Source organism: Sphingobium sp. TomTYG74 (assembly GCF_055393875.1).
The window spans coordinates 165,303-218,836 of the sequence record NZ_AP027341.1 but is presented as its reverse complement, the minus strand read 5'-3'; the positions used below and the strand labels follow the sequence as shown (position 1 = coordinate 218,836).

Sequence of the window (53,534 nt, the reverse complement as noted above, 5' to 3'; positions counted from 1 at the left end):
GGGTGATGCAGTTCACCATGAAATTCCCGGACGCGCTCGAGCTGCTGACACGCGGTCTGCGCTCGGGCCTGCCCATCACCGAGACTCTGGGCGTCGTGGCAAGCGAAGTGCCCGGCCCGGTGGGCGAGGAATTCAAGCTGATCACCGAACGCATCAAGATCGGCAAGACGATGGATCAGGCGTTGCAGGAAACGGCCGATCGCCTCGGCACGCCGGAATTCCAGTTTTTCGTCATCAGCCTCGCGATCCAGCGGGAAACGGGCGGCAACCTTGCCGAAACCCTCTCCAACCTTGCGACCGTGCTGCGTCAGCGCGCCCAGATGAAGCTGAAGATTCGCGCCATGTCGTCAGAATCCAAGGCGTCGGCCTACATTATCGGCGCGTTGCCGTTCCTTGTGTTCGGCATGATCTGCTACATCAACTTCGGTTACATGCACCCCTTCTTCACGCCTGATCCGGCGGGCCTTTTCGGCCTGTCGACAATGCAGGTCGTCGGCCTGGGCGGCATGTGCTGGATGGGCATAGGCGTCTTCATCATGGCGCAGATGATCAACTTCGAAATCTGACGGGGGAAAGAAAGATATGGAAACCGCTTCCCCCGCCGGCACTCTTTTCGGCATGTCCGCCACGGACTTCGGCACCTTGCTGGCCGCCATGGCGACGCTGGCCATGCTGTTCGTGCTGTATACCGTGATGACCGTGCGCGACCCGATGGCAAAGCGAGTCAAGGCGCTCAACGAACGGCGCGAACAGTTGAAGGCGGGGATTACCGCCTCCACTGCGCGCCGCCGCGCCAAGCTGGTCAAGAAGAGCCAGACGACCGACCAGATGCGGTCATTCCTGTCCAGCCTGAAGGTGCTGCAGGACGACCAGCTGAAGGAGGCACAGCTGAAGCTCGCGCAGGCGGGCATCCGGTCGAAGGATTTGGCGGTCGCCGTCATCTTCGGCCGCATGGTGCTGCCGATCGCCATCGGCGGTCTGGCCGCGCTGCTGCTCTATGGCGTCGGCATCTACCCCGATTGGGGCGGCGGCAAGCGTTTCATGGCCTTCGCCGTAGCGCTGCTGCTGGCCTACAAGGCGCCCGACATCTTCATCGACAACAAGATCCAGAAGCGCTCCGCTGCGATCCGCAAGGGGTTGCCCGACGCGCTCGACCTGCTCGTCATCTGCGCCGAGGCTGGCCTGACAGTCGATGCCGCCTTCAGCCGCGTCTCCAAGGAATTGGGCAAGGCCTATCCCGAGCTGGGTGACGAGTTCCAACTGACGGCGATCGAACTCAGCTTCCTGACCGAACGGCGCATGGCCTTCGAAAATCTCGCGAACCGCGTAAAGCTGGACGCGATCAAGGGCGTGGTTACGACCATGATCCAGACCGAGAAATACGGCACGCCGCTCGCTTCTGCTCTGCGCGTGCTATCCGCCGAATTCCGCCACGAACGCATGATGCGCGCCGAGGAAAAGGCCGCGCGCCTGCCCGCCATCATGACGGTGCCGCTTATCCTTTTCATTCTGCCGACGCTGTTCGTCGTGATCCTTGGCCCTGCGGCCTGCTCGATCAGCACGGCATTCTGAGACAGGCTAAAAAGGGGAGGAAGGGGGACGTCCGAAGGGGCGCCCCCTTTTTCATGTCTGCTCGGCCAAGCCGTTCCCTTTGACAGGCTGGAACGTCGTACCCCGTTACCGTTCGCCCTGAGCCTGTCGAGCCGAAGGCCGGCGAAGCCAACGGCTCTACTTCCTCTCGAAAGAAGAGGGCTTCGACAAGCTCAGCCCCGATGCTCTGAAGGGATCAGTCCCCCAGGATAACATCCACTCCGGCCCGCGCGTGGATCGCCGTGCCGTCATAGATGGGCAGCACGTTTGCCTTCACATCCACGATCATTTCCAGCTCGGTGCAGGCAAGGATCGCCGCCTGCACATTTTCCTTGGCGATGTCGGTCAGTTCCGATCGCATATAGCGTTCGGATTCGCGGCTGACCTTGCCGATCGTCAGTTCTTCATAAACGATGCGGTCGATCCGCTCGGCGAGTTCCAGGTCCGCAGGCAGCAGCGAAATGCCATGGCCGACCAGCCGCTGCCGGTAGAATTTTTCCGTCATGACATTGCGCGTGCCGATCAACGCGGCCCTTTGCACCCCGTCCGCCTTCATCTTGCGGCCAACCGCATCGGCAATGTTGATGATCGGCGTATCCACCCCGCCCTGCACTTCTTCATAGACGCGGTGCATGCTGTTGGCGCAGATCAGCAGCGCCTTTGCCCCGGCCTGCTCCAGTCGGCGGGCCGATGCCGTCAGCACTTCCGCAGCATGCGCCCACTCCTCCTCCGTGGTGGAGCGGCCGATGTCGGCGAAGTCGAGACTTTCGATCAGCAGGGGGGCGCTGTGCTGCCCGCCCTTCGCGCGGTACACCGCCTGATTGATGATCTGATAATAACGTGCCGTCGATGTCCAGCTGAGACCGCCGATCAGGCCGAGCTTCTGCATGGTGCGTCTTTACCCCAATTGCCGTCCGGGGGTGCCCCGGCGTCTGTCTCCTTCAGCGTTACGGACGGGCCTGCGCGTCGGCAAGCCCCTTCCCGCGCGCGCCACCGCATAAGCGCAGCGCAATTCCCGTTCCCGCCGCTCCGCCAAGCCCTCCGGCAACGGCCAGGCCCATATTTTCCAGCAGAAAAGCGAAGGCTGCGGCGGCCCAGCCGACCATGCCGATGCCGATCGCAAGCAATGCCATATTTCCACCCCCACGCCTCAGCAGCGCGGCGACAGCAGCGGTACAGGCACCACTTCCCGCCAGCGCCACGGCGCCAAGAGCCAGCAAATGGCGCGTCGCGACATCGGCGCTCCCCTCATCAACCAGTCCGAAGGCGAAGGGATTGAGCCAGGCGGCGGCGGCGGCGGAAATCATCGCCGCTCCCGCAAACCCGGCGAAAATCGTCAGCAGCACCGTCAACCGGCTTTCCGGCCATTCCCGTCCGAGCAACAGGCCAACCGCCCCGCCGATCAGCAGCGCGCCGATGATCTCCGGCGCGTTCAGCACATCCATGTCGTAGACGGCGGCTGCGGACAGGATCACCGTCCCCGCCAAAGCCGCCTGGCGCCGCCGCCTGCCCGCGACGGTCCCCAGCGGCCATAGCGCGAAAACGAACAGCATCGCCGCCACGGTCTGAGCAAGGATGATCGCGTCAAAGCTCAGGCTCACGGGCGTTTCGCTGCCTGTTGCGATTTTTCAGCCCGGCGCGTCGCGACATAGCCGCCGCAAAAGGTAGCGCTGGCAAGAATGAGGGCGATCAGGCTCAGATAGCGCGCCCAACTGCTGCTCACTTCTGCCGCGACCACCAGCGTTCCGGCAATGCCAGCGGTGATAAGCAGGAATAGCGGTACAATTCGGCTGTTCAGCTCGTCCATCGACAAGCGCCATGCGGCAATCGCACCAACCGCGCAGGCAAGCAGGATATAGAAGAGGAGAAGCCCGCTCATTCCTGCCTTCTGAAGGTCATGTTGAGGCCGTTCGAAACGGAGATCCGCACGGTGGGGCCGCCGCTACTGCTAGACCCCCAAAACGAAGACCTCCTCCCCCGCGCAAGGCACGGGAGAGGAGCAGCCCCTTACTGCAATCGGTCGCTGACGACCTTGCCGCCCTGCGTCAGGCGGATGGCGTTGCCGATTTCCTCGTCCAGCACCGGCGCATTCTGGTCCTTGTTCCAGAAGGCCGAGAGGAAATTATAGAGGTTGCGCGCGAACAGGGCCGAAGCATCGGCGGCAAGCCGCGATGGCACATTCTTGTGGCCGACGATCTTCACACCATGACGCTCGACCACCTGGCCCAGCACGGCGCCTTCGACATTGCCGCCCTGTTCGACAGCAAGGTCGACGATCACGCTACCCGGCTTCATCGTCGCGATCTGCGCGTCGGTGATGAGGCGCGGGGCGGGCTTGCCCGGAATCAGCGCTGTGGTGATGACGATGTCCTGCTTGGCGATGTGGCTGGACACCAGTTCGGCCTGCGCCTTTTGATATTCCTCGGACATTTCGGTGGCATAGCCGCCCTTGCCTTCGCCCTCGATACCCGCGACGCTTTCGACGAAAACCGCCTTCGCGCCAAGGCTTTCGATCTGTTCCTTGGTAGCGGAACGGACGTCGGTGGCGGATACCTGCGCGCCCAGACGCTTGGCCGTCGCGATCGCCTGAAGCCCGGCAACGCCAACACCCATGACGAACGCCTTGGCCGGGGAAATCGTCCCTGCCGCCGTCATCATCATCGGGAAAGCGCGGCCATATTCGGCCGCAGCGTCCAGCACGGCCTTGTAGCCAGCAAGGTTCGACTGCGAAGAGAGAATGTCCATCGACTGCGCGCGCGTGATGCGCGGCATGAACTCCATCGCCAGCGCCTCATAACCCGCCGCTGCATAGGCATCGACGCGCGCGCGCTCCACGAAGGGGTTGAGGCCCGCGACGATCCACGCGGCGGGCTTCGCGCCTGTAATGGTCGCGACGTCCGGCCCCTGAACGCCCAGGATGATGTCCGCGCCCGCCACCGTCGCAGCGCGATCGGCAATCGTTGCGCCCATCGCGGCATAGTCGGCATCAGCGATGGCGGCGGTCAGGCCTGCGCCTGCTTCCACCGCGACATCAGCGCCCAGCGCCTTGAACTTCTTGACGGTTTCCGGCGTACCGGCGACCCGGCGCTCACCCTCGGCAAGCTCCTTGATAATCGCGATCTTCATCGACATCCCCCTCGCGGCACCAATCTCAGCTGGAGATCAGCAGGACGACGATCGCAGCCAGCACCACGCATGCGATGGTGCCCCACTTCACGAGGGACACGAACCCCGAATAGGTCTGGGTTGCGCTCTCCATATTTCCTTCTGACGCCATTTCCATTCCCTTAGTCGCCTGTGTTTTTAAGCGCGCCCCTCTTATCGACAAGGTTCTCCCCCCTCAACCTCGAAACAGAGGAAGAAAAACTTTCCGGTTAAGGGCGCCTTTACCCCCTTGGTCTAGGCTGGCGCCACCGAACAAGAAGAGGGGTAAGATGGCGCGCGACGGCGTTCCCATGCTGATGCTGATCGATGAAGAGCCTGCCCAGCGCAGGCTTGTGTCGGCGCTCGCCGCACGCGCCGGGTGGCGCACAATCTTCGCGAGTGACGGCGACATGGCGATCGCCATGCTCGGCACGCAGGACGGCATGCGGCTCGACGCGGTGCTGCTCGATCAATGGATTCCGGGTCCGGAAGCCACCGGCCTCGTCCGCGAATTGCGCAGCCGTCGCCCTGCGCTGCCCATATTGATTCTGACCGCGCATAACAGTGTCGCGGTTGCCGTCGATGCAATGCGCGCTGGTGCGACGGATTATCTAGCCAAGCCGGTCGCGCCCGAAAGGCTGCTCGCCGCGCTCAACGCCACCCTGTCGCAGGAGCATGGCAAGGGCGAGCTGCGCCCGCTCACCGAAAAAATCTCGGCCGCCCTGTCGTTCGAGGATGTGGTCGGCGCAGCGCCGCAATTCCGCGCCGCCCTCGCCATCGCGGCAAAGGCGGCGCGCGCCCGCGTACCCGTCCTGATTGAAGGCGAAAGCGGCGTGGGCAAGGATGTCATCGCCCGCGCCATCCACGCCGCCTCGCCCCGCCACAAGCAAGCGATGATAACAGTCAATTGCGGCGCCATCCCCGCAAACCTCGTCGAATCGGACCTGTTCGGCCATGAACGCGGCGCCTTCACCGGGGCGTTCGAGCGTCAGGTCGGCAAGTTCGTCGCCGCCGACATGGGCACGATCTTCCTCGATGAAGTCAGCGAAATGCCGCTCGACGCGCAGGTGAAGCTGTTGCGTGTCCTGCAGGATGGCGAAGTACAACCCCTCGGCGCGCGCAGGCCGGTCCATGTCGATGTGCGGATCATCGCCGCAACCAACAAGCGGCTGGTCGAAGAAATCGAAGCGGGCCGCTTCCGCGAGGACCTCTATTATCGCCTGAACGTCGTGCAGCTGACCATCCCGCCGCTGCGGGAGCGGATCGGCGACGTGCCCGCGCTGTGCCGCCATCTGCTGGCCCGCATCGCCACCCAGCCCGGCCTCCGTGGCCTGGGCCTGACCGACGACGCGCTTGCCCTGCTGATGCAGCATGAATGGCCGGGCAATGTCCGCCAGCTGCAAAACGCTCTCTTCCGCGCCGCCGTCCTGTGCGAAGGCGACGCCCTGACGCCGCAGGATTTTCCGCAGATCGCCGCGCATATCCGGACGCGCGCCAGTGGCGAGCCGCTCCATCCCCGCCTGCGCACCGTGCCGCAGACGCATCGGGAAGCGGCGGGGATCACCCTGTTCGAAGGTGACGGCCATGTCCGGCAACTCGCGGAGATCGAAGCGGACGTCATCCGCCTCGCCATCGGCCATTATCGTGGCCGCATGACGGAAGTCGCGCGGCGCCTGGGCATCGGGCGATCGACCCTTTACCGCAAGCTCGCCGAACTCGGGATCGACAGCGCCGCCTGAACGCGCACGTCGCGGTACGGCGCTCATCCGCCGCTCGACATCGTTGCGACGTTGAAATGTCGGGCCGCCTATGCTTTGGACAGGGCATGAAAAAGCTCAGCCAAGCCGCCCTCCTCTCCCTCCTCCTGCTGGCCGCCTGCGGGCGCGCCGAGCCGGTGGAGGATATGCCGAGCCAGGAAGAACTGGCCGCCGCCGCCAATGCCGCTGCGGCCAAGGCGCTGGCGGAGGGCAAGGCGGAGGCCGCCGAGAATCGCAATTATGTGAATGACGATCGCGGCTTTTCGGTAAGCTTCCCGGAAGGCTGGGAACAGGATGCCGCCGCGACCACCCCCGATGGCACGGTCTTTCAAGACCCCGGCGCAGGCGCCGACGTCCGCGTCTTCTGGCAGCGCAATGGAGAACAGCAGACGCTCCAGCAGGTCGTCCAGTCGATGAGCAGCGGTTCGGAAGGCGTCGACGGCGACTTCATCGGCGACAATGAATATCGCGGCACGGCCAATGATGGCGAGGGCAATAATGTCGCCGTGCGTCTGCTCCGCCAGCCGGACGGGGGGATCGTCACCGCCACCTTCGTCTACCCGGAGATGCTGAGCGAACAATATCAGCCTATCGCGAAGAAGGTGCTGGATAGCTTGCGTGTTTTTGCGGCGAAGGGGGCGGCGCCGGAGGCCGGGAATGCTGCAAACGCGGTGGAGCGATAGAGAAACCTCATCTCCCCTCCCGCCTGCGGGAGGGGCCGGGGGTGGGCCTGCGCAACGTCAATTAGTTATTCAAAGGCCCGCCCAGAAGCTCGCTTCGCTCGCGCCCACCCCTAGCCCCTCCCGCAGGCGGGAGGGGGATGTTTCAGACTCGCCCCAAAATCCGTCATGCCAGCGCAAGCTGGCATCTCCCTCGATAGCGCTCAACCCAGCCTAACGCGATCCCAGCATCCGCTGGGATGACAGCGTTAACAGGCAATCACACCCCACACCCATCAACCCATCACCGCCTCAGCCCTCGCAACAAGCGCCCGGGCCTCCTCAACATGCATCCCCTCGATCATGCGCCCTTCGAACCGCTCAGCCCCGCCCGTCGCCGCCTCGATCAGCCGCCGTGCATCAGCCACCGCCTGCGCATCCGGCCCGAACACCTGATTGGCGACCGGAACCTGGCTCGGGTGGATCAGCGTCTTGCCGTCGAAACCAAGGGCGTGCCCGGCGGCACATTCCGCTTCGAACCCCGCTTCGTCATCCAGCCGGTTGAACACCCCATCAAATACCGCGATCCGCGCCGCCCGCGCGCTCAGTATCACTGACTGCAAGGCGAAGCTCAGCCCTTTCCGACCCGCCGAAGGAGGAATGCCCAGGTCCTGCCGCAGGTCATTGGTGCCCATGAACAGCCCGGCCGTTCCCTCCTCCGCCGCGATCGACGTGGCGGCCAGAACCCCTGCCGCGCTTTCGATCATGGCGATGACCGGTTTCTGGCAGACGCTGAACACATCGCGCACCTGCTTGGCGTTTTCGACCTTGGGCAGGATGACATAGTCTGCGGCGGAGCGCTTGACCGCGACCATTTCCGGGCCATACCAGGGCGTCCCTTCAACATTGATCCGCACGGCGCACAGCCGTTTTCCAAATCCTTCCGCCGCCGCTTCCACGGCATTGGCGCGCGCCTCCTCCTTGCGATCGTCGGGCACGGCATCTTCCAGGTCCAGCATGACCATATCGCACGACAGCGTACGCACCTTGGCAATGGCGCGCTTGTTCGACGCCGGCAGAAACAGCAGCGATCGGGCGTGGCGCAGCAACATGGCAGGTCTCCTGTATGGCCCAACCGCCTTTGTGACGGTTTGACTTTCCCCGTTAACGAATCCGCGTCATAGTCAAGCGCTTCTTAGGGGGAGAAAAAGATGCTGACGACCTTCGCGCTAACGGTGACCTTCCTGGTGCTCTTCTATCTGGCCGTGAGCGTCAAGGTAGTGCGGCAGGGCTATCAATATACCATCGAACGCTTCGGCCGCTTCACCGAAGTCGCGCGTCCCGGCCTCAATTTCTACCCCGCCTTCTTCTACGCCGTCGGCCGCAAGATCAACATGATGGAGCAGGTCGTCGATATTCCGGGGCAGGAGATCATCACCAAGGATAACGCCATGGTGTCGGTCGATGGCGTCGTGTTCTTCCAGGTGCTGGACGCCGCGAAGGCCGCCTATGAAGTCTCCGAGCTTTACGTCGCGATCATGCAGCTTGCGACCACCAACCTGCGCACGGTGATGGGCTCGATGGACCTCGACGAAACCCTCTCGAAGCGTGACGAGATCAACGCCCGCCTGCTGTCCGTGGTCGATCATGCCACCAACGCCTGGGGCATCAAGATCACGCGCGTGGAGCTGAAGGACATCCGCCCGCCCGCTGACATCGTCAACGCCATGGGCCGCCAGATGAAGGCGGAGCGCGAAAAGCGCGCCCTGATCCTTGAGTCCGAAGGTCTGCGCGCTTCTGAGATCCTGAAGGCCGAAGGGCAGAAGCAGAGCCAGATCCTGGAAGCCGAAGGCCGCCGCGAAGCCGCCTTCCGCGATGCCGAAGCGCGCGAACGCGAGGCCGAAGCGGAAGCCAAGGCGACCCAGATGGTGTCGGAAGCGATCGCGAACGGCAACGCACAGGCGATCAACTATTTCGTCGCCCAGAAATATGTCGATGCGGTGAGCCAGTTCGCCACCTCGCCCAATGCCAAGACCATCCTCTTCCCGGTCGAGGCCACGCAGCTGATCGGCACGCTGGGCGGCATCGGCGCGCTCGCCAAGGAAGCGCTGGGCGGTGACGGCGCCCCGACCTCGCCCGCTGCTCCGCCCCGCCGCAGCCCCTTCGCGCAGGGTCAGAGCTGATGGACTGGCTCGGCATGCTGGACGATCATTGGGGCTGGCTGGTGTTAGCCGCGCTGCTCGGCGTCGCTGAAGTGATGATCCCCGGCGTGTTCCTGATCTGGGTCGCGCTGGCGGCGGCGGTGACGGGGCTGATCGCGCTGCTGTTGCCGGTATCCGTACCGGTGCAATTGCTGATCTTCGCCCTGCTCTGCCTCGTGTCGGTCTGGGGCGGTCGCCGCTGGTATGCCGCCAATCCGGTGGGCTCACAGGACCCCCTCCTCAATGATCGGACGGCGAGGCTGATCGGCGAGGTCGTGCTGGTGGTCGAACCGATCGAAGCAGGCCGGGGACGCGTGAAGGTGGGCGACAGCGTCTGGTCCTGCCGAGGCCCCGACGCGCCAGCGGGGAGCCGGGTACGCGTGGTCGGTGCGGAGGCGTCGGTGCTACAGGTAGAATTGGCCTGAGGTGTCATTCCCCCTTCCGCTAGCGTTCAAACGAGGCACGTGACTCGTTTGAAGGGGTTAGGGGGTGGGCTGGCGCAACATCTGGCTTGTTATGTGGGATAACCCAGAAGCTCGCTCCGCTCGCGCCGACCCCTAGCCCCTGCCGCTCGCGGGAGAGGAATGTCTTTGATGGGTGGGGAAGCGGACATTTATCCTCCCCATCGGCAGATGGGGAGGGGGACCGTTCGCGAAGCGAATGGTGGAGGGGAAATCTCGCAGGTCGTGCCACTTTCCCCTCCACCAGCCTGCGGCTGGTCCCCCTCCCCACGCTTCGCGCAGGGAGGATTTGGAATGGCTACAAATGGCCGTTCGCCGATGCCCCCAAGGACAAAAAAAGGGCCAGCGTCGCCGCCAGCCCCTCTCGTACCACTGATCTCCGCCCACTTACCCGACGAAGGCGCGCTCGATCACGAAAGCCCCCGGCGCCGCATTAGAGCCCTCAACAAAACCTTCGCCCTCGAAGAACGCAGCGAACTGCTTGATCATCTCCATGCTGCCGCACATCATCACACGGTCAGTTTCCGGGTTGAACTTCTTGTCACCCGAGATGCCTTCGAACAGCGCCCCGCTTTCGACCAGCTTGTCGATCCGCACATTGTTGCGGAACGGCTCGCGCGTGACGGTCGGCACATAATGGAACTGGTTGGCGGCCTGCTCCGACACCAGCGGGTCTTCCGCCAGCTTGCCGGTCATCTCGTCATGGAAGGCAAGGTCGCTGACCCGGCGGACGGAGTGGACGACGACAACCTCTTCATAAAAGTCGTACACGTCCGGATCGCGCGCCAGGCTGAGGAAGGGCGCCAGGCCGGTGCCGGTCGACAGCATGAACAGCCGCTTGCCCGGCAGCAGCGCGTCAGTCACCAGCGTACCGGTCGGCTTGCGGCCCAGATAGATCTGGTCGCCCGGCTGGATCAGCTGGAGCTTGGACGTCAGAGGCCCGTCCTGCACCTTGATCGACAGGAACTCCAATTCCTCGTCCCACGCAGGGCTGGCCACGGAATAGGCGCGCAACAGCGGCTTGCCATTGTCGCCCTGCAACCCGATCATCACGAACTCGCCCGAACGGAAGCGGAAGCTTGCCGGGCGGCTGATGCGGAAGCTGAACAGATGCTCGTTCCAATGCCGCACCGACAGCACGGTTTCGACAGTCAGGGCGCCGGTCGGCTCCAGTACCGGCTTTTCGATCGTCACGTCGCTCAAAACCTTGTCTCCTGCCAAATCCACTGCGCCAACGTCCGGTCAGGACGCCAGTTGCGTGGCTTTCGCAATAAGTGATTGCGGCGCGAATGCCTTTTCGGCCCCGCCAAGGCAAGGTGAAAAAACTTTCATGGCCGATAGCTGACGATCATGCCCCGCCAGCTTCAGCCCTATTTTCAGCCGAACAGCCCCTTGGCGAGGCGGCTGAGTTCGCCGATCGGGCTGCCGTCGCCATCACTGTCGAACAGGCCGCCAAGCTTGCCTAAAATTGCCTCGGGGCCGCCGAACTGCGCAAACAATTCCTGCAACTTGTCCGCCGACACGCCATGCTCCGCCGCCGTGGTCGCCAGCGCCGCGACATCGGTTTCGCCAGCAGCGATCTTGCCGCCAATCTCGGTCATCAACGCCTGCATCTGCTCGGCCGAAAGCCCCAGCTTCGCCGCCACTGCTTCCAATCCGCCCACGCTGTTTATCAGTTGGTCAAACATCGCCATAATCCCGTTGAATTGGGCACCAGAATAGCACCGCAAGCCGCCGCCCGAAAGCAAAAGAGCCGGAAGCATTGCCCCCGGCTCTTTTTCAACCTTTGAAAGCGGGCAGCCCGCTTGTCAGGCCGCCGTCAGCGCAGCCTGCCGCACCGATGCATCGACATGATCTTCGAACTGGGCGAAATTGTCGACGAACTGCTTCACCAGCTTGCCCGCCGTCTCGTCATAGGCGGCCTTGTCGGACCAAGTCGCACGCGGATCGAGAATGGTCGCATCAACGCCCGGCACCGCGACCGGCACCTCAAACCCGAAATTGGGATCGATCCGGAACTCGACATCGTTCAGGCTGCCGTCCAGCGCCGCGTTCAGCAGAGCGCGCGTCACCTTGATCGGCATGCGCTTGCCAACCCCATATTTGCCGCCGGTCCAGCCGGTGTTGACCAGCCAGCAGGTCACGCCACCCTTGTTGATCCGGTCCTTCAGAAGGTTGCCGTAAACCGAGGGGTGACGCGGCATGAACGGCGCACCGAAGCAGGTGGAGAAGGTCGCCGACGGCTCCGTCACGCCGATTTCCGTACCCGCGACGCGAGCGGTGTAGCCCGACAGGAAGTGATACATCGCCTGATCCGGGGTCAGCCGCGCGATCGGCGGCAGCACGCCATAGGCATCGGCGGTCAGGAAGATGATGTTCTTCGGGACCGGCCCCAGATTCTTTTCCGACGCATTCGGGATGAAATCGATCGGGTAGGAACCACGGCTGTTTTCAGCCAGGCTGTTGTCGTCGAGGTCGATTTCGCGCGTATCCTCGTCGATCACCACATTTTCCAGCACCGTGCCGAAACGCTTGGTAGTCGCGAAGATCTCCGGCTCGGCCTCGGCCGACAGGTTGATCATCTTGGCATAGCAGCCGCCTTCGAAATTGAAGACCGCCGTGTCCGACCAGCCATGCTCGTCATCGCCGATCAGCGTGCGGCTGGCGTCGGCCGACAGCGTCGTCTTGCCCGTGCCCGACAGGCCGAAGAAGACTGCCGTGTCGCCATTCGGGCCGATGTTGGCCGAACAGTGCATGGGCATCACACCCTTGGGCGGCAGCAGATAGTTGAGGATACCGAAGACCGACTTCTTCATTTCGCCGGCATATTTGGTGCCGCCGATCAGGATCAGCTTTTCGGTGAAATTGACCGCGATCACCGTTTCGCTGCGCGACCCATGACGCGCCGGGTCAGCCCGGAAGGTCGGCAAATCGATGATGGTATATTCAGGGGCAAAGCCGCTCAACTCTTCCTGGCCGGGACGCACGAGCAGCGTGCGGATGAACAGATTGTGCCAGGCGAGTTCGTTGATGACGCGAACCTTGACGCGATGCTCGGGCTGCGAACCGCCGAACAGGTCGGCGACGTAGAGCTTGTTCTTCTCGCCCAGCGCCTTGAAAAAATCTTCTTTCAGCGCGGCGAAATGCTCCGGCGTCATGGGAACGTTGGTCTTGCCCCACCACACCGTCGATTCGGTTTCGGCATCCTTGACGATGAACTTGTCATTGGCCGAACGGCCAGTGTGCTTGCCGGTCTTCACGACCAGCGGGCCATCCTTCGACAGGATGCCCTCACCATTTGCGATGGCAGCTTCAACGAGCGGCGCGGTGCCGAGATTCCAATATTGTTCAGCGGTCGTGGAAATGCCCTGCTGATCCAGGGTAATTGGGGATTTGGCCTGCACGCCTTAGCTCCTGATGTGATTACTCCGGCTCGCCAACAACGAACGCTTGCGACCGATCCGCTGCCAGCGCCGCTCTCCCTTGTGAGCTGCGACATTCCTGCAGATGGGAGGCCCAATAAGCCTTTGCACCCCCAGCGTCAAATCCCGCCAGCACCCCGTTTATCCCAGATTAAGTGGCGCAAACCGCATAATTGCCGTCCTACCCCTTTCTTGCGAGCGCGACAGGCATCGTCTAACGCTGGACAGGAAGGCCTGAGCAGGGCGGCCAAGATCATTGGGAAGAAGCATGACTCCAACCATCGCCCTTGTGGATGATGACAAGAATATCCTGACTTCCGTGTCCATCGCGCTGCAGGCCGAAGGGTTCATGACGCGCCTCTATTCGGACCCGGAGGCGGCGTTGAAGGCACTGCTCGACAATCCGGCCGATCTTGCCGTGTTCGACATCAAGATGCCGGGCATGGACGGCCTGGAACTGCTCCGGCGCCTGCGCGAAAAAAGCCAGATGCCGGTGATCTTCCTTACTTCCAAGACTGATGAACTGGACGAAGCGCTGGGCCTCGCCATGGGCGCCGACGATTATATCGCAAAGCCCTTTTCCCAGCGCCTGCTGATCGCCCGCATCCGCGCCATCCTGCGCCGGGCGGAGGTGGGCCGGTTGGCCGACGCCAGTGACGAGCCCGCGGCCGACCCGATCATACGCGGACGGCTTGAAATGGACCCCGCCCGCCATCGCGTCAAATGGATGGGCCAGGATGTCACGTTGACCGTTACCGAATTCCTGATCCTTGAAACGCTCGCGGCGCGGCCCGGTGTCGTCAAGAATCGCAACCAGCTGATGGATGCTGCGTATCAGGATGACGTCTATGTCGATGACCGCACCATCGACAGCCACATCAAGCGGCTACGCCGCAAATTCCGCGAGGCCGATCCTGAATTCAACGCAATCGATACGCTCTATGGCGCCGGATACCGATTCTCCGAAGAGTGACCCGCGGGACAGTGGGTTGCGCTGGTCGGGCCGGATCAGCCTGACGCCGCGCATCCTGGCGGTCAACGTATTCGCGCTGGCCTTGCTGGCGGGCGGCTTCTTCTATCTGGACAGCTATCGCACCCGGATCGTGGACGCGCGCCTCGATCAATCGGCGCGCGAATTGAAGCTGCTCGCCATCGGCCTGGAAACAGCACCCGCTGAACGACATGATGCGCTGATCGCTGCCTTCGCCCGGCAGACCCGCGACCGTATTCGCCGTTATGGGCCGGACGGACGGCTGATCGCCGACAGCTTTGCGATGGACGCTCCTCGTTATCGGCTGACCCTGCCGTCGGAAGAAGGGTGGCGGCGCCATGTCGCGCGTTTTCTGGACAAGGCGGTGGACCGCGTCGTCTTCGCCGACCGCCCGCCCAATTTCGAAGAGCCCGCCGTGGATCGCGCCGATGCCTGGCCGGAACTGCTGCTCGCCCGCAAGACAGGCCAGCCGCAAGCGATGAACCGCTATGCGCCCGACCGCACCTTCATGGTCTCGGCCGCGACGAGCATGAAGGATGGCGGCAGCCTGCTCGCGACCGAAAATGCCCGCGACATCACCCGGACGGTGCGCGCCGAACGGCTGAGACTGGGCATCGTGATCGCCACCGCCGTGCTGGCTTCGGTGCTGCTGTCGCTGTTCCTCGCCCGGACCATCGTCCAGCCGCTCCAACGCCTTGCCCGCGCTGCCGTGCGCGTTCGTCTTGGCCGCGCGCGGGAGGTCACGGTGCCCCGCCTGCCCGAGCGGCGCGACGAGATCGGCATGCTCGCCCGCGCGCTGTCCGACATGAGCCACGCGCTGCGGCAGCGGATCGACGCCACCGACGCCTTCGCGGCAGACGTCAGCCATGAGCTTAAAAACCCCATAGCCTCGCTCCGCTCCGCCCTCGACGCGCTGGAGCGGATCGACAAGCCGGAGCTGCGCGACCAACTGATGGCGATTGCCCAGGATGACGTGCGGCGGCTGGACCGGCTCGTCACCGACATTGCCGAAGCCTCCCGCATCGACGCGCAGCTGTCCCGGACGCGGTTCGAGCCGATTGACCTTGGCCTGCTGATCGAGCGCATGGTGGTGGCGCGCGAGGCACGGGGCGTTCCGCGCGGCGTCCGCCTCGCCTTTGCCCGCCCGCGCAAGGATGTCGCCGTCGTCCTTGGCGAGGAACAGCGCCTGCTCCGCGTGCTCGACAATCTGATCGATAACGCCATCTCCTTTTCGCCCGATGGCGGATTGGTACAGATCGTCGCGACCGTCGCCGATCATGAGGTGCTGGTGAGCGTGGAGGATGAAGGCCCCGGCGTGCCCGAGTCCGAACGCGAGCATGTCTTCCGCCGCTTCCACAGCGTCCGCCCGGAAACGGAGAGCTTCGGCAAGCATTCGGGCCTTGGCCTCGCCATAGCCCGGTCTATCGTCGAAGGCCATCAGGGGAAAATCAGCATCGCCGATCGCGAAGATAATCAGCGCGGCGCCTGCTTCATGCTGCGCCTGCCGATGGGTGTCGAACGCGACCCCGGCATTGTCTCGGAATAGGACGGCTGCCCGAAGTTTTTGACCTTTGCGTGAATTCTTTGCGTCAATTCGATTCACACGCGCCCTATCAAGGTCTAGGATGCGTTCAGGGACATGGCGGCGCAAGACTCAACCGAAACAATGCATGCGACAAGCGTCGCGATAGACGGGCGGGCCGTGCTGATCTGTGGCGCGAGCGGCGCGGGTAAATCGGATCTGGCACTGCGCCTGATCGACCGTGGCGCCATGCTCATCAGCGACGACTACACCATCGTGCGATCCAGCGGGGGGCAGCTGGAGGCGTCCGCGCCAGCCACGATCGCCGGAATGATGGAGGTGCGCGGCGTCGGAGTCGTGGACTTGCCGTCGATCAAAGGGGCGCGGTTGGCGCTGATCATCGACCTGTCGCAGGACATTGACCGCATGCCGGGCGACCCGGAAGAATGGCTCGTCGCAGGTGTCCCCCTGCCGGTGGTCAAGGTTTCACCCTTTGAAGCATCGGCGCCGATCAAGGTCGAACTCGCGCTCAAAACGATGGGGCTGGCGTGAACGCACGGACGCCCAAGACCATCCTGCTGGTGTCCGGCCTTTCCGGCGCGGGCAAGACGACGGCGCTCAAGACGCTGGAGGACATGGGTTGGGAAGTCGTGGACAACCTTCCCCTCCTCCTGCTTGAGCGACTGCTGGACACGCCCGTGCCCGCCGGTCACGAGGAACTGGACGACCGTCCCCTGGCGCTCGGCATCGACGCGCGCACCCGTGGGTTTGACGCACATACGATCGTTCAGCGCATAAAGGCCCTGCGAACGCGCCGGGGCCATGACGTCGAGACGCTCTTCCTCGATTGTTCCGACATGGAACTGGAGCGCCGCTTTGCCGAGACACGGCGCCGTCACCCCTTGGCGTCCGATCGCCCCGCGACCCACGGCCTTGCACGCGAACGGGAACTGACCGATCCGCTGCGCCGCTGGGCGACGCATGTCATCGACACGACCAGCCTGACCAGCAACGGGCTGCAACAGGAAATCCGCAACCGCTTTTCGCGCGAGGGGCTGTCTGCCCCGGTGCTAACGATCATGTCCTTCGGCTTTTCACGCGGCGTCCCGTTGAACGCAGACCTTGTCTTCGACATGCGCTTCCTGCGCAATCCGCATTGGGAAGCGGAACTGCGACCCAAGACTGGGCTGGACCCCGATGTCGCCGCCTATATCATCGAAGATCCCGCCTATGAGGAAGCGGTGCGCCGGATAGAGGAACTGCTGGCCCTGCTCATTCCCCGCTATCAGGACAGCGGCAAATCCTACGTGACCGTAGCGTTCGGCTGCACCGGGGGACGGCACCGGTCTGTCCATGTCGCCGAACGGGTCGCCAAATACTTGCAAGAGGCGGGCTTTTCGCCCACGGTCTCGCACCGCAATATGGAATCAGCGCCCCAGGATAGTCTGGAGAAGCGCGAACCGGGAGGCCCGAAAGCTTAAATCATGAAACAATGTGGGCCGGTAAGTAGATGATAGGACTTGTTCTCGTCACTCATGGGTCGCTGGCGACGGAGTTCGTCGTCGCGATGGAGCATGTGGTCGGTCCGCAGCAGCAGATCGCGACCATCTGCATCGGCCCGGAAGACGATATGGAGGTGCGCCGCGCCGACATCGCGTCGGCAGTGGAGCGGGTGAATGACGGTTCGGGCGTCATCCTCCTCACCGACCTGTTCGGCGGCACCCCGTCCAACCTTGCCATATCGCTACTGAAAGCGGGCGAGATCGAGGTTATCGCGGGCATCAACCTGCCCATGCTCATCCGTCTGGAAAGCGCGCGCAAGGTCATGGACGTGCGCCAGGCCGTCGCCGCCGCGCGCGAGGCGGGCCAGAAATATATCAGCGTCGCATCGGAATTGTTGGGCAGCACTACATGAGCGAAATCAGTCAGGAAGTCCTGATCAGCAACAAGCGCGGCCTCCACGCGCGCGCCAGCGCCAAGTTCGTCACGTTGGCGAGCGGCCTTCCCGCCCAGATCACCGTGCGCAAGGATGGCAGCGAAGTGACCGGCACATCGATCATGGGCCTCATGATGCTGGGCGCGGCGCTGGGCGATTCGATCATTATCAGCGCCGCCGGTCCCAATGCGGAAGAATCGCTCGGCAAGCTGGTGACGCTGGTCGAAGACAAGTTCGGCGAAGAATAGCTCTTCCGCGCTCCGCCCCGGCCCGATAGAGAGGCCGCCTCGTTCCAAGGAGGAAAGCAGGCGCAGTGGCACGCGAGATCACCGGATTTTCCAACCCGCTGGTGAAGCGTGTCCGCTCCTTGCGCGAAAAGAAGTTCCGCAAGGCCGAAGGACTGTTCCTAGCCGAGGGCCTGCGCATCCTCACCGAAGCGCGCGAGGAAGGCGTGTTGCCGGAAATGCTCTTCCACGCCGGGTCCACCCATCCCCTCGCCGCTGACCTCATCGCGGCGATGGAGGCATCGGGCGGCGATGTCATCGAAACCACGCCGGACATTCTCTCCAAGATTTCCGGCAAGGACAATGCGCAAGCCGTCGTCGGCGTCTATCGCGACCGGCTGACCCCGCTGGAAAAGCTCGACCGAAGCAAGGCCGACATCTGGATCGTCGCGCAATCGCTCCGCGATCCCGGCAACCTCGGCACCATATTGCGCACCGGCGACGCGGTGGGCGCTGGCGGCCTCATCCTGATCGACGATTGCGTCGACCCCTTCTCGGTAGAGTCCGTCCGTGCCAGCATGGGCGCGCTCTTCACCCAGTCGATCACGCAGGCGCGCTGGGGCGAATTCATGCACTGGCTGCGGCAGGGTCCGGGCGAACTCATCGGCACCAGCCTCAAGGCCACGCAGGATTATCAGGAGCCGCGCTATGCCAGCCCCTCCTTCCTGCTCGTCGGCAACGAAGCGCAGGGCCTGCCCGAATCCTATGAGGCCGAGTGCGACCAGCTGGTAAAAATGCCGATGCTGGGCAAAGCGGACAGCTTGAACGCGGCCGTCGCCTGCGCGGTGATGGCCTATGAACTGCTGAACCAGAAACGGGCGAAGAAGACTTAAGACATGGCAAGGGGCGGGGAAGACATGGCTGCGGACGGAATCGGCGCAATGCTGCGCCACAAGCGGGTGTTGGCAGCCAGCCTGATCGGCACGGCGGTCGAGTTTTACGACTTCTACATCTACGCCACCGCCGCCAGCCTAGTGTTCGGCCCGCTCTTCTTTCCCGCCTCCTCCCCTTCGGCGCAGCTTCTCGCCGCGTACGGCTCCCTCGCCCTCGCCTTCTTCGCCCGGCCTTTGGGCGCAGCGGTGTTCGGCCATTATGGCGACCGCATCGGGCGTAAGGCGACGCTCGTCACTTCGCTCATGCTGATGGGCGCGTCCACGCTCGCCATAGGCTTCCTGCCGACCTACCAGATGATCGGCTGGTGGGCGCCGCTGATCCTGTGCGTCCTGCGCTTTGGGCAAGGGTTCGGCCTTGGCGGAGAATGGGGCGGCGCGGCACTGCTCGCCGTCGAAAACGCGCCCCCCGGATGGCGCGCGCGTTTCGGCATGTTCCCCCAGCTCGGCGCGCCAGTCGGCTTCCTCGCCGCCAACGGCCTGTTCCTGATTCTGGGCATGTTCCTGACGGACGAGGATTTCTTCGCATGGGGCTGGCGCCTGCCCTTCCTTGGCAGCGCGGTGCTGGTGTTCCTTGGCCTCTGGGTTCGCCTGAAGCTCACCGAGACGCCGGAATTCGCCGCCGCGCAAGCCGAAGCACCACCCCCCGCACTCCCCCTCGCAACGCTCCTCTCCAACCATCTCGGCGCAGCCATCGCGGGCACCTTCGCCGTCGTCGCCTGCTTCGCCGTCTATTATATCGCGACCGCCTTCGCGCTCGGCTATGGCACCACGACCCTCAAGATCGATCGCGAAACCTTCCTGGCGATCCAGCTCGGCGCGATCCTGTTCATGGCTCTCAGCATCGTCATAGCGGGTTGGTGGGCGGACAAGACCAGCCCCACCCGCGTGCTGGTCGCGGGCTGCATCGGCACGGTCCTGATGGGCGTCATCTTCGGCCCCGCCATGGGCACCGGCCAGCTGCTGCCAATCTTCCTCATCCTCAGCCTCGCCCTGTTCCTGATGGGCTTCGTCTACGGGCCGCTGGGCGCATACCTGCCCCACCTCTTCCCGGTCCAGCTGCGCTACACGGGCGCATCCTTCTCCTTCAACCTCGGCGGCATCATCGGCGGCGCACTGGCGCCGATCGTCGCGACATGGCTTATCCAGGTGCAGGGTGTGGCGCTCGTCGGCCTCTATATGTCGGCGGCGGCAGCGATCAGCCTTGGCGGGCTGTGGTTCACGAGCCGACAACCGACCTGATCGTGGCACGGCAGCGCTAGGTCACCCCGGACTTGCGCCCCGCCCGCGAACCGGTTATCCCAATCTCTGCGGACCGGGCCCCTCTGGCGCTGCTTCTCCTAGAAGCGACGTGATGTCGGACCGCATCGGGTGACACCGGTGCAGGCTCCTTATCCTTCCCTGTCATCCGATCGAGCGAAACGCACGAAAGAGGATGGCACAAATGAAGCCTTTTACCTTTATTCTCATGCTTCTGGCGCAGCGCGTCGATGACCAGCTGCGGATGGAGCGGCTGCGCTCAGCACCTGATCCCCGCCGCATCGAAAGGCTGTTGCAGCGCAGGGATCAACTGAACGCCCGCCTGCGCCGGTCGATAGCGCGCCCCGCCTGGAACGCGAGCTGACGCCATGGATTTCCTATCGCTGGTCTGGCTCGGTACGCCACTCTGGATGTGGCTGTCCTTCCTTGGCATCGTGATCGCCCTGCTGGCGCTGGACCTCGGCGTCCTACACCGGCGCGAACGCGAGATTGGCGTGCGCGAGAGCCTTACCCTTTCCGCCTTCTACATCTTTCTCGGCCTTGGGTTCGGTGCCTGGATATGGTGGCAGATGGGCGCGACGACGGGCCTCAACTACGTCACCGGCTTTGTCGTGGAAAAGAGCCTGGCGATGGACAATGTCTTCGTCATCGCGATGATATTCACCTATTTCGGCATACCGCGTCTCTATCAGCATCGGGTGCTCTTCTGGGGCATATTGGGCGTCATCCTGTTGCGCGGATTGATGATCGGCTTCGGCGCGGCGGCGGTGCAGCAATGGGGTTGGCTGCTCTATTTCTTCGCCGCCTTCCTGATCGCGACCGGCATCAAGATGTGGATGACCGCAGAGAAGGACTATGACGTTGGCGCGTCGCCCGTGCTGCGCTGGGTGAAGCGCCGCATGAGGGTGACCGACACTCTGCACGGTCATCATTTCTGGGTGAAGCAGACCGATCCCCGGACGGGACGGCTCGCTCTATTCTTCACGCCGCTGTTCCTGGCGCTGGTCATGATCGAATTTGTCGATGTGGTGTTCGCGGTCGATTCGGTGCCAGCGATCTTCGCGATCACCACGGACCCGTTCATCGTCTACACGTCCAACATCTTCGCGATCCTTGGCCTGCGCGCGCTCTATTTCGCCCTGGCCGCGATGGTGGAGCGTTTCCACTACCTCAAATATGCGCTCAGCCTGCTGCTGATCTTCATTGGATCGAAGATATTTGTCGCCGACGCGTTGGGCCTGGCCAAAATCCCGCCGCCGGTCTCTCTGGCCATCACCTTCGCGATTCTTGCGGGCGGCGTGGGCTGGTCATTGTGGAAGACGCGACCAGAAAAGGCGGCGCTTCCTGCCGAAGTCCAATAGGATCTGACCGGATCAATCGGACCCCAAAAGCAAACAGGCGGCGCTCTTTCGAGCGCCGCCTGTTCAACTTAGCGACCGTAAAGCCGCGAGGAAGATCAATCCTCGGTGCGGACGTCGCGGCGCTCGGCGATGCGAGCGCGCTTGCCGGTGCGGCCACGCAGATAATAGAGCTTCGCACGACGCACGACGCCACGGCGGACGACGGTGATCGAATCGAGATTGGGCGAATAGAGCGGGAACACACGCTCCACGCCTTCACCGAACGAAATCTTGCGCACGGTGAAGTTGCTGCCCATGCCCTTGTTCGAGCGGGCGATGCATACGCCTTCATAATTCTGGACGCGGCTGCGGTCGCCTTCGACGACCTTCACACCGACGCGCAGCGTGTCACCGGGACGGAAATCGGGGATATCCTTGGCGAGAGCCGCGATGTTTTCGGCCTCGATCTGCTGGATCAAGTTCATGACTTAAAGTCCTACCTTTTGCGTTGCGCACCAGAGGGCGGCTGGTCCCGAACGCCGATATGACGTTCCCAAAGGTCCGGCCGCCTTAGCCGTGTATCTTCTTCCGCCCTTTGTTTCCGCCAGGCGGCGATTTTCGCATGATCCCCCGATCGCAACACTTCAGGGATCGCGCGCCCTTCCCACAAAGCGGGTCGGGTATAGTGCGGATATTCGAGAAGGCCGCTTTCGAAGCTCTCTTCATCCCCACTGGAAGCCGCGCCCATTACTCCGGGAAGCAGCCGAATGCAAGCATCGAGCAGCATCAGAGCGCCCATCTCGCCGCCGGACAAAATGATATCGCCCATGCTGATCTGCTCAACCGGCCGCGCCTCGAAGATACGCTCGTCAAAGCCCTCGAACCGTCCGCACAATATCGTCGCGCCCGGCCCCGCCGCCAGTTCCCGCACATGGCCCTGCGTGATCGGCTTGCCGCGCGGCGTCATGGCTATCACCGGCAGGTCCGGCCCCTGCTCCAGCGCATGATCTATGGCCAGCCCCAATATGTCGGCGCGCAGCACCATCCCCGCGCCACCGCCCGCAGGCGTGTCGTCAACGGTGCGGTGCTTGTCGGTCGCAAAATCGCGGATGTGGATCGGATCGCACGACCATTTCCCTTCCGCCAGAGCGCGCCCGGCGAGCGACACGCCCAACGGTCCCGGAAACATCTCCGGATAAAGCGTCAATATCTGCGTCCGAAAACTCACGCCCTGCGCTTGCGCAGCCACGCCGCGGACATGCCTCCCAGCAACGACACGGTGCCGCCTGCCATCAAAGCGATACCGATAGCACGCAGCAGATCGGCAAAGGGCCGCTCCGGGTTCATCAGGGCGGGTAAAAGAAACAGCAAGGGAATAGGGATGACCAGCGCCACCGCCGCGCCAATTTTCAACCCGCGCTTCCATGGCATGGTGAACAGGCGCCACCCTGCGGCGATCATCATCAGCAGATAGAGGGCAGTAAGGATTTGGGGCATCAGCAACCGCCGATCAAACCGCAAAGGCCGCTTCGATCACGGCCCGACCGTCCGCGATCGTGACCGCATGCATGGGCGCCATGAAGCGTTTGCCGTTGGGCCGTTCGACCTCGATGATATCGCCAGCGCCGAAATTCTCGACCGCGACGATATTGCCCAGCCCTTCACCCTCGCTGGAGAAGCAGGGCAAGCCGATGAGGTCGGCATGATAATATTCGCCCTCCTCCAGCGGAGGCAAGGCAGAGCGAGGAACGGTGAGTTCCGTCCCGCGCAGGGCTTCGGCCGCGCTTCGGTCATTGACCTCGGCGAAACGCGCAACCGCGCCATTGGAACCGGCGCGCACCGACTTCAACGTCAGCTTGCCGCCCGCAGCGTCGAAGCTCTTGTAGGATTTGAGCGTTTCCACGCCTTCCCCAAAGAGCTTCAAACGAACCTCGCCCGCCACCCCATGCGCGCCGATGACGACGGCGAGAATGACGGCGCGCGAAGAGACTAGCCCCTCCCCTTCAGGTTCAACCGAGGCGCGTGACTCGGTTGAAGGGTTGAGTTGGGGGGTGCCGGGCGCGGAGCCATTGCCAGCCCCCACCCCCGGCCCCTCCCCTGAAGGGGAGGGGTGATTACCCATTTAGCCTTCAGCCTGTTCTTCAGAAGCGGCTTCAGGAGCAGCTTCTTCAGCGGCAGGCGCTTCTTCGACAGCCGGAGCTTCTTCAACCGCAGGAGCAGCAGCGGCCTCAGCGGCAGCAGCCTTGGCGGCTTCGGCAGCTTCAGCGGCTTCCGCAGCCTTGGTCGCGCGATCTTCAGCGCGATCCTTGGCCTTCTGGCCCGGCTCAGCCTTCTTCGGGTTATTGCGGGCAGCGCGTTCCTTCACGCCAGCCGCGTCCAGAAAGCGGGCAACGCGGTCGGTCGGCTGCGCGCCAGCGGCAACCCAGTGCTTCGCGCGCTCAACGTCGATCACGACGCGCTTTTCGTCGCCCTTGGGCAGGACGGGGTTGTAGCTGCCGATGCGCTCGATGAACTTGCCGTCACGCGGCGCGCGGCTGTCGGCCACGACGATGCGGTAATAAGGACGCTTCTTGGAACCACCGCGCGAAAGACGAATGGACGTTGCCATGTTGTTTTAGACCTTTCTAACTAACTACTTGTTTCTCAATTCGTCATCCCAGCGAAAGCTGGGATCTCTCTGCCCCTGGAGAGAAGTGAGATCCCAGCTTGCGCTGGGATGACGCGCACTTCACTTCTTCATGAAATTCTGAAATCCCGGCGGCAGGTTCGGCATATTGCCCCCGCCCCCAAGGCCGCCCAATCCACCAAGACCGCCAAGGTCCGGCGCGCCACCCGCGCCGCCCATCAGCTTGTCCATGCCGCCGCCGGTGAACATCTTGGCGAGGCCCTTCAATCCGCCCATCTTGCGGATCTTCTTCATCGCCGATTCCATCTCCTGATGCATTTTCAGGAGCTTGTTGACGTCCTGCACGGTGCGGCCGGAACCCTTGGCGATGCGGATCTTGCGCTTGGCGTTGATCAGGGCGGGCTTCTCCCGCTCCTTGGGCGTCATCGACCCGATCATCGCATCGAGATGGATCAGCGTCTTGTCGTTGGCGCCACTGTTCGCCATCGCCGCCTGCGCCTTTTTCAGGCCCGGCAGCATACCCGCCAGCGCGCCCAGACCGCCCATGCGCCGCATCTGGTTAAGCTGGCTGCGCAGGTCGTTCATGTCGAACTGACCCTTCGCCATCTTCTTGGCAAGCTTATCCGCTTCCTCGGCGTCGATGCTCTCGGCGGCCTTTTCGACCAGCGAAACGACATCGCCCATGCCAAGAATACGCTGCGCCACACGCGCGGGATGGAAGGGCTCGATCGCGTCGAGCTTTTCGCCCGTGCCCGCAAATTTGATCGGACGCCCCGTAACCGCACGCATCGACAGCGCCGCACCGCCGCGCGCATCGCCGTCCATGCGGGTCAGCACCACGCCGGTCAGCGGCACCTGCGCCGTGAAGCTGGTCGCGACATTCACCGCGTCCTGACCCGTCAACGAATCAACGACAAGCAGGATTTCCGCCGGATTGGAGACCTCGGCCACCGCCTTCATCTCGTCCATCAGCGCCTGATCGACGTGCAGACGACCCGCCGTGTCGAGCATCACCACGTCGAAGCCCTGAAGCTTCGCCGCCTGCAACGCCCGCTTGGCGATGTCCACCGGCTGCTGGCCCGCCACGATCGGCAGGGTCGCGACATCGGTCTGCGTGCCCAGCACCGCAAGCTGTTCCTGCGCCGCCGGACGCTGGACGTCGAGCGACGCCATCAGCACCTTCTTGCGCTCTTTGTCCTTCAGCCGCTTGGCGATCTTGGCGGTGGAGGTGGTCTTGCCCGACCCCTGCAGGCCGACCATCATGATGACGGCGGGCGGGCTGACATCGATCAGCAGATCGGACGTTTCGGAACCCAGCGTTTCGGTCAGCGTGTCGGAGACGATCTTGACGACCATCTGCCCCGGCGTGACCGACCGCAGCACATCGCTGCCAACGGCCCGCTCGGTCGCCTGATCGACGAACTGGCGCACGACCGGAAGCGCGACGTCGGCTTCCAGAAGCGCGATTCGCACCTCGCGCATCGCGGCGCGGACATCGTCCTCCGTCAGCGCACCGCGCCCACGCAGCTTGTCGAATACCCCGCTCAGACGATCGCTTAGCGAATCGAACATCATCACCTCATTTGGGCAAAAAAGCCCCGAAAACCGCACCACCCCGCCAAACGACAAAATCGCCGGCGGGCGAAACCTCGCCGGCCAGCGTCCATCCGGTGCTCCCTTGTGAGCGCCATGGATCTGTCAGGGTATCGAACGGCGAACCGCCCGATTGCGATGTGGCCCTTAGCGGAAAGGGGTGGGGGATGCAATGCGGACCAACACACAAACCGTTCGGGCTGAGCTTGTCGAAGCCCTTCCCTTCTTTTCAAAAGAAGAAGAACCCTTCGACAGGCTCAGGGCGAACGGAGGAACAGTTGACCTCGCCTGCTCTGGCCTTTTCCCCCCACACCCCCTACATGCGCGCCACTATGGGCCGATTTTCCAAAATGCACGGGCTGGGCAACGACTTCGTCGTGATCGACGCGCGCGAGGACACCCTCGAAATGACCCCCACCCGCGCCCAAGCCATAGCCGACCGTCACGCTGGCATAGGCTGCGACCAGCTCATCCTCATCGGCCAATCCGATCGCGCGGACGTATCCATGCGCATCTTCAACAGCGACGGCAGCGAAGTCGAAGCCTGCGGCAACGCCACCCGCTGCGTCCCCCTATTCGTCGGCCGCGACGTGCTGATCGAAACCAAGGCAGGACTGCTGGAAGCCAGGGCCATCAATGGCGGCGCTACCGTCGATATGGGCGCGCCCCGGCTCGACTGGGACGCAATCCCCCTCGCCTACGCGATGGACACGCTGACGATGCCGGTCAGCTGGGAAGACCTCCCCGCCCCCGCCGCCGTCAATGTCGGTAACCCGCACGTCGTCTTCTTCGTGGACGATCTGGACGGTGTGAACTTCGACCATTTAGGCCCGCTGATCGAGACCGACCCGCTCTTCCCCGCCCGCGTCAACGTGAACTTCGCGCAGGTCATCGGCGACAATCATATCCGCCTGGTCGTCTGGGAACGCGGCGCCGGCCTCACCCGCGCGTGCGGCACCGGCGCCTGCGCAACAGCCGTCGCAGCGGTGCGGCGCAAGCTGGTGAGCGGCCCGACACGCGTCACCCTGCCCGGCGGCGACCTCGTCATCGACTGGCAGCCCGGCGGCCACATCATGATGACCGGCCCCGCCACCCACGTCTTCGACGGCGAGGCTGACTGGGCGCGCTTCTGAGCATGTCCGGCCCGCAGATCATCACCCTGGGCTGCCGCCTCAACATCGCGGAGAGCGAGGCGATCCGCGAAATGGCGGGCGGACAAGATGACCTGATCGTCGTCAACAGCTGCGCGGTAACCGCCGAAGCCGTACGCCAAACCCGCCAAGCCATCCGCCGCGCCCGCCGCGAACGGCCAGAGGCAAGGATCATGGTCACCGGCTGCGCCGCACAGACCGAGCCGGAAACCTTCGCGCAAATGGCAGAGGTGGACGCGGTAATAGGCAACCGCGAAAAACTCGACCCCACCCACTACCCGTCATCCCAGCGGAAGCTGGGATCTCAGGCGGCAGGGCACGACGTCGGGCATGAGACCCCAGCTTCCGCTGGGGTGACGAATTGGATGGAGGGCGCGGAAAAAGTCCAAGTCTCCGACATCATGGCCGTCCGCGACACCGCGCCGCACATGGCCAGCGCCTTCGCAGAACATGCCCGCGCCTTCCTCGAAGTACAAAATGGCTGCGATCATCGCTGCACCTTCTGCATCATCCCCTATGGCCGGGGAAACAGCCGCTCCGTCCCCGCAGGCGCCGTCATCGACAAGGCGCGCGAGCTTGTGGAAGCAGGTTATCAGGAAATCGTGCTGACCGGCGTGGACGTCACCAGCTACGGCCCCGACCTTCCGGGATCGCCCTCGCTCGGCCTGCTGGTCGAGCGCATATTGAAGGCCGTGCCCGCCCTGCCCCGCCTGCGCCTCTCCTCTATCGATAGCGTGGAGATTGACGACCGCCTCTTCGACCTCATCGCCCATGAGCCGCGCATGATGCCGCACCTCCATTTGTCGCTCCAGGCAGGCGACGACATGATCCTCAAGCGCATGAAGCGCCGCCACATGCGCGCTGATGCGATCCGCATCGTGGAGCGCCTGAAGGCCGTCCGCCCGGCCATCAGCATCGGCGCGGACATCATCGCCGGTTTCCCGACCGAAGATGAGGCGATGTTCGAAAACAGCCTGAAGCTGGTCGGGGAATGCACCATCGTCCACGGCCACATCTTCCCCTACTCCCCGCGCGCAGGCACACCAGCAGCCCGCATGCCGCAGGTCGATCGTGCCACCATCAAGACCCGCGCCGCCCGCCTCCGCGCGGCCTGCGAAGCGCAACGCCAGCAATGGCTGCAGAGCCTCATCGGCAGCACCCAATCCGTGCTGGTCGAACGCAACGGCCTCACGGGCCATGCGGAAAATTTCGCCCCGCTGCGCTTCGAAACGCCTCAAGCCCCCTCCTCCATCACGTCGGCAACCATCACGGCCCTTGAGAATGGCGTGCTGATCGCGCAAGAGGCTCGGCAATGACTGAACCCGGCACCAGCTGGCGCGACCGCCTCTTCGGCGGCTTGAAGCGCACCTCCGATAAGCTCGGCGAAAACCTCACCGGCATTTTCACCAAGGCCGCACTCGACGAACAAACGCTCGACGAGATCGAGGAAGCTCTGATCGTCAGCGACCTTGGCCCCGCCATGGCCGCCCGCGTCCGCGATCGCCTGTCCGAAGGCCGCTACAACCGCGAACTCACCGAAGACTATCTGCGCGAAATCATCGCGGAGGAAATCGAAAAGGTCCTAGCCCCGGTCGCACGTCCACTGGAGATCGAAGCCTTCCCTCGCCCCCAAGTGATCCTGGTCATCGGCGTCAATGGATCGGGCAAGACCACCACCATCGCCAAGCTCGCCAATAATTTCCTGGAGCAGGATTATGGCGTGATGCTGGCGGCAGGCGACACGTTCCGCGCCGCCGCTATCGGGCAATTAAAGGTGTGGGCCGATCGCCTCGGCATTCCCATCGTCGCGGGCAAGGAAGGCGGCGACGCGGCGGGCATAGTTTTCGATGCGGTAAAGCAGGCCACCGCCACCGGCATCGACGTGCTGATCGTCGATACGGCAGGCCGCCTCCAGAACAAGACCGAGCTGATGGACGAGCTGGCCAAGATCCGCCGCGTCCTCGGCCGGTTGAACCCGGCGGCACCCCATGACGTTGTGCTGGTGCTGGATGCCACCACGGGACAAAATGCGTTGAACCAGATCGAGGTTTTCAAGGAAGTCGCGCAGGTCACCGGCCTCGTCATGACGAAGCTGGACGGCACCGCGCGCGGCGGCGTGCTGGTCGCGGCGGCGGAGAAATATCGCCTGCCTATCCATGCTATCGGCGTCGGTGAAAAGATCGAGGATCTGCGCCCGTTCGATGCAGGCGACATGGCGCGCGCGATCGCGGGAACAGCCTATGCGCGGTAATCGCCCAACATCCGTCATCCCAGCGCAGGCTGGGATCTCATGCCTTGATGGCACAACACAGCCTCACGAGATCCCAGCTTCAGCTGGGATGACGGGAAATTAGATCGATGACTGACACCAAACCTGCCCACGGCGGCAATCTCAGCCTTGCCCTCGACTTCGGTCCCCTCCTTGTTTTTTTCCTGACCTATAAGGGAGCAGGATGGATCTGGGGTCCCGGCAATCCCATCACCGCAATGAGCCTTGGCACCGCCGCCTTCATGACCGCCATCGTTATCGCGGTCATTATTTCGAAGGTGAAGCTCGGCCGTGTTTCGCCCATGCTGTGGCTGTCGGCGATGCTCGTGCTCTTCTTCGGCGGCCTCACCATCTATTTCCAGGATCAGAGCTTCATTCAGATAAAGCCGACGATCATTTACAGCTTCTTCGCGCTGATGCTGTTCGGGGGCCTTCTGCGCGGCAAGGCGCTGCTCAAATATCTTCTGCAAGCCGCCTATGACGGCCTTACCGACGAAGGCTGGCGCAAGCTGTCGCGCAACTGGGGCTTCTTCTTCGTCGCCATGGCGGCCGCCAATGAAGTGATGCGCCACTCGATGAGCTTCGACGCATGGCTCGCGGTCAAGGTCTGGGGCGTCACCGTCGTTTCGCTCGTCTTCGCGCTCGCCAATATCCCGATGCTGATGCGACACGGGCTGACGATTGGGAACGCCGTGGACAGCGAGGAAATCGGCGAAACCACCCCGCCACAGGGTTGATGTTCGTTAAGTAGAACGCGTTTTTAACACAGGCGGGACCAGCCTTAGCCAACCCCGCCCACTCAATTAATGTCAACCGCCGTTGAAGTTCACCATGCAATAAAGCATCGGCAGCGACAGCAGGGTGTTCATACGCGAAAACATCATCGCGGTGGTCGCCGCCTTGGCCTTCACCGCATCCTCGGCAGGGACGATACCCAGCGCCTTTTTCTGGTTCGGCCAGATGATGAACCAGACGTTGAACGCCATCACCAGCGCCAGCCACATGCCGACGCCGATCAGCACGAAACCGGGCTGAAGCGTCAGCGCTTCCACCAGATAGACGCTGCGCCAGGCGATGATCGCCCCGGTCAGCACGGTCAGCGCTGCGCCCCAGCGGAAGAAGAACAGGGCCGAAGGCGCGATGAACTTCGACACGCCCGGCTTCAGTTCAGCCGGAACCTTGGGCATGGTCGGGATCTGGACGAAGTTGAAATAATAAAGAAGGCCGATCCACACGATGCCGAAGAACAGGTGGAGCCAACGCAGGATCGCTTGCTCGGGAATCGTGTTCGCCGGGACCGAGAAAATCACCACCAGCGCAAACACCAGCCCCACGGCGAGCACCAGATGCAAATTACCGAAGAATTTTGCCATTGATCCGTCCCCTTCATTCGGCCGCCGTTCGTGAACGGCCTGACCGATGATTCTATGTCATCGTTACGCTGCTGTCACATGGATATTTCCATGCAGCTAAACGAAAATATCCTGTTTTCCGCAGTGCAATAAGGCTGCTACGGGGCCGGGACCCTTTCGGTGGCATGCCCGTTATGCCGCCATCCATCCCAAGAACCCGAGGAGTTCCGACATGGCCTTTGTGCTGCCCAATCTGCCTTATCCAAAGGATGCCTTTGGCGACATTCTTTCGGTTGAAAACTTCGACTATCACCATGGCAAGCATCACAATGCCTATGTCGTGAAGGCCAATGAACTGGTCGCTGCAGACCCCGCGCTTCAGGGCAAGTCGCTGGTCGAACTGATCAAGAGCAGCAAGGGCGCGCTGTTCAACCAGGTGGGACAGATCTGGAACCACACATTCTACTGGCTGTCGCTGTCGCCGGAAAAGAAGCAGCCGACCGGCACGCTTCTCGCGCTCATCAACGAAGGCTTCGGCTCCGTTGATGCCTTGCTCGAAAAGCTGAAAGCGGAAGCCGTCGGACACTTTGCCAGCGGCTGGGCCGCGCTGATCCTGAAGGACGGCAAGCTGGAAGTGACCAGCTATCATGACGCCGACACTCCCGTTGCGCATGGCCACACGCCGCTGCTGATCCTCGATGTGTGGGAACATGCCTATTATATCGACTATCGTAACCTGCGCCCCAACTATGCCGAGCGCCTGCTGAAGGATGCGATCGACTGGGATTTCGTCGCGCTTAACCTGGACGGCGAAGGTGCGAGCCGCGCCGATCAGCCGGGCTGATGCATGTCACGCCGTCCGCCGCCTGAAAGGGGCAGCGGACGGCGCCTCCCTCGATCAATATCCGGCGGAAAGAACGGATTATTAACGGCGCCGTGCGAAAAACATCTTATCCTATGTTTGGAAACGGCCGATGGACCTGCAGCAATTACAAAGCCAACATGACGCGCTCGACGTAGCCGCCGACGAATTTTTGCAGCTGATTTCCGACAACGCCACGCCTCGCCAGCTTGGCACCTTCCGCTGGCAGTTTGCCCGGCTGTTAATGTCTCACCTCGCCTTGGAAGACAATATCTTCTATCCCGCGATGCAGCGTCAGGCGCATGCGCCCCTGCGGGAAACAGCAGCGCGGCTGCAAGCGGAAATGGCGCCGCTGGCGCTGGACTTCACCCACTATATGTCCCGATGGAGCGATGGTCGTATTGCTCGCGAATGGCCCGAATTTTGCCGCGAAAGCCGCCAGATCATCGATGCCTTGCTCAACCGGATGCGCAAGGAAGAGAAACTGCTGATACCCCTGCTCGCCCAAGCGGGGCTGGAGCCGCCGCTCAAACAGGCTAGCTGACTCCGCCATCGACGGGGGCAAGACCCAAGCTTCGCGCGACTTCGTCCAGATCAACGCCCGGCCGGACAAGCAGCCATTCCCGCGCCTGCGCGCCATTGACCACCGTCACCGCCCCCTTGGGGCAAACGCCGAGGCAATTCACCTCGATAATCCCCGCCGCCGCTTTGCGCCCTTTCTTCAGTGACAATCGCTTGCGTAGGGCCTTGGCGAGCCGTTCGCCCCCATCGGGACCAAAGCCGCCATCCAGCTTCTTCGAACATTTGCGGCAGACCAGCACCGCATTCTGCCAGTTGGACCGGACGTGATCCGTCAATCCACGGTCTCCCGCGGCTTCCACGTCCGCCGTTCCTCCGCCGACCGCAGCACTTCATAGGCGGCCTGGATCGTCTGGAAACGGACGGCGGCGTCCGCGTCGCCCGGCTTCACATCGGGGTGATATTCCTTGGCCAGACGCCGCCAGCTCTTCTTCACCGCTTCGAAATCGGCATCGTCCTCCAGCTCCAGCGCCTTCAACGCATGAAGCTCGTCCCGCGACCGGCTGCCGTCACCCGGCCCGCCCCAACCATGATAGGCGCTGCCCTGATAGCCGCCAGCGTCGCGGCGCTCGGCGCGCTCGCGCTGCTCCCGCTCTTCCTTGTCCAGCCCCTGAAAATAGTCCCAGTTACGGTTATATTCGCCCGCATGATCGGAACAGAAATACCAACGTTCCGAGCTGTTGGGCGACTTGGGCGCGGGGCAGTTGCCCGGCTGGTCACAGCCATACCGATCGCACATGCGCACCTGTTGCGCCTCACGCGATGCGCCGTAGCTGCGCCAGCGGGGAAATCCCCAGTCATTTGATCGGCTGCTTCGTGCCATCGGTCCCAATTAGGTAAGCCGCAGGCAGAACGCCACCCCGGCGGTTCAAATAACATCCTCCCCATCGAAGATGGGGAGGGGGACCGCCGTCAGGCGGTGGAGGGGAAAATGCGCAACGTCATCCCTTTTCCCCTCCACCATTTGCTGCGCAAACGGTCCCCCTCCCCCCGCTCCGCGCGGGGAGGATTCTAATGCCAGAGGGCCTGTAAGCCGGGTCCTGTCCACTCCTTGCGGAGATGGGCGGCCATTCCTCTAGGAGACGGATTGCTCCGTCCCTCAAGCAACCAACCCGGGCGGTCTCAGCCGAAACTGGCCTAGCAGTCGAAGCTGCGCGCCGCCCCTATTCGGTCTTGCTCCCGGTGGGGTTTACCGTGCCGCCTTCCGTTGCCGGAGACGCGGTGCGCTCTTACCGCACCCTTTCAATTTCGCTTAGCCGAAGCTGTAGCGACCTGCTTTCTGTTGCACTGTCCCTTGGATCACTCCAGCCGGCCGTTAGCCGGCACCGTCATTTCGTGGAGCCCGGACTTTCCTCGCCGTGGAAGTTACCCGCCACGCCGCGGCCGCCCGGCCCTCTGGCACGCCGCGCTATACACGCACTGCGCGCGCCCGTCATCCCTGCTTATTCATCGCCCCTCGGCTTTGGCAGCAACAAGGCAAGCAGGATCGCGCGGCATTCGCCATCGATCACTCCGTCGATCAATTCCGGCCGGAAGCGCCGCTGGAACGCGACAACCGCCGCATCGGGTTCGGCAATGTCATAACCAAAGCGCTCCAGCGCCAGCAGGAAAGCACTGTCCGACCAGAGCGGGTCCATCAGATTGCGGGTGGGACGCGGCAACGCCAGACGCAGCCGGGCCAATTGCCACCAGGGGAAAAGCTCGCCCGGGTCCTGCTTGCGCGCCGGGGCGACATCGCTATGCCCGACGATATTGCCACGCGTGATGCCGTGACGTTGCACGATGTCATGCATCAGCGGGATGAGCGCCTCAATTTGCGCGTCGGGAAAGGGGCGATAACCCCATTCATGGCCAGGATTGACGATTTCGATCCCGATACTCGCCGAATTGACGTCATCCGTGCCGCGCCAGTGGGAACGGCCCGCATGCCAGGCCCGTCTGGCTTCATCGACCATGCGGACGATCTCGCCTTCTTCGGTCACCACATAATGGGCGGAAACCTTTGATTCCGGGCTGGCCATCCAGTTGATCGCGCTCTGGGCGTCCGGCATGCCGGTATAATGCAACACCAGCATGGATATGGGCAGCTTGCGGTCGTCAAAATTGGGTGACGGCGTTTCGATCATTGGAATGTCGCTCATCGGAAACCCGCAATCACCACTTGTCCTCGCCCCGCATCAGGAAGCGCCCCTGTCGCAGACAATGGCCGAGAGCCATTGACCGATCAAGCGCAAGCGCTTCCTTGATTGTGTGCCGGGCACCAGATGTGCGCGAAACCCGAGTCAGACGGCGCGGCGAAGAACCTCGCTGCCACACTGCGTCGTTTCCAGCCGCCGTGCATATCCACCGCGAAATTCCGGATGGGGAATGAAATCCTCGCTATGGCCGATCACGGTCTCGCCAGCACCCAGCAACAGCACCGACTTTTCCTGACTATGCCGCTTCAGAAGGCGGAATACCTCCTGACGCCGCTCCGGCGTGAAATAAAGCAGCACATTGCGGCAAAGGAGCAGGTCATACTCGCCCGACGGGGCCTTCGCATCAAACAGATTGTCCGTCCGGAAATCGATCATCCGGCGCAGTTCCGGGCTGGCGCGCCAATTGTCTCCAGCGGGTTCGAACCATTTGATCAGGTCGCCCACCGCGAGACCGCGCTGGACGTCCATCTGCGAAAAGACGCCGCTGCGCGCTTGATCTATGGCGGCGGTCGAAATGTCTGTCGCCAATATTTCGATTCGCCAGCCACGCCAGCGGGCAATATCATTGCGCAATTGAATCGCGAGGGAATAGACTTCCTGACCCGTGGAACAGCCCGCGCTCCAGATCCGCAGCACCCGGTCCCGCCGGTCGGCGTAGAAGGACGGCAGGATATGCCGATGGATCATGTCGAAGATCTGGAGATCGCGGAAGAAGCTGCTTTCGTTGTTGAGCAGCGCGTTGATCACCTCATCTTCCAGACGCGGATCACGATTGCCCAGCAGGCGGGTGGCCAATTCGTCCATGTCGGCAAGGCCATGGGTGCGCATGACCGGCTTGAGCGCCGTTTCCATCCGCCATGCGCGGCTTTCCGACAATATCTGCCCGGTGCGCGCCTCCAGCAGAGCCGAAAAGATGCGGGCGGCCCCGCTCGAGGATGAATCGGTCGAAAGGGTCAATGTGTCAAACCTCTGCTCTTTCCGCGCCGCGCGACGAAATCCATGATGGCATAGGGGTCCAGCAACGCACAGCTGAGCCCAGCCGCTGTCACCGATCCCGGCATGCCCCAAACCACGCTGCTCGTTTCATTCTGCGCCACGATCCAACCGCCTGCGTCAACGATGTCATGTCCGCCGACCGTGCCGTCACGGCCCATCCCGGTCAGGACGACGCCTGCCGCGCCTGGCCCATATGCTTCGGCCATGCTGGTGAACATCGGATCGACGCCGGGCAGGTTTCCCGCGAGCGTGCGCTGGGGATTTAACGTGACCATCACTCGCCCATAAAGTCCCCGGCGAACCTGCAAATTGGCGTCGCCGGGCGCGACATAGATGGTATCGGGCACCAGCATTTCGCCCTGCTCGCCAACCTTCACGCGCAGGCTGGTCATCCGGGCAAGCTGCTGTACGAAATAGGATGTAAAGCTGACCGGCAGATGCTGGGTCAGCAGGATCGGCACGCCCAGCGGCTCGGTCATGCCGGCAAACAATTGACTCAGCGCATGGATACCGCCCGTCGAAGCACCGATGCCGAGGCAAGCGAGCGGAGCGGTGGGCTTGCTCGCCGCCATGACGACCGGCTGCGCCTCCGCCGCCTGTGCCAGGTTGGCGCCGAACAGGCGCGACAGCCGATCGATCAGCGCGTGGGGAAACTGTTCGCCGAAGCAACCGCTGCCGGGTTTCGCGAAAATGTCGCTCGCTCCCAGCGCCAGTGCCTCGATCGCCGCTCCGCTGCCTTCCTGGCAATTTCCGGAAAGGATGACCACCTTGCCGCCAGGATTCGCGCGGAGAAAGGCGGGAAGCGCCGACAATCCGCTCTGCCCCGGCAACTCGATGTCCAACAGGACCAGGTCGACCTCATGCGCGGCCAGATAACCCAATGCATGTTCGGCACTGTTGGTCTTGTGGACCACCGAAAATGCCGGATCGCTATCCAGGATGCGCGCGATCATTGTCCGCACGATGACCGAATCATCGACAACCATTACGCGGACCTGCGGTCTGCTCTGGCTGGCCAGGATAGGCGTGACGGCGGACATTGATGGGCTTTCTGGCGACAGGAACGGATTGGGGCGAATCAGCGAATCAACGGTTCAGATGACGCCCACGATCGACAGCTTGCTTTCCAGCGTTTCGCGATCGAACGGCTTCATCACATATTCGTCGGCGCCCGCCTCCACGGCTGCCTTGATATGGCTGATCCCGTTTTCAGTGGTGCAGAAGATGATCTTCGGCCGAGCGGTTACCTTCGCGGTGGAAAGCGCCTGAAGAAATTCCATTCCGCTCATGACCGGCATGTTCCAATCCAGCAGGACCACGTCCGGCGCTGCGGCTTCGCATTGGGTCAGTGCATCCTGCCCATCCACCGCTTCACTAACCGACAAGTCGAGTGATTCCAGGATATGCCGTGCAACTTTGCGGATGACTTTCGAATCATCGACTACCAGACAGTTTTTCATGAAGCGTCCCTTGGATTTTTCCCCGTGCAGGAAAGATTAGCCACCAAAGCCGAGTAATTCGTAAACGAGCCAGGAATTTATGCGGCCTGTGCCATCAGCCCGGTTTCGATGAAGCTCGCCAGCGAAACCAGCAGGTGCGGATGCCCATCCTGTTCGACGATCGCCCGCGCATAAGGTGCCCAGGCCTTGTCCAACTGCCCACGCAGCGGCAGATCGCCTTCGGGCACCTGGCAAATATCATGCACCGCATCCACCATCAGGCCATAGCTGTGCCCGCTGATGTCGGCGATGATCGCCAGGCCCCGCCGATCCGGCGGCGTGGGCGCACCAAGGATAAGGGCGGGTACGTCAATGATCGTCAGCACACGGCTGCGCAGGGCGGACAGTCCGGCAACATGCCCCAACATGCCGGGCACCGGCGAGATGTCGGCCAGCTTCACGACCGCCTCGACCTCATTCGCCTCCACGGCGACGCGGGTGTCGGCCAATCTCGCCAGAAGGTAAAGTTGCTCCATAAATACCTCCTTAGCGCCGGGTGCCGGTGATGGCCGCCATCAGGGCGTCCTGGTCATAGCGGTAGATGCTGCCATCCTCTGGCCCTGCCGGTTTTGGTGACGCGCGCAGTTGAACGATGCGGCATCCCAATATCTCGGCCGCCTGCGTCAGGTCACGGTCAGAACAAAGGACCACGTCCGCCGGATCGACGGCCTCTCCCTGGGGTAGCCCCAGAAGGACTTCATGGCCCGCCTGACGCAGCAAGGGCGCCAATATCTCACGCGTCCAGCCATCCTCACTGTCAGCAAGGACGCATCGTCCCCGAACGCGTTTTGCTAAACTACTATCTGGCAGGGCGGCAAACAGCGCGAAGGGATTAAGGACCTCAAGATGTTCGCCATCGACCATGGCGACGCCGCTCAGCACGCCTTGCAGGGCGACCATGTCGGGCACCGCAGGCATTTCTACGATGTCGAGAACAGCGGCGACCGGATAGCAGGCTTCCTGATTGCCATCCCGAAGCCGCAGCGCCGAAACATGATCGGCCGCAAATTTATGCGCGCCGTTGGCTACCGGCACCAGCCGTCCATCCAGCCGCACAAAGGCATGAACGCCCGAACGGCCAAAGAGCGACGCATCAACGTCCTCCACCCGCTCCACCAGAGAAAGCTTGATCAGCCGCCGTTCGCCCGACAGCTCCTCAAAGCGCAGGGCCGACACCATCTCGACCCGGACAGCACCATCGTCATTGTCATCCGCCTGATCATTGGCCCGTTCATCCGCAACATTCGGCAAGCGCGCGGCATTGGCGAGGCCCGCCGCGTCGAGCAGCAGCATCGGCTTGCCATTGTCGGGCAGTGTCATGCCCGCATAGACGCCGGTCGCCATGACCAGCGGAGATGCGGGGCGAATAACCAGTTCCTCATGGTTATCGACAGCGGCGACACCCAGGGCAAAGGGCACGCCAGTCGCAGATCGGACTACCATGATTGCGCGCGGACCCGGCTGGGCGGACTTCTCCATCCCCAACACATCTTCCAGATCGATCATCGAATGACGCACCGACCGGATCGTGGCGATCTTCGCGCCACCGACTTCGGCGACATGCAGCGTCTCGTTATTATCGTGCAGTATCTCGACCACCGCCGCGCGCGGAATGGCGAAGTGCAGACCCCCAGACCGGATGATAAGACCCGGAATAATCGTCAGCGTCAACGGAACGCGCAGCACGATCCGCAATCCCCGCCCAAGCTCATTGTGCAGCGCGATGACGCCGCCGATCCGCTCGACATTGGCGCGAACCACGTCCATCCCGACCCCCCGGCCCGATATCGCGGTCACATGGTTGGCGGTCGACAGCCCGGCCTGGAAGATCAGCTCCAGCTTTTCCGCCTCGCTCATTCTGGCGGCGGCATCGCGGGTCAGCCTGCCTGCTGAAACTGCCTTTTCCACCAGTCGCCCGGTATCGATGCCCTGGCCGTCGTCGCTGACCTCGATCACGATCTGGTTGCCCGACTGGCGTGCCTGCAACTTCAGCGTCCCGGCTTCCGGCTTGCCCAGCGCCTTGCGCCGCTCGGGCGTTTCGATGCCATGATCGATGCTGTTGCGCACAATGTGGGTCAGTGGATCGACCACCATCTCCACCATCTCGCGGTCCATTTCGACGTCGCCGCCCTCAAGGATCAGGTCGATCCGCTTGCCCAGTTCGCGGCCCAGGTCACGCACCATGCGCGGAATGGCGGTGAACAGCCGCTCCACCCGCTGCATCCGCGTCTTGGAAATGGCGTCCCGCATGTCAGCAACGCACGTGGAAAGCCGTTCGAAGCTGCTTTCAAGCTCTGGGTCGCTCGACCGTTCGCGCAGCTTGCGCGACAGTTCGTTGCGCGCCAGCACCATGTCCGACACGCCGTTCATCAACTGATCGATCAGCGATAGCGGCAACCGGATGGTCCGTGGCACCGCCTGCGCGCCACCCTGACGCACGGCCTCGATTGCGGGAGCGACCTCTGCGGCCGCCGGTGCTTCCTCGCGTTCGGCAAGAGCACCAATCAGATAGTCATCATTTTCATCCGGCAGCGCAGCGCCGATCGCCACCGCCTCGGCAAGTTCGGCGATCCGATCCATGATGCCCAGCACGGCGCTCACCGTCGCCGGATCGGCGGTACGGTTTCCAGCGCGGATTTCCGACAGCACGTCCTCGGCCGCATGGCTCAGCCGTTCAAAACGCGGCAGGTTGAGGAAGCCGCAGCTGCCCTTAACCGTATGGAAGAAGCGGAAAATGGCATCCAGCCGGTCGCGGTCGCTGGGGTCCGCCTCCCAGGCGACGACCTCGCCCGCCAGAGCTTCCAGCGTTTCCTGCGTCTCGGCTATGAATTCCTGAAGTAACTCGTCCATTCCCTTGGCCTTCACGGATGCGCGCGACGGCACCATGGGGAAGGCATAGTTAAAGGCCCGTTAAAGACGTTGAATAGCCAGCAAAAAGGGCGCCGCGATCATCATCGCGACGCCCCTTTCGGCTTGGGAAAGCGAAAGCTTAGCGCTCCGTCTTCTCTTCGACGGCATCGGCAGCGCGCTCACCCGCTTCGCGAGTGGCCTCGGCCTTGTTCTCCAAAGCGTCGGCGGCGTTCTCGGCGGCGCTCTCGGCATTGCCGGACAGATTATCGGCCATCGCTTCCATATTCTGGGCCTGGTTGTCGATGGCGTCCGCCTGATTCTCGTATGCGTTCTCGACCTTGTTTTCCTGCTTGGAATCGCACGCAGCAAGCGCGATCAAGCTGGCAAGGCCGAGGACTGAGACGATGGTTTTCACGGCGTGTTCTCCTGTTGCGCCCCCCTGGGGCTGACGTCATTCGGCAAGAATTCCGGCCGCGCAAAGCACCCAGAACTCTGACCGCGATCAACTGGTCGCACGGCAGATGGTTCCCGCCGCAGGCTCCTTTCGTCGCAGAAACGAATTATTTTTTGAGGTTGTCGCGGATTTCACGGAGCAGCAGCACTTCCTCCGGGGTCGCGGCGGGGGCCTCATCGGGCTTGGGCATCAGCTTGTTCACTGCCCTCACGAGCAGGAAGATGATGAAGGCGAGGATGAGGAAATTGACCAACACGGTCAAAAATTCGCCCCACCCCAGCATGGCGACCCCTGCGCCCTTAAGGTCGGCGTAGCTTTCCGGATTGCCCTTGAACCCGGCCGGTATGTCGCCAAGCCGGATGAAATAGCGGGAAAAGTCCGCACCGCCGAACAGGTAACCCACCACCGGCATGATCAGGTCGTCGGTCAGCGACTTGGTGATGGTGGCGAACGCGCCGCCAATGATGACGCCAACCGCCAGGTCGATCACGCTGCCCCGGTTTATAAATGTCTTGAATTCGGAAATCAGTCCCATGTGAGAACCCCTTGCACTGATTGCGTGTTTAACAGGATGAGCCGTTGCACCCGCTTCGACAACCACCTATTTCCGACGTCGCAACAATGCCGAGGATGCTCCATGACGATCCTGCGCCGATTTTCTCCTGCTCTCCTCCTGCCTTTGCTGACGGCCTTTGCGCTGTCTGCCTGCGGCATCAACAGCGTGCCCACCGCGGAGGAAGCGGCCAAAGCCAAATGGGCCGATGTTCAGGCCCAATATCAGCGCCGCTCCAACCTGATCGGCAATCTGGTCGCCACAGTGAAGGCAGCTGGCAAACATGAACAGGACACTTTGGTGAGGGTCACGGAGGCGCGCGCCAAGGCAACATCGGTGCAGGTCAACGCCGAGGATCTGTCCGACCCCGCCAAGGTTCAGCAGTTCCAGCAGGCCCAGGCACAATTGAGTCAGGGCCTCGGACGGCTGCTGGCATCGGTGGAGGCTTATCCGGACCTCAAATCGAACCAGAATTTCCTCGATCTCCAGTCACAGCTGGAAGGGACCGAGAACCGGATCGCCGTCGCCATTCGCGACTATAATGAAGCGGTGCGCGCCTATAACACTCGCATCCGCACCTTCCCCGACGCGATCGGTGCCAAGATCATTCATGGCGCCAAGCCGATGACCCCCTTCCAGGCAACCACGCCGGGAGCCGAAGAAGCGCCCAAGGTCGACTTCGGCAACTAAGCGCCAGCCATGCTCCGCCGCCTGCTCCTGATCTTTGCACTCCTGTCAGGGATGCTTGGCATGGCTGCGGCCGCCGGAGCGCAGAGCTTTCCGAAGTTCGACGACAAGGGCGTCGTGGATGCCGCGAACATCCTCGACCCCGCGCAGGAACAGGCGCTGAGCCAGAAGCTGATCGCGCAGAAGCAGGCAAGCGGGCGGTCGCTGGTGGTGGCCACCGTTCCAGACCTTCAGGGCTATGACATATCGGACTATGGCTACCGCCTCGGCCGCGCCTGGGGGATCGGGGACAAGAATAATCAGGGCGTCTTACTGATCATCGCCCCCAATGAACGCAAGGTGCGGATCGAAGTAGGATATGGCGTCGAAGGCATACTGACCGACGCGCTGTCTTCGCAGATTATCCGCAACGCCATCACGCCGCGTTTCAAGGCTGGCGACATGGCGGGCGGGATCGATGCGGGCGTCGATCAGATCACGTCACTACTCGCCCTGCCGCCCGATCAGGCGCGAGCACGCGCCGCGCAGGCGGAGGCCGAAGCCCGTCAGCAGGATAGCGGCGGCGGCGGCATCCTCGGCTTCTGGATCATCATGTTCTTCGTCTTCTTCGTCCTGCTACCGCTGCTGTCGCGAGCGCGCGGCGGCAAACGCTATCGCCGTGGTGGCGGCGCGCCTGTCATCCTCTGGGGTCCCGGCATGGGCTCTGGATGGGGCTCTGGCGGCGGGGGCGGATCAAGCTGGGGCAGTGGCGGAGGCGGCTTTTCAGGAGGAGGCAGCTTCGGGGGCGGCGGCGCCTCGGGGGACTGGTGATGCAAGTGCTTTTCAATCAGGCGGACCACGAACTGGTCACCGCCGCCGTCAAGGAAGCAGAGACACAAACATCCGGCGAGATCGTGACGATCGTCACGCGCCGTTCCGATAGCTATCATGATGTCGGCCTCAGTTGGGCGGTGGCGGCCATATTCCTCGCCTTGTCTTTCATGGCTGCATTCCCGGCACAGTTGCGCGCCTTCCTCTCCACTCTTTTGCTCGATTGGGAACATGAGCTTTCCGACTGGAAGCTCATCCTGGGCCTGACCGGCCTTCTCATCCTGAAGTTTCTCGTGGTGCGCTATCTGCTCGCCATCATGCCGCTGCGCATGCTGATGACGCCGCGCGCTACCAAGGCCCGCCGGGTGCGCCGCCGCGCGATCCTGCTCTTCCGCACCGCCGCCGAAGCCCGCACGCGAGGGCGGACGGGCGTTCTCATCTATCTCTCGCTTGACGAGCATCGCACCGAGATCGTCGCCGACCGCGCGATCAACGAAAAAGTCGCGCCCGAGGCATGGGGCGATGCGATGGCAGCACTGATCGATGCGATCCGGGCGGGCCAGCCCGGACAGGGGCTGGCACAGGCCGTGCGTCAGGTCGGCGCTGTCCTCGCGACTCATTTCCCGCGCGAGCAGGATGACATCAACGAATTGCCCGACAGGCTGATCGAATTATGAGTGAACAGGATATGGCCGCCCCGGAAGAAATCATGTGGGCTGGCCGTTTCATCACCGCCAAGCGTCGCGGCAGATGGGAATATGTGGGGCGAGCGCGCGGCATCCATGCTGCCGTCATCCTCGCCATCGACGAAGACGCGGACGGGCGACGGCATGTGCTGCTGGTCGATCAATTCCGGGTGCCGCTTGGTCGCCGCTGCATCGAACTGCCCGCAGGCCTCGTGGGCGACGATGACGAAGGCGAGGCATCCGAACGCGCGGCGATCCGCGAACTGGAAGAGGAAACTGGATACCGCGCAGGTCGCATGGAGGCCGCTGGCGACTTCTACAGCTCGCCCGGCATGGTGTCCGAAAGCTTCTGCCTTTTCCGCGCGCATGACCTGCGGAAGGCCGGAGATGGCGGAGGCGTGGACGGGGAGGATATCCGCGTCCATCGCGTTCCACTGGATCAGTTGGCCGGGCAGATCGCCGTCTGGCGTGCCGAAGGTTTTGCCATCGATGTCAAACTGCTGCTGCTCCTCGGTGCCGAGCTGAGCCGCTAAACATCAAGGCACGCGATACCAGGCCGCGACCCTCTCCAGCGCCAGCGTCAGGACCAGTTTGCCCGCCCTGCTCGGCCATCCGAGCGCCCGCTCCGCCGCGACCAGCCCCTCGCCAGCGCAGGCAACCCGCCATAATATATCGCTAAGCCCCGGCCCGGCGGCGGCGATGGCGGCATGGAAACGCTCCCGCGCCGACAGCTGGGCCATGCTGGGATCAGGCGCTGCCGAGCCATTTCTTGGGCCACTCGTGGAAGGCGCAGCGTCCCATCGCATGGTGACGCGCGGACCAAGCCCCGCTTTCTCCCAATCAGCGCGCAACAACTCCCCCGCCCTGAAATAGCGCTCACTCAGGTGACCGCGCGCATACAGCCATGCCAGCGGCGATTCGCCCATATTCACCGCCACTGTCTGGACATATCCTGCGGGGTCCTCGATCTTCTGCTCCACATATTGGCTTCGCATCGGCTTCCTCCTCATGCATGAATGATGCGAAGGGGCTTGCCACGACGAACCATTTGTAGGAAAGATGAAAAACCAAATAGGTGAAAAATCGGGAATAGGCATGATCACCCGGATTAGAGAAGTTCGAAAAGCCAAGGGTTTGACGCTGGAGCAAGTCGCGGCGCTTTGCCGCCCTGCAACCACAGCGCAGACTATCGGCCGGCTGGAAACTGGCACGCGAACCGTATCGGTCAACTGGTTGAACCGCATTGCCGACGCTTTGGGCGTTGGCTCGTCGGAACTGGTGGCGCTGCCGGGTCAAAGCGTGGTGCCGGTCGCGGCGCTGCTCGGCCCCGAAGGCGCCCGAGCGCCCACGCGGAGCCTGTCCTTCCCTCCGCCCGTCCCCGCCGACGCGATGATCGGCGTCCAGGTATCCGCCAGCATTGGCGACTATCGCAGCGGCGACGAAATCTGGTGCCGCCGCATCGGCCCGGACGAATTTGCCAGCGCGCTCAATCGGGACATATTGCTGCCACGCCATGCCGGGCGCTTCGTCTTTGGCAGACTGATCGGGCGAGAGGGCGACAAGTTGCAGATATTGCCGCTCGGCAGTGGCAGCCGTCAGCAGGTGATCAGCGACCCACCCTGGGGCGCTGTGGCGGTTCAGTTGGTAAGACAATTATAGCCAAAGCCGCGCTTCAGCCCTAACTCTCGATTAACCGCGATGCTTTAAGGGGGACAGCATGACGCTGAATGTCCTTACGCTCTCGACCCTGTTCCCGGACATGAGCCGTCCGAATTTCGGGGTGTTCGTCGAACGGCAGGCGCGGGAACTCGCCAGCCGCCCCGATGTCAATGTCACGGTGATCGCGCCGCTGGGCGTACCGATCTGGCCGATCGGCCTTGGCAACCGATATGCGCCGCTTCGCGCCCTGCCGCGCAAGGAACGCTGGCAGAACCTCACCGTCTATCGCCCGATCTTCTCCACCATTCCCAAGATCGGCGCACGCTACAACGTCCGCAGCATGACCCGCGCGATCCTGCCGCTGGTACGTCATCTGCATGAACAGCAGCCCTTCGACGTCATCGACGCCAGCTTCTTCTTCCCCGACGGCCCCGTCGCGCAACGCCTGTCACGCGCCCTCGGCATCCCCTACTCCGTTAAAGCGCGCGGCGCCGACATCCATTATTGGGGCAAACGGCGCGACACGCGCGGCATGGTGAAACGCGCCGGGACGGAAGCAGCGGGCCTGCTCGCCGTGTCCAGCGCGATGCGCCGATCGATGGTCAAGCTGGGCATGGACGCGGAAAAGATCCGCGTTCACTATACCGGCGTCGATCTTGATCGCTTTGAATTGGCCGATCGCGCCGCCGCCAAGGAGGCGCTGGGCTTCGAAGGACCCGTGGTCCTGTGCGTCGGGGCGCTTATTCCGCGCAAGGGGCAGGAACTGCTGGTGCAGGCGCTTCCGCGTCTGCCCGGCATCACCCTGCTCTTCGCTGGTCAGGGTCAATATCGCCGGGCGCTGGAAAAGCAGGCCGAGGAACTGGCCGTTGACCGCCGCATCGGGTTCCTCGGCTCCGTCCCGCATGACCGGTTGCCGCGCATTTATGCTGCGGCCGATGTGATGGCGCTACCCTCATCCTCCGAGGGGCTCGCCAACGCCTGGGTCGAATCGCTGGCTTGCGGCACGCCGATCGTCATCACCGATGTCGGGGGCGCGCGCGAACTGCTCGACCGTCCGGAGGCAGGCAAGATCGTTGACCGTGACCCTGAAGCGATCGCGGCCGCCATTGGAGAAATTCTCTACAACCCGCCCGAGCGCGAAGCGGTGCGCGATGCAGCACTGCGCTTCACCTGGGAAGCCAATGCCGACCTTCTGCTCCACCATCTGAAGGGCATCGCCCGCAACGGCTAGGCCGGGTGGAGGGGTTGCCCGTGAAGCCCCCCCCGCCCCTCTCAGATCATGGGCCGCACGCCGCAACCGACGGCGCTCGGCATCAGGGCAAATCGGTCACTTCTGGCAGGAAACGATCGCCGCGATCACCGACAGCGTTTCCTCCGGATCCCGCACGCGCACCGTGTCCAGCCCCAATTCCTTGGCCGGATAGTCATTGCCGCCCGGAAAGATCGCGTCGCCGATGAACATCATCGCATCCAGCGCGATGCCGCTCGCATCGCACAGCTTCTTGAGGCCGTATGCCTTGTCCACGCCCTCGCGCGTGATGTCGATCGATGTCGCGCCGCCTATGTTAATCGACAGGCCGGGCAGCCGCTCCCGCAGGTCGGCCTGAATGATGCGACGCTTGGCAAAGTCCGGGTCCCATCCCTCCTTCGCGTGGATAGGAGCCTGCTGCCCCAGCGCGGAGAAGGTGATCTGGCTGCCGCGATCCTCGATTCGCTCCCCCCAGGTTTCCTCCGGCACGAAACCCGTCGCTTCCAATGCCTGATCGAAGGCAGCGAAGATGTTCTGCTTCTGCGCTTCATCAAATAATTCGGCATAGACCGGCGCCCATGCGCCTGCCTGATGCGTGAAAAGCTTGGTGCCGGTCGTCGGCATCAGCCACAGGCGCGACAGGTCCGCGCGGCCGGGCAGGCGGCTCGCGACCTGCTTGTCGAATTGCGGCCAGTCACCACCGGAAATCACGGCAACATGCGCGACCGTCATCAGGTCAGCCAGCGCCTCCCCCATCTCTTCGCCCAAAGGTTGCTTGCTTTCCGCCAGCGTTCCGTCGAGATCGAAGGCGATCAACTCTTTCATATGGGCAAGCTCCTGGAATCCATGTCGGCGCAGCTACCATCAATTAAGCGATCGGCAAATGCATAGAGCAGAGGAAATGACGCCGCGCATGCCGTTGGAAAGTGGAAGCGATTGGGTGCTGCTCGGTCGGGGCAAAAGCTCGGAGGTTTTCCGTATCGGCGGGGGAAAGGTCGTCAAGATATTCCACGATGCCGTGTCGGAGGAGATGATCGAGCGCGAAATGACGGCGGCCATGATGGCTGCCTCCCTCGGCCTTCCCACCGCCGCGCCAAGCACGCGGGTCGAGGTGGATGACAAGCGCGCCCTCATCTATCCAGAGATAAGCGGCCCATCGGTCGCCCACGCTATCCGCAAGAAACCGCTGTCAGCCGCGTCCCTGCTGCGCGACATGGCGGGGGTTCTACACGGCGTTCATGCCCAGAGCGTATCGGGACTGCGCACCGTCAAGTCCGTCCTGCAAACCGACATCGACTATGGCCCTGCCCCGGAGACGCTTAAGCGCGCCGCCAAACATTATCTCGTCCGCCTGCCGGAGGGCAGCCAGCTCCTCCACGGCGACTTTCACATCGACAATATTCTGGTCAACGATGGCGGGCTGGTGATCCTCGACTGGGCAAAGGCCGCAATCGGCGCTCCCGCCGCCGATGCCGTCAGGAGCGAAATGCTGATGCGGTTCGGCGAAGGTCCCAACGATGTCATCACCAATGCCTGGCGCGACTGGGCCGCTCGTCAGCTTGGCCGCGCCTATCGCAAAGAAAGCGGCGTCACGCCCGATCAGCTTACCCTATGGCGTCCGATCGTCGCGCTGGCGTGGCTCCGCGCACGCCCGCCCGTCCGCAATGCAGCTTTCACCCGCTATCTGGACGACGCCCTGCGCGGAGCGGGACTCCCGGTCTTCAGCTGACCCGCGCCAGATTTAGCCGCTGCACTGGCGCGTCCAAACTGCGCTCCGCCATCCTGGACTGACCGCACAGACGCTCGACAGCATTGTTAATCAGCATATCGAGACCCTGATCACTCAGCAGGCCGCCTCTGATCAGGCATCGGTCGATCAGCACCCGGCGGAACGCTGCATAAAGCGTCTGGTCCGGCGCGCCCGGATCGAGCCAGAACTCGTCCAGCGTTCCTTTATAAACGACGCCGGGCACCTTGTAGACAGCATGTCCCAGCACCAGCACCGGCTTACCCTTGTTCAGCGCCAGCGTACCGACCGTGCTGTTCACTGTCACCACGCCCAGCGACCGGCCGACCACCTGAGCGATATCGAGGTCCGCAAGATAATAGACGCGATCCGCCACCCCATAGCGAGAGGCAAGCCGCCGCGTCAGTCGCTCCCAAGCCACGAGTCCCGAATCCAGCGGATGGCGCTTCACCACCAGATTGGTGCCCTCGGGTGCATATCGCGCGAAGCTCTTGATCACGAACCGCAAGGCCGCGCGCATATTGCCGAAGGGCGAATGGACGCGAATCTGATAGTCCGAATCCAGCTGCAACGGCAGGGCGAAATAGGGCTTGTCCTTAATCTCGTCCCACTGGGTCCGCGACAAACGCATATCCCGCTTTCGCAGCATCAGCTTCTTGAACCAGCCCGCCGCCTCCAGCAGGAAGCTTTGCGGTCGGTGCGTCCGGTAGAAGGGAAAGACCGGCCACATCATCGCCGACGCCAAGCCATTGCGCGTCGTATTCACGGCGCGCCTGCGGAAGGTCGAAGGGATTTGCGGCTCCCGCCCACCCTCCGGCGGCAGGCCCAGCGCCTGATCCAGATACCATTGCGGGTCGAGCGGCAGGGTAGAATTGCCGTTCACCCCATCCTCTTGCAACGTCATGAAGTCCGGCCGGATATAGCCTTCCTCCAGCACATGGACGCGCAAGCCGCGCAGCCGCGCCATCTTGTGCGCGGACGCATGATAGGGGCGGCAATCGCCATAGAGAATCAGGTCTGTAACGCCGTGCTGGACGATGAAATCATCGAAGAAGAGCGGCCAGTTGCGGAAGGACCCGCGATAATCCGTCGCCTCCCCCGGCCAGTCGACCTTATCCCCGCCATTGATGTTGATCCGCAAGGCGCCATGCCCGCGCGCCCGCAAGGCATCTGCCAGCATCGCGAAAAAGGGTCCATGCGGTCCCTGAAGGAAGAGGAAGGTCTTGGCTCGGCTGTCAGCCATGGAGATGCTCGGCAGACAAAGTCATGAATCTTCTAATTTTCCCCTGTAGCGTCCGCATTCGGATCAGCCATGAAGTTGACGACGTCGATCCACCACCCAAACGCTCCACCATGATTTCAGGGCCGCAGGGCAGACATGTTACCGGGTCCAGGTAACGAGGATAGAGAATGAGGGCGGCCGCGACAAGCTGGTCGATGGTGAGCTTGCGCCCCCGCCGCACATTGGGCTCGGCAAGGTCGCGGGTCAGCCCCCATCCCGCATAAAATGGCATGCCATGCACGGTAACGGGCCGATCGCGCAGCAGCGCCTCGAAGCCCGTCAGCGACGACAGCACATGCACCTCGTCCACCGCCTGCACCAGCGCCATCAGCGGCGCGCCGCTGTCCAGCGCGTCGGCATGTTCATGCACGACGGCATCGCTCAAATGTCCGCGCCTCAGTCCAGCCTGCACATCGGGATGAGGCCGATAGATGATATGGGCATCCGGCTCGGCCCGCCGCGCTCGCTTCAGCAGGCCCAGATTGCCCTCGACACCAGCGCCGCCGAGCTGCACCGACAGGTCATCCTCCACCTGCCCAACGACCAATACCGTGCGCTTGGCGCTGGGGAGGCTCGGCATCTGGCCACCATCCTGCCCATATTTGGTGACGCCCGTCGCCCGGATCTTCGCGCGGAGCCGACCGGCGCGCTCCACTAGCGCCGGCGAAAAAGCATGTGTCGCAAGCAACGTCTCCAGGTCGCTCGGCCCGCCCGCATCATAATAAATGCCCGACCGATCGATGACGACCGACCCCGGCGGCGTCAGCGCAGCCCCCAGCCCCTTGGACCGCAAAAAGCCGTCTTCCACACGCGCGACGGCGATGCCCGGCGCATCCGCCTGCAAGGAGGAAGGCACCCGCGACGGCCACACCGCCAGCGCCCCGCCCTCGCGCCTTGCCCGCCGCACCCCGGCGCGTGGGGGAAGGAAGGGCGGCGACCGCACCCCATCCCAAAGGAACCGCCGCATCGCTTCGCGCTTCCAGAAAGCCATGCCGCTGGCGGCGGCGATATGCCGGTTGCCTTGCAGATGGCGGCCCCACTCCGCCAGTTGCGCGACGGCTTGCTCGACACCCACCGCCTCGCCGCTGAAACAATCCCGGTAGCTGGCCGCCGCGACCGCGCGCTTCGCCGCCAGCCGAAGCCGCTCAGGCGCGATCACTTCCCCATGGGGGCCACGCACAGCAACGCCCAGCATCCCCGCAATGATCGCCAGCTCATCGTCGGCCGCCGCATGGACGGAGCGCGCCTGCGCCACCAGCGCCCAGGGATCATATTCTTTGCCGGAAGGCCGCGCAGGCAGAATGACGATCTCATCGCGCTCCAAGCCCTCGCGGGGAAAACGACACCCCGCTCGCGCCACAAGCTTCACGCCCTCGCGCTGGCGACCCCAAAAGGCCCCTCCAACCCGCGCCGCCGCGATCTGGTCGATAACGCTGTCCGGAACCTCGTCCGGCTCGCCCGCCCGATCACGCAGGATGCTCACCGCCGACACACGCGGGGCAATTCCGGGAAAGGGCGGCGATCGCAGGAAGGGCAGCGGCGTCACTTCGTCAAATCCCGTCCGCATCCGGCAGAAAAGCAATTGTCCACAATGGGTTTCATGCGCACCCCCGGCATGGACGTCAAGCGGGCGCGGTAGCCGTCACATCGTCAAGCAATTGCATGATGATGTCGAAATAATCCCGCCATTGTGGCGCGCGCCACGCCTTGATACGTGCCATCTGCGCCTCTCGTTCGGGCGAATCCGGCAGAGCATAGGCCTCGATCAAACGCATCCAGCCCAGCCCGTCCAGCGGGTCGAGATAATCCGGGGCCTCTCCCCCGACCTCCCGATGCGCGACGATGTCGCTGCAAATCACCGGCACGCCCACCGACAGCGCTTCGATCACGGGAATGCCGAACCCCTCTTCGAACGAAGGCATCAGCATCGCCCGCGCCCCCGCGACCAGCGCATGCATTTCCGTGTCCGGCACGCTGCCCGCTTCGATGACATGGCCGCGCAGGATTTCCGCGCGCTCCAGCATGTCGACGACATTCTCATTTTCCCAGCCACGACGGCCGATCAGCACCAGCACCGGAGCCCGATCGCCCAACCGCTCCACCAGCCGCCGCCACAGATTGAGCAGCAGCAGGTGGTTCTTTCGCGGCTCGATGGTCGAGATGTAAACGAAATAAGGCCGCGACGGCACATTATGGCTTTCGCCGCCGAATATGTCGGGCGGGTCAGAGCCGAAATGGGCGACGCAGAGGCTGCGCCCTTCCATGCTCCGCGTCATGAAGGGGCCAAGCGCATCGATCGTCGCCTGGCTGTTGCCGATGATGCCATCGGCATAGCGGTCGATCGTGCGAATCCGTCGCCGATGTTCCTCCGCCCCCTGCGGCCGCGCGAACTCCGGATGAGTGAGCGGAATGACATCATGCACCAGCGTCACGAAGCGTGCACCTTCCGCCCGCAGAATCGCACCTACCTGATCCGGGTCGTCCAGGTGATGGGGCGACACTTGCAAATAGACGCGCGGGCTGCGGGCACGCGGCACCGGGCGGGGTCGCAACGCGATCAGGTGCCGGATCACCGCCGCCCGTCCCGCCGCCTCATCCTTGGCGCTGCTATTGCGCCAGCGCGCCGCCGTAAACGCCAGAAACTGCCGTACCGCCGCACTGTTCAGCCGCCCATAATAGCCGCCAGCCGGATGCACGGCGGCAAAGGCCAGCCGATCCGGTATCCGCTCCAGCAATTCGCGCGCATAGACATATTCGACCCGGTCGATGCCGGTCGGCGCCGCATGGAAGCTGCGCGACAATAGCCGGGAGATGTCGAGGATGATCTCCGCCTTGCCATCCGCCGCCGCGACATAGCTTCTCGCCGGTTTCGATCGCAGCGCCAGCCGGGCGCCGGGCGCCTTGAACGGTTTCAGCGCCATATCAGCGCTTCTCCATCGGCTGGGTCATGTCACTCGCGCGCGGCTCAGAACTGGGCACGTATCTCTTCCGCCAGCGCTTCAAGGGCAGCGGGATCAGCGAAATTGCCTTGGGCATGGGCGGAAAAGCCCATCGGCCCACCCTGCCAGCGCGGCACGATATGGAAATGCAGGTGAAACACGGTCTGCCCGGCAGGCGCACCGTTGAACTGGGCGACATGGATGCCGTCGGGATCGAGCGCCTTGGCCGTCGCCTTGGCGACTTTCCTCACCGTCGCCATCACCTGCGCCAGTGCATCCTCCTCGATCTCAAGGATGTTGCGCGCCTTCGACCATTTGGAAATGACCAGGCTGTGCCCCTTCGTCTGCGGCTGGATGTCGAGGAAGGCATAGGTATGCGCATCCTCATACAGCTTGGTCGAAGGGATCTTGCCCTGAAGGATCAGCGCAAAGACATTGCCTTCGTCATAGGTGCCTTCAAGGCTCATGCCACAATCCTCAGCTCAGATAATGAGCCGTGGTCTTAGCGGCGACTTCCTCCGCCGTCACGCCCGGTGCAAGTTCAACGAGCTTGAACGGGCTGTCATGGTCGGGCCGCTGGAACACGCACAGGTCGGTGACGATCATATCGACCACATTCTTGCCGGTCAGCGGCAGGGTGCAGGCCGGGATGAACTTCGGGCTGCCGTCCTTCGACGTATGCTCCATGACGACGATAATCTTCTTGACGCCCGCGACCAGATCCATCGCGCCGCCCATGCCCTTGATCATCTTGCCGGGGATCATCCAGTTGGCGATGTCGCCATTTTCCGCAACCTCCATCGCGCCCAGCACGGTAAGGTCGATATGCCCGCCCCGGATCATGGCGAAGCTGTCGGCGCTGGAGAAATAGGCACTGTTCGGCAGCTCGCTGATCGTCTGCTTGCCCGCGTTGATCAGGTCCGCATCCTCCTCGCCCTCATAGGGAAAGGGGCCGATGCCCAACATGCCATTTTCCGACTGCAGCGTCACTTCCACGCCCGCCGGAATATGGTTCGCCACCAGCGTCGGAATGCCGATGCCCAGATTCACATAGAAGCCATCCTTCAGCTCCTTCGCCGCGCGCGCGGCCATCTCGTCACGCGTCCAAGCCATTACGCGGCCTCCCTCTGGCGCACAGTGCGGAATTCGATCTTCTTGTCGTAAGGCGCGCCGACGATCATGCGCTTCACATAAATGCCGGGCAGGTGGATGCTGTCAGGATCAAGGCTACCGACCGGCACCACTTCCTCTACCTCGGCGACGCAGATCTTCGCGGCGGTCGCCATCGGCGCGTTGAAATTGCGAGCTGTCTTGCGGAAGATGAGATTGCCGCTCTCGTCGGCCTTCCAGCCCTTGATGATCGCGACGTCGGCAAAAATTCCGCGTTCCAGGATATAGTCCTGTCCGTCGAAATTCTTGACTTCCTTGCCCTCGGCAACCGCCGTACCGACGCCCGTCTTTGTGTAAAAGCCCGGAATACCCGCCCCGCCAGCGCGGCAGCGCTCCGCCAGCGTGCCCTGGGGGCAGAATTCCACCTCCAGCTCGCCCGCCAGATATTGCCGCTCAAACTCCTTATTCTCGCCAACATAGGAGCTGATCATCTTCTTGACCTGCCGCGTGCGCAGCAGCTTGCCCAGACCTTCGCCGTCGATCCCGGCATTGTTGGAGGCGATGGTGAGGTCCTTAACCCCCGAATCACGGATCGCGTCGATCAGACGCTCGGGAATTCCGCAAAGTCCAAAGCCGCCTGCACAAAGATGCATGCCATCGAAGAGAAGGCCCTCCAACGCAGACGCAGCATCGGGGTATAGCTTCTTGACCATCGCTTTTCCTCCTCCTGAATGCGTTTCGCCCATAGGAGGAAGCAAGCGGCCGGTCAATTTGCTGCGCGCGCGAAAAATAAGCCGTCTTCCGTTCGTTTCGAGCGAACGGATGGAGCGTCAGATCAACCCGGCAAGCGGGCTCGACGGATCGGCATACATGCGCTTTCCCATCCGCCCAGCGCGATAGGCCATGCGCCCGGCTTCCACCCCGGC

Annotated in this window: 64 protein-coding genes and 1 other RNA gene (2 of these 65 cut by a window edge); 29 read left to right on the top strand and 36 right to left on the bottom strand. The window is 63.1% G+C overall.

Annotated features, from left to right (window positions below):
- Window positions 1-566, top strand: the 3' portion of a protein-coding gene (locus ACZ5TB_RS01185) for a type II secretion system F family protein (protein ID WP_464779020.1). 430 nt of this gene lie to the left of the window's left edge; the window shows 566 of its 996 coding nt (coding positions 431-996); the start codon falls outside the window, past its left edge; it ends in the stop codon at window positions 564-566.
- Between the two features lie 16 nt (window positions 567-582).
- Window positions 583-1,572, top strand: coding sequence for a type II secretion system F family protein (locus ACZ5TB_RS01180; RefSeq protein ID WP_464791704.1), 990 nt, complete (start codon window positions 583-585; stop codon window positions 1,570-1,572).
- A 214-nt stretch (window positions 1,573-1,786) separates the two neighbouring features.
- Here the strand turns inward: ACZ5TB_RS01180 and ACZ5TB_RS01175 are convergent, their stop codons facing one another.
- From ACZ5TB_RS01175 to ACZ5TB_RS01155, 5 genes are all read right to left on the bottom strand, one after another.
- The gene (locus ACZ5TB_RS01175; RefSeq protein ID WP_464791703.1) at window positions 1,787-2,479 is read right to left on the bottom strand and encodes an aspartate/glutamate racemase family protein; all 693 of its coding nucleotides are present in this window, start codon (window positions 2,477-2,479) and stop codon (window positions 1,787-1,789) included.
- 58 nt (window positions 2,480-2,537) lie between these two features.
- Window positions 2,538-3,191 carry an NAD(P)(+) transhydrogenase (Re/Si-specific) subunit beta gene (locus tag ACZ5TB_RS01170; protein WP_464791702.1) on the bottom strand — a complete coding sequence of 218 codons (654 nt, stop codon included), beginning with the start codon at window positions 3,189-3,191 and terminating at the stop codon, window positions 2,538-2,540.
- Window positions 3,188-3,469 (bottom strand): proton-translocating transhydrogenase family protein, encoded by a 282-nt coding sequence (locus tag ACZ5TB_RS01165; RefSeq protein ID WP_464791701.1) that lies wholly within the window; start codon window positions 3,467-3,469, stop codon window positions 3,188-3,190. The genes ACZ5TB_RS01170 and ACZ5TB_RS01165 overlap by 4 nt, the downstream gene beginning before the upstream one ends.
- Before the next feature lie 128 nt (window positions 3,470-3,597).
- Window positions 3,598-4,716, bottom strand: coding sequence for an NAD(P) transhydrogenase subunit alpha (locus ACZ5TB_RS01160; protein WP_464791700.1), 1,119 nt, complete (start codon window positions 4,714-4,716; stop codon window positions 3,598-3,600).
- Window positions 4,717-4,741: 25 nt separating this feature from the next.
- Window positions 4,742-4,849: an aa3-type cytochrome c oxidase subunit IV gene (locus ACZ5TB_RS01155; RefSeq protein ID WP_464791699.1), complete on the bottom strand. Its 108-nt coding sequence runs from the start codon at window positions 4,847-4,849 to the stop codon at window positions 4,742-4,744.
- Window positions 4,850-5,024: 175 nt separating this feature from the next.
- Here ACZ5TB_RS01155 and ACZ5TB_RS01150 point away from each other — a divergent pair, with 175 nt between their 5' ends.
- Complete coding sequence (locus ACZ5TB_RS01150) at window positions 5,025-6,473, top strand: sigma-54-dependent transcriptional regulator (RefSeq protein ID WP_464788215.1); 1,449 nt, start codon at window positions 5,025-5,027, stop codon at window positions 6,471-6,473.
- 86 nt (window positions 6,474-6,559) lie between these two features.
- Window positions 6,560-7,174: a hypothetical protein gene (locus ACZ5TB_RS01145; RefSeq protein WP_464791698.1), complete on the top strand. Its 615-nt coding sequence runs from the start codon at window positions 6,560-6,562 to the stop codon at window positions 7,172-7,174.
- A 272-nt stretch (window positions 7,175-7,446) separates the two neighbouring features.
- Here the strand turns inward: ACZ5TB_RS01145 and ACZ5TB_RS01140 are convergent, their stop codons facing one another.
- On the bottom strand, window positions 7,447-8,262 hold the full coding sequence (locus ACZ5TB_RS01140; RefSeq protein WP_464791697.1) for an HpcH/HpaI aldolase/citrate lyase family protein: 816 nt from the start codon (window positions 8,260-8,262) through the stop codon (window positions 7,447-7,449).
- A 99-nt stretch (window positions 8,263-8,361) separates the two neighbouring features.
- Here ACZ5TB_RS01140 and ACZ5TB_RS01135 point away from each other — a divergent pair, with 99 nt between their 5' ends.
- Entirely contained in the window at window positions 8,362-9,333 is a 972-nt protein-coding gene (locus tag ACZ5TB_RS01135) for an SPFH domain-containing protein (RefSeq protein WP_464791696.1), read from the top strand.
- Entirely contained in the window at window positions 9,333-9,776 is a 444-nt protein-coding gene (locus ACZ5TB_RS01130) for an NfeD family protein (protein ID WP_464791695.1), read from the top strand. Before ACZ5TB_RS01135 ends, ACZ5TB_RS01130 begins: the two co-directional genes overlap by 1 nt.
- 423 nt (window positions 9,777-10,199) lie before the next feature.
- Here the strand turns inward: ACZ5TB_RS01130 and ACZ5TB_RS01125 are convergent, their stop codons facing one another.
- The 3 genes from ACZ5TB_RS01125 to ACZ5TB_RS01115 form a co-directional block, all read right to left on the bottom strand.
- Window positions 10,200-11,015, bottom strand: coding sequence for a ferredoxin--NADP reductase (locus ACZ5TB_RS01125; RefSeq protein ID WP_449471277.1), 816 nt, complete (start codon window positions 11,013-11,015; stop codon window positions 10,200-10,202).
- A gap of 173 nt (window positions 11,016-11,188) precedes the next feature.
- Window positions 11,189-11,506 carry a hypothetical protein gene (locus ACZ5TB_RS01120; protein ID WP_464779007.1) on the bottom strand — a complete coding sequence of 106 codons (318 nt, stop codon included), beginning with the start codon at window positions 11,504-11,506 and terminating at the stop codon, window positions 11,189-11,191.
- 114 nt (window positions 11,507-11,620) lie between these two features.
- Window positions 11,621-13,216 (bottom strand): phosphoenolpyruvate carboxykinase, encoded by a 1,596-nt coding sequence (locus tag ACZ5TB_RS01115; protein WP_464791694.1) that lies wholly within the window; start codon window positions 13,214-13,216, stop codon window positions 11,621-11,623.
- Window positions 13,217-13,502: 286 nt separating this feature from the next.
- Between ACZ5TB_RS01115 and ACZ5TB_RS01110 the strand changes: the two genes are divergently transcribed.
- From ACZ5TB_RS01110 to ACZ5TB_RS01065, 10 genes are all read left to right on the top strand, one after another.
- Window positions 13,503-14,207: a response regulator gene (locus ACZ5TB_RS01110; protein ID WP_464779005.1), complete on the top strand. Its 705-nt coding sequence runs from the start codon at window positions 13,503-13,505 to the stop codon at window positions 14,205-14,207.
- Window positions 14,176-15,771, top strand: coding sequence for a sensor histidine kinase (locus ACZ5TB_RS01105; protein ID WP_464791693.1), 1,596 nt, complete (start codon window positions 14,176-14,178; stop codon window positions 15,769-15,771). Before ACZ5TB_RS01110 ends, ACZ5TB_RS01105 begins: the two co-directional genes overlap by 32 nt.
- A gap of 93 nt (window positions 15,772-15,864) precedes the next feature.
- Window positions 15,865-16,299: an HPr kinase/phosphorylase gene (locus ACZ5TB_RS01100; protein ID WP_464779003.1), complete on the top strand. Its 435-nt coding sequence runs from the start codon at window positions 15,865-15,867 to the stop codon at window positions 16,297-16,299.
- On the top strand, window positions 16,296-17,228 hold the full coding sequence (gene rapZ, locus ACZ5TB_RS01095; RefSeq protein WP_464779002.1) for an RNase adapter RapZ: 933 nt from the start codon (window positions 16,296-16,298) through the stop codon (window positions 17,226-17,228). Before ACZ5TB_RS01100 ends, rapZ begins: the two co-directional genes overlap by 4 nt.
- Window positions 17,229-17,257: 29 nt before the next feature.
- Window positions 17,258-17,662, top strand: a complete 405-nt coding sequence (locus tag ACZ5TB_RS01090; RefSeq protein WP_097091003.1) for a PTS sugar transporter subunit IIA — start codon at window positions 17,258-17,260, stop codon at window positions 17,660-17,662.
- Entirely contained in the window at window positions 17,659-17,931 is a 273-nt protein-coding gene (locus tag ACZ5TB_RS01085) for an HPr family phosphocarrier protein (RefSeq protein ID WP_464779001.1), read from the top strand. Before ACZ5TB_RS01090 ends, ACZ5TB_RS01085 begins: the two co-directional genes overlap by 4 nt.
- 65 nt (window positions 17,932-17,996) lie before the next feature.
- On the top strand, window positions 17,997-18,800 hold the full coding sequence (locus ACZ5TB_RS01080) for a TrmH family RNA methyltransferase (RefSeq protein WP_464771900.1): 804 nt from the start codon (window positions 17,997-17,999) through the stop codon (window positions 18,798-18,800).
- 24 nt (window positions 18,801-18,824) lie between these two features.
- Window positions 18,825-20,099 carry an MFS transporter gene (locus tag ACZ5TB_RS01075; RefSeq protein WP_464779000.1) on the top strand — a complete coding sequence of 425 codons (1,275 nt, stop codon included), beginning with the start codon at window positions 18,825-18,827 and terminating at the stop codon, window positions 20,097-20,099.
- Window positions 20,100-20,301: 202 nt separating this feature from the next.
- Window positions 20,302-20,481, top strand: coding sequence for a hypothetical protein (locus ACZ5TB_RS01070; RefSeq protein WP_464778999.1), 180 nt, complete (start codon window positions 20,302-20,304; stop codon window positions 20,479-20,481).
- A gap of 4 nt (window positions 20,482-20,485) precedes the next feature.
- Window positions 20,486-21,478 carry a TerC family protein gene (locus tag ACZ5TB_RS01065; RefSeq protein WP_464791692.1) on the top strand — a complete coding sequence of 331 codons (993 nt, stop codon included), beginning with the start codon at window positions 20,486-20,488 and terminating at the stop codon, window positions 21,476-21,478.
- A 95-nt stretch (window positions 21,479-21,573) separates the two neighbouring features.
- Here the strand turns inward: ACZ5TB_RS01065 and rplS are convergent, their stop codons facing one another.
- The 6 genes from rplS to ffh all read right to left on the bottom strand — a co-directional run bounded on the left by rplS (window position 21,574) and on the right by ffh (window position 25,658).
- Window positions 21,574-21,942: a 50S ribosomal protein L19 gene (gene rplS / locus ACZ5TB_RS01060; protein ID WP_464778997.1), complete on the bottom strand. Its 369-nt coding sequence runs from the start codon at window positions 21,940-21,942 to the stop codon at window positions 21,574-21,576.
- Window positions 21,943-21,953: 11 nt separating this feature from the next.
- Window positions 21,954-22,685 (bottom strand): tRNA (guanosine(37)-N1)-methyltransferase TrmD, encoded by a 732-nt coding sequence (trmD, locus tag ACZ5TB_RS01055; protein WP_464791691.1) that lies wholly within the window; start codon window positions 22,683-22,685, stop codon window positions 21,954-21,956.
- Window positions 22,682-22,954 (bottom strand): hypothetical protein, encoded by a 273-nt coding sequence (locus tag ACZ5TB_RS01050; RefSeq protein ID WP_464791690.1) that lies wholly within the window; start codon window positions 22,952-22,954, stop codon window positions 22,682-22,684. The genes trmD and ACZ5TB_RS01050 overlap by 4 nt, the downstream gene beginning before the upstream one ends.
- A 13-nt stretch (window positions 22,955-22,967) precedes the next feature.
- Window positions 22,968-23,429, bottom strand: a complete 462-nt coding sequence (rimM, locus tag ACZ5TB_RS01045) for a ribosome maturation factor RimM (protein ID WP_464792455.1) — start codon at window positions 23,427-23,429, stop codon at window positions 22,968-22,970.
- Window positions 23,430-23,579: 150 nt separating this feature from the next.
- The gene (gene rpsP / locus ACZ5TB_RS01040; RefSeq protein ID WP_464791689.1) at window positions 23,580-24,065 is read right to left on the bottom strand and encodes a 30S ribosomal protein S16; all 486 of its coding nucleotides are present in this window, start codon (window positions 24,063-24,065) and stop codon (window positions 23,580-23,582) included.
- A gap of 120 nt (window positions 24,066-24,185) precedes the next feature.
- A complete protein-coding gene (ffh, locus tag ACZ5TB_RS01035) occupies window positions 24,186-25,658 on the bottom strand; it encodes a signal recognition particle protein (protein ID WP_464791688.1) in 1,473 nt (490 codons plus the stop codon).
- Window positions 25,659-26,008: 350 nt separating this feature from the next.
- Between ffh and dapF the strand changes: the two genes are divergently transcribed.
- The 4 genes from dapF (at window position 26,009) to ispZ (ending at window position 29,833) form a co-directional block, all read left to right on the top strand.
- Complete coding sequence (gene dapF / locus ACZ5TB_RS01030; protein WP_464792454.1) at window positions 26,009-26,809, top strand: diaminopimelate epimerase; 801 nt, start codon at window positions 26,009-26,011, stop codon at window positions 26,807-26,809.
- Window positions 26,810-26,811: 2 nt separating this feature from the next.
- The gene (gene mtaB / locus ACZ5TB_RS01025; RefSeq protein WP_464791687.1) at window positions 26,812-28,143 is read left to right on the top strand and encodes a tRNA (N(6)-L-threonylcarbamoyladenosine(37)-C(2))-methylthiotransferase MtaB; all 1,332 of its coding nucleotides are present in this window, start codon (window positions 26,812-26,814) and stop codon (window positions 28,141-28,143) included.
- Window positions 28,140-29,078: a signal recognition particle-docking protein FtsY gene (ftsY, locus tag ACZ5TB_RS01020; RefSeq protein ID WP_404956525.1), complete on the top strand. Its 939-nt coding sequence runs from the start codon at window positions 28,140-28,142 to the stop codon at window positions 29,076-29,078. The genes mtaB and ftsY overlap by 4 nt, the downstream gene beginning before the upstream one ends.
- 107 nt (window positions 29,079-29,185) lie before the next feature.
- Entirely contained in the window at window positions 29,186-29,833 is a 648-nt protein-coding gene (ispZ, locus tag ACZ5TB_RS01015) for a septation protein IspZ (RefSeq protein ID WP_464791686.1), read from the top strand.
- Between the two features lie 72 nt (window positions 29,834-29,905).
- On the opposite strand, the gene ACZ5TB_RS01010 is transcribed toward ispZ, so the two are convergent.
- Window positions 29,906-30,469 (bottom strand): urate hydroxylase PuuD, encoded by a 564-nt coding sequence (locus tag ACZ5TB_RS01010; protein ID WP_464778992.1) that lies wholly within the window; start codon window positions 30,467-30,469, stop codon window positions 29,906-29,908.
- A gap of 211 nt (window positions 30,470-30,680) precedes the next feature.
- On the opposite strand from ACZ5TB_RS01010, the gene ACZ5TB_RS01005 reads away from it, so the two are divergent.
- Together ACZ5TB_RS01005 and ACZ5TB_RS01000 are read left to right on the top strand one after the other, a co-directional pair.
- The gene (locus tag ACZ5TB_RS01005; protein ID WP_464791685.1) at window positions 30,681-31,292 is read left to right on the top strand and encodes a superoxide dismutase; all 612 of its coding nucleotides are present in this window, start codon (window positions 30,681-30,683) and stop codon (window positions 31,290-31,292) included.
- 130 nt (window positions 31,293-31,422) lie between these two features.
- Entirely contained in the window at window positions 31,423-31,854 is a 432-nt protein-coding gene (locus tag ACZ5TB_RS01000) for a hemerythrin domain-containing protein (RefSeq protein ID WP_464791684.1), read from the top strand.
- Here the strand turns inward: ACZ5TB_RS01000 and ACZ5TB_RS00995 are convergent.
- The 11 genes from ACZ5TB_RS00995 to mscL all read right to left on the bottom strand — a co-directional run bounded on the left by ACZ5TB_RS00995 (window position 31,847) and on the right by mscL (window position 40,421).
- Complete coding sequence (locus ACZ5TB_RS00995; RefSeq protein ID WP_464791683.1) at window positions 31,847-32,191, bottom strand: (2Fe-2S) ferredoxin domain-containing protein; 345 nt, start codon at window positions 32,189-32,191, stop codon at window positions 31,847-31,849. The genes ACZ5TB_RS01000 and ACZ5TB_RS00995 overlap by 8 nt on opposite strands.
- The gene (locus tag ACZ5TB_RS00990; RefSeq protein WP_464791682.1) at window positions 32,164-32,712 is read right to left on the bottom strand and encodes a J domain-containing protein; all 549 of its coding nucleotides are present in this window, start codon (window positions 32,710-32,712) and stop codon (window positions 32,164-32,166) included. The genes ACZ5TB_RS00995 and ACZ5TB_RS00990 overlap by 28 nt, the downstream gene beginning before the upstream one ends.
- 190 nt (window positions 32,713-32,902) lie before the next feature.
- Window positions 32,903-33,288, bottom strand: an RNA gene (rnpB, locus tag ACZ5TB_RS00985) — RNase P RNA component class A.
- A gap of 43 nt (window positions 33,289-33,331) precedes the next feature.
- Window positions 33,332-34,030 (bottom strand): N-acetylmuramoyl-L-alanine amidase, encoded by a 699-nt coding sequence (locus tag ACZ5TB_RS00980; protein WP_464791681.1) that lies wholly within the window; start codon window positions 34,028-34,030, stop codon window positions 33,332-33,334.
- A 141-nt stretch (window positions 34,031-34,171) separates the two neighbouring features.
- Window positions 34,172-35,044, bottom strand: a complete 873-nt coding sequence (locus ACZ5TB_RS00975; RefSeq protein WP_464791680.1) for a CheR family methyltransferase — start codon at window positions 35,042-35,044, stop codon at window positions 34,172-34,174.
- A complete protein-coding gene (locus ACZ5TB_RS00970) occupies window positions 35,041-36,123 on the bottom strand; it encodes a chemotaxis protein CheB (protein WP_464791679.1) in 1,083 nt (360 codons plus the stop codon). The genes ACZ5TB_RS00975 and ACZ5TB_RS00970 overlap by 4 nt, the downstream gene beginning before the upstream one ends.
- A 54-nt stretch (window positions 36,124-36,177) precedes the next feature.
- Window positions 36,178-36,543: a response regulator gene (locus ACZ5TB_RS00965; RefSeq protein ID WP_196225378.1), complete on the bottom strand. Its 366-nt coding sequence runs from the start codon at window positions 36,541-36,543 to the stop codon at window positions 36,178-36,180.
- 77 nt (window positions 36,544-36,620) lie between these two features.
- The gene (locus ACZ5TB_RS00960; RefSeq protein WP_464791678.1) at window positions 36,621-37,058 is read right to left on the bottom strand and encodes a chemotaxis protein CheW; all 438 of its coding nucleotides are present in this window, start codon (window positions 37,056-37,058) and stop codon (window positions 36,621-36,623) included.
- A gap of 10 nt (window positions 37,059-37,068) precedes the next feature.
- Window positions 37,069-39,432, bottom strand: coding sequence for a chemotaxis protein CheA (locus ACZ5TB_RS00955; RefSeq protein WP_464791677.1), 2,364 nt, complete (start codon window positions 39,430-39,432; stop codon window positions 37,069-37,071).
- A 139-nt stretch (window positions 39,433-39,571) separates the two neighbouring features.
- Window positions 39,572-39,847, bottom strand: coding sequence for a hypothetical protein (locus tag ACZ5TB_RS00950; protein ID WP_464791676.1), 276 nt, complete (start codon window positions 39,845-39,847; stop codon window positions 39,572-39,574).
- Between the two features lie 145 nt (window positions 39,848-39,992).
- Window positions 39,993-40,421, bottom strand: coding sequence for a large conductance mechanosensitive channel protein MscL (mscL, locus tag ACZ5TB_RS00945; protein WP_464791675.1), 429 nt, complete (start codon window positions 40,419-40,421; stop codon window positions 39,993-39,995).
- A 102-nt stretch (window positions 40,422-40,523) separates the two neighbouring features.
- Here mscL and ACZ5TB_RS00940 point away from each other — a divergent pair, with 102 nt between their 5' ends.
- From ACZ5TB_RS00940 to ACZ5TB_RS00925, 4 genes are read left to right on the top strand one after another with little or no spacing between them, the layout of a single operon-like run.
- Entirely contained in the window at window positions 40,524-41,129 is a 606-nt protein-coding gene (locus tag ACZ5TB_RS00940; RefSeq protein ID WP_464791674.1) for a LemA family protein, read from the top strand.
- 9 nt (window positions 41,130-41,138) lie between these two features.
- The gene (locus ACZ5TB_RS00935; protein WP_464791673.1) at window positions 41,139-41,936 is read left to right on the top strand and encodes a TPM domain-containing protein; all 798 of its coding nucleotides are present in this window, start codon (window positions 41,139-41,141) and stop codon (window positions 41,934-41,936) included.
- Entirely contained in the window at window positions 41,936-42,613 is a 678-nt protein-coding gene (locus ACZ5TB_RS00930; protein WP_464791672.1) for a TPM domain-containing protein, read from the top strand. The genes ACZ5TB_RS00935 and ACZ5TB_RS00930 overlap by 1 nt, the downstream gene beginning before the upstream one ends.
- Window positions 42,610-43,155 carry an NUDIX hydrolase gene (locus tag ACZ5TB_RS00925; protein ID WP_464791671.1) on the top strand — a complete coding sequence of 182 codons (546 nt, stop codon included), beginning with the start codon at window positions 42,610-42,612 and terminating at the stop codon, window positions 43,153-43,155. The genes ACZ5TB_RS00930 and ACZ5TB_RS00925 overlap by 4 nt, the downstream gene beginning before the upstream one ends.
- Before the next feature lie 3 nt (window positions 43,156-43,158).
- On the opposite strand, the gene ACZ5TB_RS00920 is transcribed toward ACZ5TB_RS00925, so the two are convergent.
- Entirely contained in the window at window positions 43,159-43,617 is a 459-nt protein-coding gene (locus tag ACZ5TB_RS00920; protein WP_464791670.1) for a DUF6456 domain-containing protein, read from the bottom strand.
- A gap of 100 nt (window positions 43,618-43,717) precedes the next feature.
- On the opposite strand from ACZ5TB_RS00920, the gene ACZ5TB_RS00915 reads away from it, so the two are divergent.
- Together ACZ5TB_RS00915 and ACZ5TB_RS00910 are read left to right on the top strand one after the other, a co-directional pair.
- Window positions 43,718-44,281, top strand: a complete 564-nt coding sequence (locus tag ACZ5TB_RS00915) for a helix-turn-helix domain-containing protein (protein WP_449471217.1) — start codon at window positions 43,718-43,720, stop codon at window positions 44,279-44,281.
- A 58-nt stretch (window positions 44,282-44,339) separates the two neighbouring features.
- Window positions 44,340-45,512 (top strand): glycosyltransferase, encoded by a 1,173-nt coding sequence (locus tag ACZ5TB_RS00910; protein ID WP_464791669.1) that lies wholly within the window; start codon window positions 44,340-44,342, stop codon window positions 45,510-45,512.
- Between the two features lie 96 nt (window positions 45,513-45,608).
- Here the strand turns inward: ACZ5TB_RS00910 and ACZ5TB_RS00905 are convergent, their stop codons facing one another.
- Window positions 45,609-46,355: an HAD-IIB family hydrolase gene (locus tag ACZ5TB_RS00905; RefSeq protein ID WP_464791668.1), complete on the bottom strand. Its 747-nt coding sequence runs from the start codon at window positions 46,353-46,355 to the stop codon at window positions 45,609-45,611.
- An 88-nt stretch (window positions 46,356-46,443) separates the two neighbouring features.
- On the opposite strand from ACZ5TB_RS00905, the gene ACZ5TB_RS00900 reads away from it, so the two are divergent.
- A complete protein-coding gene (locus tag ACZ5TB_RS00900; RefSeq protein ID WP_464791667.1) occupies window positions 46,444-47,259 on the top strand; it encodes a phosphotransferase family protein in 816 nt (271 codons plus the stop codon).
- Here ACZ5TB_RS00900 and ACZ5TB_RS00895 read toward each other — a convergent pair.
- From ACZ5TB_RS00895 to thiS, 7 genes are all read right to left on the bottom strand, one after another.
- On the bottom strand, window positions 47,252-48,520 hold the full coding sequence (locus ACZ5TB_RS00895) for a capsule biosynthesis protein (RefSeq protein WP_464791666.1): 1,269 nt from the start codon (window positions 48,518-48,520) through the stop codon (window positions 47,252-47,254). The two genes, ACZ5TB_RS00900 and ACZ5TB_RS00895, sit on opposite strands and share 8 nt — an antisense overlap.
- On the bottom strand, window positions 48,513-50,105 hold the full coding sequence (locus ACZ5TB_RS00890; protein ID WP_464792453.1) for a capsular polysaccharide export protein, LipB/KpsS family: 1,593 nt from the start codon (window positions 50,103-50,105) through the stop codon (window positions 48,513-48,515). The genes ACZ5TB_RS00895 and ACZ5TB_RS00890 overlap by 8 nt, the downstream gene beginning before the upstream one ends.
- 76 nt (window positions 50,106-50,181) lie before the next feature.
- The gene (locus ACZ5TB_RS00885) at window positions 50,182-51,480 is read right to left on the bottom strand and encodes a glycosyltransferase family 4 protein (RefSeq protein WP_464791665.1); all 1,299 of its coding nucleotides are present in this window, start codon (window positions 51,478-51,480) and stop codon (window positions 50,182-50,184) included.
- A gap of 44 nt (window positions 51,481-51,524) precedes the next feature.
- A complete protein-coding gene (locus ACZ5TB_RS00880; protein WP_464791664.1) occupies window positions 51,525-51,965 on the bottom strand; it encodes an HIT family protein in 441 nt (146 codons plus the stop codon).
- 10 nt (window positions 51,966-51,975) lie between these two features.
- Window positions 51,976-52,611: a CoA transferase subunit B gene (locus tag ACZ5TB_RS00875; RefSeq protein WP_464791663.1), complete on the bottom strand. Its 636-nt coding sequence runs from the start codon at window positions 52,609-52,611 to the stop codon at window positions 51,976-51,978.
- Entirely contained in the window at window positions 52,611-53,321 is a 711-nt protein-coding gene (locus ACZ5TB_RS00870) for a CoA transferase subunit A (RefSeq protein WP_464791662.1), read from the bottom strand. The genes ACZ5TB_RS00875 and ACZ5TB_RS00870 overlap by 1 nt, the downstream gene beginning before the upstream one ends.
- A gap of 117 nt (window positions 53,322-53,438) precedes the next feature.
- On the bottom strand, window positions 53,439-53,534 hold the 3' end of the coding sequence (thiS, locus tag ACZ5TB_RS00865) for a sulfur carrier protein ThiS (RefSeq protein ID WP_464791661.1). The gene runs 906 nt beyond the window's last position; 96 of the gene's 1,002 nt are visible here — the last part of the coding sequence; its start codon lies off the right edge, out of view; the stop codon is at window positions 53,439-53,441.

What these genes read in the sequence shown, in the direction of transcription:
- ACZ5TB_RS01070 (WP_464778999.1), top strand. Translation starts at nt 20,302, where the DNA reads ATGAAGCCTTTTACCTTTATTCTCATGCTTCTGGCGCAGCGCGTCGAT.
- ACZ5TB_RS00965 (WP_196225378.1), bottom strand. Translation starts at nt 36,543, where the DNA reads ATGAAAAACTGTCTGGTAGTCGATGATTCGAAAGTCATCCGCAAAGTT.
- ACZ5TB_RS00895 (WP_464791666.1), bottom strand. Translation starts at nt 48,520, where the DNA reads ATGGCTGACAGCCGAGCCAAGACCTTCCTCTTCCTTCAGGGACCGCAT.
- ACZ5TB_RS01065 (WP_464791692.1), top strand. Translation starts at nt 20,486, where the DNA reads ATGGATTTCCTATCGCTGGTCTGGCTCGGTACGCCACTCTGGATGTGG.
- ACZ5TB_RS01130 (WP_464791695.1), top strand. Translation starts at nt 9,333, where the DNA reads ATGGACTGGCTCGGCATGCTGGACGATCATTGGGGCTGGCTGGTGTTA.
- ACZ5TB_RS01175 (WP_464791703.1), bottom strand. Translation starts at nt 2,479, where the DNA reads ATGCAGAAGCTCGGCCTGATCGGCGGTCTCAGCTGGACATCGACGGCA.
- mtaB (WP_464791687.1), top strand. Translation starts at nt 26,812, where the DNA reads ATGTCCGGCCCGCAGATCATCACCCTGGGCTGCCGCCTCAACATCGCG.
- ACZ5TB_RS00970 (WP_464791679.1), bottom strand. Translation starts at nt 36,123, where the DNA reads ATGTCCGCCGTCACGCCTATCCTGGCCAGCCAGAGCAGACCGCAGGTC.
- ACZ5TB_RS00955 (WP_464791677.1), bottom strand. Translation starts at nt 39,432, where the DNA reads ATGGACGAGTTACTTCAGGAATTCATAGCCGAGACGCAGGAAACGCTG.
- ACZ5TB_RS01140 (WP_464791697.1), bottom strand. Translation starts at nt 8,262, where the DNA reads ATGTTGCTGCGCCACGCCCGATCGCTGCTGTTTCTGCCGGCGTCGAAC.
- ACZ5TB_RS01110 (WP_464779005.1), top strand. Translation starts at nt 13,503, where the DNA reads ATGACTCCAACCATCGCCCTTGTGGATGATGACAAGAATATCCTGACT.
- ACZ5TB_RS00940 (WP_464791674.1), top strand. Translation starts at nt 40,524, where the DNA reads ATGACGATCCTGCGCCGATTTTCTCCTGCTCTCCTCCTGCCTTTGCTG.
- ACZ5TB_RS00930 (WP_464791672.1), top strand. Translation starts at nt 41,936, where the DNA reads ATGCAAGTGCTTTTCAATCAGGCGGACCACGAACTGGTCACCGCCGCC.
- ACZ5TB_RS00920 (WP_464791670.1), bottom strand. Translation starts at nt 43,617, where the DNA reads ATGCGAAGCCAATATGTGGAGCAGAAGATCGAGGACCCCGCAGGATAT.
- ACZ5TB_RS00960 (WP_464791678.1), bottom strand. Translation starts at nt 37,058, where the DNA reads ATGGAGCAACTTTACCTTCTGGCGAGATTGGCCGACACCCGCGTCGCC.
- ACZ5TB_RS00910 (WP_464791669.1), top strand. Translation starts at nt 44,340, where the DNA reads ATGACGCTGAATGTCCTTACGCTCTCGACCCTGTTCCCGGACATGAGC.
- ACZ5TB_RS00990 (WP_464791682.1), bottom strand. Translation starts at nt 32,712, where the DNA reads ATGGCACGAAGCAGCCGATCAAATGACTGGGGATTTCCCCGCTGGCGC.
- ACZ5TB_RS01105 (WP_464791693.1), top strand. Translation starts at nt 14,176, where the DNA reads ATGGCGCCGGATACCGATTCTCCGAAGAGTGACCCGCGGGACAGTGGG.
- rplS (WP_464778997.1), bottom strand. Translation starts at nt 21,942, where the DNA reads ATGAACTTGATCCAGCAGATCGAGGCCGAAAACATCGCGGCTCTCGCC.
- mscL (WP_464791675.1), bottom strand. Translation starts at nt 40,421, where the DNA reads ATGGGACTGATTTCCGAATTCAAGACATTTATAAACCGGGGCAGCGTG.
- ACZ5TB_RS01160 (WP_464791700.1), bottom strand. Translation starts at nt 4,716, where the DNA reads ATGAAGATCGCGATTATCAAGGAGCTTGCCGAGGGTGAGCGCCGGGTC.
- ACZ5TB_RS01150 (WP_464788215.1), top strand. Translation starts at nt 5,025, where the DNA reads ATGGCGCGCGACGGCGTTCCCATGCTGATGCTGATCGATGAAGAGCCT.
- ffh (WP_464791688.1), bottom strand. Translation starts at nt 25,658, where the DNA reads ATGATGTTCGATTCGCTAAGCGATCGTCTGAGCGGGGTATTCGACAAG.
- ACZ5TB_RS00905 (WP_464791668.1), bottom strand. Translation starts at nt 46,355, where the DNA reads ATGAAAGAGTTGATCGCCTTCGATCTCGACGGAACGCTGGCGGAAAGC.
- ACZ5TB_RS01155 (WP_464791699.1), bottom strand. Translation starts at nt 4,849, where the DNA reads ATGGAGAGCGCAACCCAGACCTATTCGGGGTTCGTGTCCCTCGTGAAG.
- dapF (WP_464792454.1), top strand. Translation starts at nt 26,009, where the DNA reads ATGGGCCGATTTTCCAAAATGCACGGGCTGGGCAACGACTTCGTCGTG.
- ACZ5TB_RS01085 (WP_464779001.1), top strand. Translation starts at nt 17,659, where the DNA reads ATGAGCGAAATCAGTCAGGAAGTCCTGATCAGCAACAAGCGCGGCCTC.
- ACZ5TB_RS00935 (WP_464791673.1), top strand. Translation starts at nt 41,139, where the DNA reads ATGCTCCGCCGCCTGCTCCTGATCTTTGCACTCCTGTCAGGGATGCTT.
- ACZ5TB_RS01120 (WP_464779007.1), bottom strand. Translation starts at nt 11,506, where the DNA reads ATGGCGATGTTTGACCAACTGATAAACAGCGTGGGCGGATTGGAAGCA.
- ACZ5TB_RS00870 (WP_464791662.1), bottom strand. Translation starts at nt 53,321, where the DNA reads ATGGTCAAGAAGCTATACCCCGATGCTGCGTCTGCGTTGGAGGGCCTT.
- ACZ5TB_RS00880 (WP_464791664.1), bottom strand. Translation starts at nt 51,965, where the DNA reads ATGAGCCTTGAAGGCACCTATGACGAAGGCAATGTCTTTGCGCTGATC.
- ACZ5TB_RS01135 (WP_464791696.1), top strand. Translation starts at nt 8,362, where the DNA reads ATGCTGACGACCTTCGCGCTAACGGTGACCTTCCTGGTGCTCTTCTAT.
- ACZ5TB_RS00900 (WP_464791667.1), top strand. Translation starts at nt 46,444, where the DNA reads ATGCCGTTGGAAAGTGGAAGCGATTGGGTGCTGCTCGGTCGGGGCAAA.
- ACZ5TB_RS01075 (WP_464779000.1), top strand. Translation starts at nt 18,825, where the DNA reads ATGGCTGCGGACGGAATCGGCGCAATGCTGCGCCACAAGCGGGTGTTG.
- ACZ5TB_RS01010 (WP_464778992.1), bottom strand. Translation starts at nt 30,469, where the DNA reads ATGGCAAAATTCTTCGGTAATTTGCATCTGGTGCTCGCCGTGGGGCTG.
- ACZ5TB_RS01100 (WP_464779003.1), top strand. Translation starts at nt 15,865, where the DNA reads ATGGCGGCGCAAGACTCAACCGAAACAATGCATGCGACAAGCGTCGCG.
- ACZ5TB_RS00980 (WP_464791681.1), bottom strand. Translation starts at nt 34,030, where the DNA reads ATGAGCGACATTCCAATGATCGAAACGCCGTCACCCAATTTTGACGAC.
- ACZ5TB_RS01180 (WP_464791704.1), top strand. Translation starts at nt 583, where the DNA reads ATGGAAACCGCTTCCCCCGCCGGCACTCTTTTCGGCATGTCCGCCACG.
- rpsP (WP_464791689.1), bottom strand. Translation starts at nt 24,065, where the DNA reads ATGGCAACGTCCATTCGTCTTTCGCGCGGTGGTTCCAAGAAGCGTCCT.
- ftsY (WP_404956525.1), top strand. Translation starts at nt 28,140, where the DNA reads ATGACTGAACCCGGCACCAGCTGGCGCGACCGCCTCTTCGGCGGCTTG.
- ACZ5TB_RS01050 (WP_464791690.1), bottom strand. Translation starts at nt 22,954, where the DNA reads ATGCCCCAAATCCTTACTGCCCTCTATCTGCTGATGATGATCGCCGCA.
- ACZ5TB_RS01000 (WP_464791684.1), top strand. Translation starts at nt 31,423, where the DNA reads ATGGACCTGCAGCAATTACAAAGCCAACATGACGCGCTCGACGTAGCC.
- ACZ5TB_RS01090 (WP_097091003.1), top strand. Translation starts at nt 17,258, where the DNA reads ATGATAGGACTTGTTCTCGTCACTCATGGGTCGCTGGCGACGGAGTTC.
- ACZ5TB_RS00875 (WP_464791663.1), bottom strand. Translation starts at nt 52,611, where the DNA reads ATGGCTTGGACGCGTGACGAGATGGCCGCGCGCGCGGCGAAGGAGCTG.
- ACZ5TB_RS00915 (WP_449471217.1), top strand. Translation starts at nt 43,718, where the DNA reads ATGATCACCCGGATTAGAGAAGTTCGAAAAGCCAAGGGTTTGACGCTG.
- ACZ5TB_RS01165 (WP_464791701.1), bottom strand. Translation starts at nt 3,469, where the DNA reads ATGAGCGGGCTTCTCCTCTTCTATATCCTGCTTGCCTGCGCGGTTGGT.
- ACZ5TB_RS01145 (WP_464791698.1), top strand. Translation starts at nt 6,560, where the DNA reads ATGAAAAAGCTCAGCCAAGCCGCCCTCCTCTCCCTCCTCCTGCTGGCC.
- ispZ (WP_464791686.1), top strand. Translation starts at nt 29,186, where the DNA reads ATGACTGACACCAAACCTGCCCACGGCGGCAATCTCAGCCTTGCCCTC.
- ACZ5TB_RS01005 (WP_464791685.1), top strand. Translation starts at nt 30,681, where the DNA reads ATGGCCTTTGTGCTGCCCAATCTGCCTTATCCAAAGGATGCCTTTGGC.
- ACZ5TB_RS00885 (WP_464791665.1), bottom strand. Translation starts at nt 51,480, where the DNA reads ATGGCGCTGAAACCGTTCAAGGCGCCCGGCGCCCGGCTGGCGCTGCGA.
- ACZ5TB_RS00925 (WP_464791671.1), top strand. Translation starts at nt 42,610, where the DNA reads ATGAGTGAACAGGATATGGCCGCCCCGGAAGAAATCATGTGGGCTGGC.